This is a genomic window from Streptomyces sp. NPDC034103, assembly GCF_055575395.1.
This window is the reverse complement of the sequence record NZ_JBVISS010000007.1, coordinates 338,855-395,199: the sequence shown is the minus strand read 5'-3', so window position 1 is coordinate 395,199 and position 56,345 is coordinate 338,855. Positions and strand designations below refer to the sequence as shown.

50 protein-coding genes and 1 pseudogene (2 of these 51 running past the window's edge) are annotated in these 56,345 nt (G+C 72.2%); 34 read left to right on the top strand and 17 right to left on the bottom strand.

The features are described from left to right. The 3 genes from ACZ56U_RS18130 to ACZ56U_RS18120 form a co-directional block, all read left to right on the top strand. Positions 1–221: the final stretch of a calcium-binding protein gene (locus tag ACZ56U_RS18130; RefSeq protein WP_469084978.1), read on the top strand. It extends 538 nt beyond the left edge of the window; 221 of the gene's 759 nt are visible here — the last part of the coding sequence; the start codon falls outside the window, past its left edge; the stop codon is at positions 219–221. 84 nt (positions 222–305) lie between these two features. Beyond that, on the top strand, positions 306–1,166 hold the full coding sequence (locus ACZ56U_RS18125) for a hypothetical protein (RefSeq protein ID WP_469084977.1): 861 nt from the start codon (positions 306–308) through the stop codon (positions 1,164–1,166). Between the two features lie 195 nt (positions 1,167–1,361). Continuing rightward, positions 1,362–2,165 carry a hypothetical protein gene (locus tag ACZ56U_RS18120; RefSeq protein WP_469084976.1) on the top strand — a complete coding sequence of 268 codons (804 nt, stop codon included), beginning with the start codon at positions 1,362–1,364 and terminating at the stop codon, positions 2,163–2,165. 94 nt (positions 2,166–2,259) lie between these two features. On the opposite strand, the gene ACZ56U_RS18115 is transcribed toward ACZ56U_RS18120, so the two are convergent. Together ACZ56U_RS18115 and ACZ56U_RS18110 are read right to left on the bottom strand one after the other, a co-directional pair. After that, complete coding sequence (locus ACZ56U_RS18115; protein WP_469084975.1) at positions 2,260–4,656, bottom strand: cation-translocating P-type ATPase; 2,397 nt, start codon at positions 4,654–4,656, stop codon at positions 2,260–2,262. A gap of 96 nt (positions 4,657–4,752) precedes the next feature. Beyond that, complete coding sequence (locus ACZ56U_RS18110; protein WP_469084974.1) at positions 4,753–5,013, bottom strand: DUF2530 domain-containing protein; 261 nt, start codon at positions 5,011–5,013, stop codon at positions 4,753–4,755. Between the two features lie 113 nt (positions 5,014–5,126). On the opposite strand from ACZ56U_RS18110, the gene ACZ56U_RS18105 reads away from it, so the two are divergent. Continuing rightward, complete coding sequence (locus tag ACZ56U_RS18105; protein ID WP_469084973.1) at positions 5,127–6,578, top strand: NCS2 family permease; 1,452 nt, start codon at positions 5,127–5,129, stop codon at positions 6,576–6,578. A gap of 10 nt (positions 6,579–6,588) precedes the next feature. Here the strand turns inward: ACZ56U_RS18105 and ACZ56U_RS18100 are convergent, their stop codons facing one another. Then, the gene (locus ACZ56U_RS18100) at positions 6,589–6,777 is read right to left on the bottom strand and encodes a ribbon-helix-helix protein, CopG family (protein ID WP_391234160.1); all 189 of its coding nucleotides are present in this window, start codon (positions 6,775–6,777) and stop codon (positions 6,589–6,591) included. A 145-nt stretch (positions 6,778–6,922) separates the two neighbouring features. Here ACZ56U_RS18100 and ACZ56U_RS18095 point away from each other — a divergent pair, with 145 nt between their 5' ends. The 3 genes from ACZ56U_RS18095 to thpR all read left to right on the top strand — a co-directional run bounded on the left by ACZ56U_RS18095 (position 6,923) and on the right by thpR (position 9,338). Next, a complete protein-coding gene (locus tag ACZ56U_RS18095) occupies positions 6,923–7,360 on the top strand; it encodes a MarR family winged helix-turn-helix transcriptional regulator (RefSeq protein ID WP_469084972.1) in 438 nt (145 codons plus the stop codon). 102 nt (positions 7,361–7,462) lie between these two features. Continuing rightward, entirely contained in the window at positions 7,463–8,734 is a 1,272-nt protein-coding gene (locus ACZ56U_RS18090) for an MFS transporter (protein ID WP_469084971.1), read from the top strand. A 31-nt stretch (positions 8,735–8,765) separates the two neighbouring features. Next, positions 8,766–9,338 carry an RNA 2',3'-cyclic phosphodiesterase gene (thpR, locus tag ACZ56U_RS18085; RefSeq protein ID WP_469084970.1) on the top strand — a complete coding sequence of 191 codons (573 nt, stop codon included), beginning with the start codon at positions 8,766–8,768 and terminating at the stop codon, positions 9,336–9,338. Between the two features lie 136 nt (positions 9,339–9,474). Here thpR and ACZ56U_RS18080 read toward each other — a convergent pair. Next, positions 9,475–9,672, bottom strand: a pseudogene (locus tag ACZ56U_RS18080) (aldo/keto reductase); the annotation flags it as partial. 74 nt (positions 9,673–9,746) lie between these two features. On the opposite strand from ACZ56U_RS18080, the gene ACZ56U_RS18075 reads away from it, so the two are divergent. Further along, entirely contained in the window at positions 9,747–10,736 is a 990-nt protein-coding gene (locus ACZ56U_RS18075) for an aldo/keto reductase (RefSeq protein ID WP_391234164.1), read from the top strand. Between the two features lie 201 nt (positions 10,737–10,937). Here the strand turns inward: ACZ56U_RS18075 and ACZ56U_RS18070 are convergent, their stop codons facing one another. Beyond that, positions 10,938–11,123: a DUF397 domain-containing protein gene (locus ACZ56U_RS18070; protein WP_469084969.1), complete on the bottom strand. Its 186-nt coding sequence runs from the start codon at positions 11,121–11,123 to the stop codon at positions 10,938–10,940. Beyond that, positions 11,120–11,932 carry a helix-turn-helix domain-containing protein gene (locus ACZ56U_RS18065; protein WP_398836623.1) on the bottom strand — a complete coding sequence of 271 codons (813 nt, stop codon included), beginning with the start codon at positions 11,930–11,932 and terminating at the stop codon, positions 11,120–11,122. The genes ACZ56U_RS18070 and ACZ56U_RS18065 overlap by 4 nt, the downstream gene beginning before the upstream one ends. A gap of 83 nt (positions 11,933–12,015) precedes the next feature. Between ACZ56U_RS18065 and ACZ56U_RS18060 the strand changes: the two genes are divergently transcribed. After that, positions 12,016–12,435, top strand: a complete 420-nt coding sequence (locus tag ACZ56U_RS18060) for a hypothetical protein (RefSeq protein WP_469084968.1) — start codon at positions 12,016–12,018, stop codon at positions 12,433–12,435. A gap of 31 nt (positions 12,436–12,466) precedes the next feature. On the opposite strand, the gene ACZ56U_RS18055 is transcribed toward ACZ56U_RS18060, so the two are convergent. Continuing rightward, positions 12,467–13,183, bottom strand: a complete 717-nt coding sequence (locus ACZ56U_RS18055) for an SGNH/GDSL hydrolase family protein (RefSeq protein ID WP_469084967.1) — start codon at positions 13,181–13,183, stop codon at positions 12,467–12,469. A gap of 85 nt (positions 13,184–13,268) precedes the next feature. Here ACZ56U_RS18055 and ACZ56U_RS18050 point away from each other — a divergent pair, with 85 nt between their 5' ends. Beyond that, the gene (locus ACZ56U_RS18050; RefSeq protein WP_469084966.1) at positions 13,269–14,249 is read left to right on the top strand and encodes a WD40 repeat domain-containing protein; all 981 of its coding nucleotides are present in this window, start codon (positions 13,269–13,271) and stop codon (positions 14,247–14,249) included. Between the two features lie 16 nt (positions 14,250–14,265). Here ACZ56U_RS18050 and ACZ56U_RS18045 read toward each other — a convergent pair whose 3' ends face one another. Further along, a complete protein-coding gene (locus tag ACZ56U_RS18045; protein WP_469084965.1) occupies positions 14,266–15,027 on the bottom strand; it encodes a TetR/AcrR family transcriptional regulator in 762 nt (253 codons plus the stop codon). An 89-nt stretch (positions 15,028–15,116) separates the two neighbouring features. On the opposite strand from ACZ56U_RS18045, the gene ACZ56U_RS18040 reads away from it, so the two are divergent. The 3 genes from ACZ56U_RS18040 to ACZ56U_RS18030 all read left to right on the top strand — a co-directional run bounded on the left by ACZ56U_RS18040 (position 15,117) and on the right by ACZ56U_RS18030 (position 18,510). Beyond that, complete coding sequence (locus ACZ56U_RS18040) at positions 15,117–16,079, top strand: ATP-binding cassette domain-containing protein (protein WP_469084964.1); 963 nt, start codon at positions 15,117–15,119, stop codon at positions 16,077–16,079. Beyond that, on the top strand, positions 16,076–16,885 hold the full coding sequence (locus ACZ56U_RS18035) for an ABC transporter permease (protein ID WP_469084963.1): 810 nt from the start codon (positions 16,076–16,078) through the stop codon (positions 16,883–16,885). The genes ACZ56U_RS18040 and ACZ56U_RS18035 overlap by 4 nt, the downstream gene beginning before the upstream one ends. Before the next feature lie 110 nt (positions 16,886–16,995). Next, a complete protein-coding gene (locus ACZ56U_RS18030; RefSeq protein WP_469084962.1) occupies positions 16,996–18,510 on the top strand; it encodes a cellulase family glycosylhydrolase in 1,515 nt (504 codons plus the stop codon). Positions 18,511–18,567: 57 nt separating this feature from the next. Here ACZ56U_RS18030 and serC read toward each other — a convergent pair whose 3' ends face one another. Further along, the gene (gene serC / locus ACZ56U_RS18025; protein WP_469084961.1) at positions 18,568–19,686 is read right to left on the bottom strand and encodes a phosphoserine transaminase; all 1,119 of its coding nucleotides are present in this window, start codon (positions 19,684–19,686) and stop codon (positions 18,568–18,570) included. 80 nt (positions 19,687–19,766) lie between these two features. On the opposite strand from serC, the gene ACZ56U_RS18020 reads away from it, so the two are divergent. From ACZ56U_RS18020 to ACZ56U_RS17970, 11 genes are all read left to right on the top strand, one after another. Next, a complete protein-coding gene (locus ACZ56U_RS18020) occupies positions 19,767–22,652 on the top strand; it encodes an FAD-binding and (Fe-S)-binding domain-containing protein (protein WP_469084960.1) in 2,886 nt (961 codons plus the stop codon). A gap of 103 nt (positions 22,653–22,755) precedes the next feature. Continuing rightward, complete coding sequence (locus tag ACZ56U_RS18015; RefSeq protein WP_469084959.1) at positions 22,756–23,700, top strand: EamA family transporter; 945 nt, start codon at positions 22,756–22,758, stop codon at positions 23,698–23,700. A gap of 84 nt (positions 23,701–23,784) precedes the next feature. After that, positions 23,785–26,217, top strand: a complete 2,433-nt coding sequence (locus ACZ56U_RS18010; RefSeq protein WP_469084958.1) for a hypothetical protein — start codon at positions 23,785–23,787, stop codon at positions 26,215–26,217. Positions 26,218–26,285: 68 nt separating this feature from the next. Then, positions 26,286–27,080, top strand: coding sequence for a TIGR03084 family metal-binding protein (locus ACZ56U_RS18005; protein WP_469084957.1), 795 nt, complete (start codon positions 26,286–26,288; stop codon positions 27,078–27,080). After that, on the top strand, positions 27,077–28,747 hold the full coding sequence (locus tag ACZ56U_RS18000; RefSeq protein WP_469084956.1) for an acyclic terpene utilization AtuA family protein: 1,671 nt from the start codon (positions 27,077–27,079) through the stop codon (positions 28,745–28,747). The genes ACZ56U_RS18005 and ACZ56U_RS18000 overlap by 4 nt, the downstream gene beginning before the upstream one ends. Continuing rightward, entirely contained in the window at positions 28,744–30,342 is a 1,599-nt protein-coding gene (locus ACZ56U_RS17995; RefSeq protein ID WP_469084955.1) for an acyl-CoA carboxylase subunit beta, read from the top strand. Before ACZ56U_RS18000 ends, ACZ56U_RS17995 begins: the two co-directional genes overlap by 4 nt. A 14-nt stretch (positions 30,343–30,356) precedes the next feature. Then, positions 30,357–32,198 (top strand): acetyl/propionyl/methylcrotonyl-CoA carboxylase subunit alpha, encoded by a 1,842-nt coding sequence (locus tag ACZ56U_RS17990; RefSeq protein WP_469084954.1) that lies wholly within the window; start codon positions 30,357–30,359, stop codon positions 32,196–32,198. Between the two features lie 9 nt (positions 32,199–32,207). Continuing rightward, positions 32,208–33,344 (top strand): acyl-CoA dehydrogenase family protein, encoded by a 1,137-nt coding sequence (locus ACZ56U_RS17985; protein WP_469084953.1) that lies wholly within the window; start codon positions 32,208–32,210, stop codon positions 33,342–33,344. 24 nt (positions 33,345–33,368) lie between these two features. Then, on the top strand, positions 33,369–34,937 hold the full coding sequence (locus tag ACZ56U_RS17980) for a 4-coumarate--CoA ligase family protein (protein WP_469084952.1): 1,569 nt from the start codon (positions 33,369–33,371) through the stop codon (positions 34,935–34,937). After that, positions 34,934–35,668, top strand: a complete 735-nt coding sequence (locus tag ACZ56U_RS17975; RefSeq protein WP_469084951.1) for an enoyl-CoA hydratase family protein — start codon at positions 34,934–34,936, stop codon at positions 35,666–35,668. Before ACZ56U_RS17980 ends, ACZ56U_RS17975 begins: the two co-directional genes overlap by 4 nt. Further along, positions 35,656–36,270: a TetR/AcrR family transcriptional regulator gene (locus tag ACZ56U_RS17970; protein WP_469084950.1), complete on the top strand. Its 615-nt coding sequence runs from the start codon at positions 35,656–35,658 to the stop codon at positions 36,268–36,270. The genes ACZ56U_RS17975 and ACZ56U_RS17970 overlap by 13 nt, the downstream gene beginning before the upstream one ends. 37 nt (positions 36,271–36,307) lie before the next feature. On the opposite strand, the gene pdxH is transcribed toward ACZ56U_RS17970, so the two are convergent. Beyond that, entirely contained in the window at positions 36,308–36,937 is a 630-nt protein-coding gene (gene pdxH, locus ACZ56U_RS17965) for a pyridoxamine 5'-phosphate oxidase (RefSeq protein ID WP_469085065.1), read from the bottom strand. Positions 36,938–37,263: 326 nt separating this feature from the next. Here pdxH and ACZ56U_RS17960 point away from each other — a divergent pair, with 326 nt between their 5' ends. From ACZ56U_RS17960 to ACZ56U_RS17950, 3 genes are all read left to right on the top strand, one after another. Next, positions 37,264–38,376 (top strand): citrate synthase 2, encoded by a 1,113-nt coding sequence (locus ACZ56U_RS17960; RefSeq protein WP_469084949.1) that lies wholly within the window; start codon positions 37,264–37,266, stop codon positions 38,374–38,376. A 485-nt stretch (positions 38,377–38,861) separates the two neighbouring features. Then, positions 38,862–39,266 (top strand): GNAT family N-acetyltransferase, encoded by a 405-nt coding sequence (locus ACZ56U_RS17955; RefSeq protein WP_469085064.1) that lies wholly within the window; start codon positions 38,862–38,864, stop codon positions 39,264–39,266. A 132-nt stretch (positions 39,267–39,398) separates the two neighbouring features. Further along, positions 39,399–40,781 (top strand): PAS domain-containing protein, encoded by a 1,383-nt coding sequence (locus tag ACZ56U_RS17950; protein ID WP_469084948.1) that lies wholly within the window; start codon positions 39,399–39,401, stop codon positions 40,779–40,781. Positions 40,782–40,846: 65 nt separating this feature from the next. On the opposite strand, the gene ACZ56U_RS17945 is transcribed toward ACZ56U_RS17950, so the two are convergent. Next, positions 40,847–41,602 carry an SIS domain-containing protein gene (locus tag ACZ56U_RS17945; RefSeq protein ID WP_469084947.1) on the bottom strand — a complete coding sequence of 252 codons (756 nt, stop codon included), beginning with the start codon at positions 41,600–41,602 and terminating at the stop codon, positions 40,847–40,849. 249 nt (positions 41,603–41,851) lie between these two features. Here ACZ56U_RS17945 and ACZ56U_RS17940 point away from each other — a divergent pair, with 249 nt between their 5' ends. After that, on the top strand, positions 41,852–42,544 hold the full coding sequence (locus tag ACZ56U_RS17940) for a metal-dependent transcriptional regulator (RefSeq protein WP_391234190.1): 693 nt from the start codon (positions 41,852–41,854) through the stop codon (positions 42,542–42,544). Between the two features lie 530 nt (positions 42,545–43,074). Further along, complete coding sequence (locus ACZ56U_RS17935) at positions 43,075–44,016, top strand: alpha/beta fold hydrolase (protein ID WP_469084946.1); 942 nt, start codon at positions 43,075–43,077, stop codon at positions 44,014–44,016. 330 nt (positions 44,017–44,346) lie between these two features. Here the strand turns inward: ACZ56U_RS17935 and ACZ56U_RS17930 are convergent, their stop codons facing one another. The 3 genes from ACZ56U_RS17930 to ACZ56U_RS17920 are packed head-to-tail and all read right to left on the bottom strand — an operon-like array spanning position 44,347 to position 47,399. Next, complete coding sequence (locus ACZ56U_RS17930) at positions 44,347–45,939, bottom strand: transporter (RefSeq protein WP_469084945.1); 1,593 nt, start codon at positions 45,937–45,939, stop codon at positions 44,347–44,349. Further along, a complete protein-coding gene (locus tag ACZ56U_RS17925; protein ID WP_469084944.1) occupies positions 45,936–46,709 on the bottom strand; it encodes an ABC transporter ATP-binding protein in 774 nt (257 codons plus the stop codon). Before ACZ56U_RS17925 ends, ACZ56U_RS17930 begins: the two co-directional genes overlap by 4 nt. 27 nt (positions 46,710–46,736) lie before the next feature. Beyond that, a complete protein-coding gene (locus tag ACZ56U_RS17920) occupies positions 46,737–47,399 on the bottom strand; it encodes a bifunctional DNA primase/polymerase (protein ID WP_469084943.1) in 663 nt (220 codons plus the stop codon). Between the two features lie 259 nt (positions 47,400–47,658). Between ACZ56U_RS17920 and ACZ56U_RS17915 the strand changes: the two genes are divergently transcribed. Next, entirely contained in the window at positions 47,659–49,044 is a 1,386-nt protein-coding gene (locus ACZ56U_RS17915) for a transcriptional regulator (RefSeq protein WP_398836605.1), read from the top strand. 202 nt (positions 49,045–49,246) lie between these two features. Further along, the gene (locus ACZ56U_RS17910; RefSeq protein WP_469084942.1) at positions 49,247–50,989 is read left to right on the top strand and encodes a hypothetical protein; all 1,743 of its coding nucleotides are present in this window, start codon (positions 49,247–49,249) and stop codon (positions 50,987–50,989) included. Between the two features lie 22 nt (positions 50,990–51,011). Here the strand turns inward: ACZ56U_RS17910 and ACZ56U_RS17905 are convergent, their stop codons facing one another. Further along, positions 51,012–52,319, bottom strand: a complete 1,308-nt coding sequence (locus ACZ56U_RS17905) for an ABC transporter substrate-binding protein (RefSeq protein WP_469084941.1) — start codon at positions 52,317–52,319, stop codon at positions 51,012–51,014. Between the two features lie 117 nt (positions 52,320–52,436). Between ACZ56U_RS17905 and ACZ56U_RS17900 the strand changes: the two genes are divergently transcribed. Together ACZ56U_RS17900 and purU are read left to right on the top strand one after the other, a co-directional pair. Beyond that, positions 52,437–52,937, top strand: coding sequence for an SCO4402 family protein (locus tag ACZ56U_RS17900; RefSeq protein ID WP_469084940.1), 501 nt, complete (start codon positions 52,437–52,439; stop codon positions 52,935–52,937). 46 nt (positions 52,938–52,983) lie between these two features. Next, complete coding sequence (gene purU, locus ACZ56U_RS17895; RefSeq protein ID WP_469084939.1) at positions 52,984–53,853, top strand: formyltetrahydrofolate deformylase; 870 nt, start codon at positions 52,984–52,986, stop codon at positions 53,851–53,853. Positions 53,854–54,023: 170 nt separating this feature from the next. Here purU and ACZ56U_RS17890 read toward each other — a convergent pair whose 3' ends face one another. Together ACZ56U_RS17890 and ACZ56U_RS17885 are read right to left on the bottom strand one after the other, a co-directional pair. Next, complete coding sequence (locus ACZ56U_RS17890) at positions 54,024–55,424, bottom strand: maleylpyruvate isomerase N-terminal domain-containing protein (protein WP_469084938.1); 1,401 nt, start codon at positions 55,422–55,424, stop codon at positions 54,024–54,026. Further along, the gene (locus tag ACZ56U_RS17885) at positions 55,421–56,005 is read right to left on the bottom strand and encodes a sigma-70 family RNA polymerase sigma factor (RefSeq protein ID WP_469084937.1); all 585 of its coding nucleotides are present in this window, start codon (positions 56,003–56,005) and stop codon (positions 55,421–55,423) included. Before ACZ56U_RS17885 ends, ACZ56U_RS17890 begins: the two co-directional genes overlap by 4 nt. 330 nt (positions 56,006–56,335) lie before the next feature. On the opposite strand from ACZ56U_RS17885, the gene ACZ56U_RS17880 reads away from it, so the two are divergent. Next, positions 56,336–56,345, top strand: the 5' portion of a protein-coding gene (locus ACZ56U_RS17880) for an STAS domain-containing protein (RefSeq protein WP_469084936.1). 371 nt of this gene lie beyond the right edge of the window; the window shows 10 of its 381 coding nt (coding positions 1–10); it begins with the start codon at positions 56,336–56,338; its stop codon lies beyond the right edge, outside the window.

Below are 56,345 nucleotides of genomic sequence, written 5' to 3'. Positions count from 1 at the left end.
CGCTGGCGTACTCGGGCTACTCCGGCCAGTCCGTCAAGCTCCAGTTCCGCAAGAAGAGCGCCAGCACCTACACCACGGTCAAGACCATCAAGTCGAACTCGACGGGCAACCTGAGCACCACGGTCACCGCGTCGGTCGACGGCTACTACCGCTATGTCTTCGCGGGCACCACGACCACCGCGGCGGTCAACGCCACCGGTGACCTCATCGACGTGCAGTAAGCGACAGCGGTCGACGTCTCTCCACCGGGTCCTGGCGTGTTTGGGGCCCGGTGCCTCCCATCCCTTTCTTCCTTGAGGAAACACATGCGTATTCGCGCCACCGTGGCCGCCGTCTCCGGCGCCCTGGCCCTGTCCGCCCTGGCCGTTCCGGCCGCGCAGGCGGACGGTTCCTCGTACCGGGAGGACGCCGCCAAGGCGTTCTCCGCCGCTTCGGGCCACAGCGCCTTCAGCACGGCCGCAGCCGACGAGCTGGACGTCAGCTTCTCGAACCTCAAGATCGCCAAGGCGGTCAAGGTCGGCACCACCGACCACGTCTCCACCAAGGTCACCTACACGTTGACCCACGGCGCCGACGTCGACGTCACCGCTGAGGACTTCGCCAACGGCCCGTTCATCTACAAGGGGACGCTCGAGGAGCCGGTCAACGCGCTGTTCGGCGTGGCGCCGGCGGCCTGCACCGTCACCTCGGCGACCACCGCCAACTGCACGGGTCTGGTCGACATCTACCCCGGTGACAACGAACTGCTGAACTCCGACGCCGGCAGCTGGAAGGCCGGTGCGCTCGCCCTCAACTACACGACCGAGGACAGCGCCCTCCAGGGTGACCTGGGCACGACCCTCGTCCAGCGCAACTCGAAGCTGACGGTCAACGCCTCTCCGGAGCCGGTGAAGAAGGGCAAGACCATCACCGTGACCGGCAAGCTCTCCCGCGCCAACTGGGAGACCAACAAGTACGCCGGTTACACCGGTCAGCCGGTCAAGCTCCAGTTCCGCAAGAAGAGCGCCAGCACCTACACCACGGTCAAGACCATCAAGACCAACTCGACCGGCAACCTGAGCACCACCGTCAAGGCCTCGGCCGACGGCTACTTCCGGTACTCCTTCGCGGGCACCTCGACCACCCCGGCGGTCAGCGCCGCGGGTGACTTCGTCGACGTGAAGTAAGCACCACGTCCCAAGGGCCGGCTCCGGAATCCATCCGGGGCCGGCCCTCGTGCTGGGCAAAGCGTCGATCTTGGCAAAGCGTTGTGCAGGTGACGACAAAATTCGGTCCCACCCGTACAACTCATCCCGGGGCCCGGTGATCTCATCCCACGAGTCAACAGACTCCTAGATCACTTCTCCCCCTGGGGAACGCACATGCGCAGCAGAACCATCGTGGCCGCCGTCTCCGCCGTGACCGGCGCCCTGGCGCTCACCGCCCTCGCCGTGCCGGCCGCCCAGGCCGCCACCGCCGGGCCCGCCGTCACCTTCTCCGCGCTCAAGGTGAACAGCGGCAAGAACATCGTGGTCGGCACCACGACCCAGGTCACCGTCACCGCGACGTACACCGTGACCAAGCCCGCGAGCCTGGCCGCGAGCTCCTTCGAGAGCGGGCCCGTGCTCTACCGCGGCACCACGCTCGGTCTGGAATCCGACGACATGATCCTCGGCGACGACCCCGGCACCTGCACGGCGTCCTCCTCGACGGTCCTGAAGTGCACGGCGAAGATCCAGTTCCGCCCGGACTCCTCCGCCAACGGCCTGGTCAACTCCCAGGCGGGCAGCTGGAAGCTGGGCGCCCTCGCCGCCGCCAAGGACGGCGGGCTCACCTGGCAGGCGGGCTTCGGCACCACCAAGCTCCAGCGCAAGGCCACGCTCACCGTCAACGCCTCGCCCGAGCCGGTGAAGAAGGGCAAGGCCATCACGGTCACCGGCAAGCTCTCCCGCGCCAACTGGGAGACCAACACGTACACGGGCTACGCGAGCCAGCCGGTCAACCTTCAGTTCCGCAAGGCGGGCACGACCACCTACACCACGGTCAAGACCGTCAAGACCAGCTCGACGGGCACCCTGAGCACCACGGTCACCGCCTCGGCGGACGGCTACTACCGCTACAGCTTCGCGGGCACCACGACGACCCCCGCGGTGAGCGCGACGGGCGACTACATAGACGTCCAGTAAAAGCGCCCCCGAAGGGGCGCGGGGAACTGCGCGACCAGCCACAACGCAGTCGCGGACGAGACCCGGCACAAGCCTCTTCGGCTGAAGCCCCGCGCTAAGCGGGCACGCGGCGGTCGACCCACTTCCACGTGAACTCCAGGGCGGCCGCCGCCACCACCGAGATGCCCACCGCGATCCACGGCATCGTCACGCCCACCAGCTTCAGCGCGAAGAAGTCCTGGAGCCACGGCACGACCAGCACCAGCAGGAAGCCCGCGCCCATCGACGCCACCAGCGCCACCCGCCACCAGGTGTACGGGCGGGCGATGATGGCGAGCACCCACATCGAGATCAGGAACAGGGTGAGCGTGGCGACGCTCGTCTCGGCGTCCAACGCGCCCTGGCCGGTGTAGTGGTGACGGGCGATCAGGTACGTCACGAAGGTCGCGATCCCGGCCAGCAGCCCGCCCGGGATGGCGTACCGCATGACCCGGCGCACGAAGTGGGGCCGGGCCCGCTCGGTGTTGGGGGCGAGGGCGAGGAAGAACGCCGGGACGCCGATCGTCAGGGTGGACAGCAGGGTCAGGTGCCTGGGCAGGAACGGGTACTCCACCTGCCAGCACACCACCAGCAGCGCCAGCAGCACCGAGTACACGGTCTTGACCAGGAACAGCGTCGCCACCCGCGTGATGTTCCCGATGACCCGGCGCCCCTCGGCGACCACCGAGGGCAGGGTCGCGAAGCTGTTGTTGAGCAGCACGATCTGCGCCACCGCCCGGGTCGCCTCCGACCCCGAGCCCATCGACACCCCGATGTCGGCGTCCTTGAGCGCGAGGACGTCGTTCACGCCGTCGCCGGTCATCGCGACCGTGTACCCGCGGGACTGGAGGGCGCCGACCATGTCCCGCTTCTGCCGTGGGGTGACCCGCCCGAACACCGTGCCCTCGTCCAGGGCCTTCGCCATGCCCTCCTGGTCGGCGGGCAGGGCGCGCGCGTCGACGGTCGCCCCGTCGAGCCCGAGCTTGGCGGCCACCGCGCCCACCGACACCGCGTTGTCCCCGGAGATGACCTTGGCCCGTACGTCCTGCTCGGCGAAGTACCGCAGGGTGTCGGCCGCGTCGGGCCGCAGCCGCTGCTCCAGCACCACCAGGGCCGTGGGATCGACCGCGCCGGCCACTTCGGGGTCGTCCAGGTCCCGCACGGTCCGGGCCAGCAGCAGGACCCGCAGGCCCTGTTCGTTCAGCCGCCCGGTCTCGGCGAGCGCCGGGTCGTCCGTGGCGAGCAGCACGTCCGGCGCCCCCAGCAGCCAGGTACTGGACTCGCCGGTGCCCTCGCTGAAGGAGGCGCCGCTGTACTTGCGGGCGGAGGAAAAGGGCAGCGACTCGGTGCAGCGCCAGTCCTCGGTGTCCGGGTAGGCGTCGATGACGGCCCTCAGGGAGGCGTTGGGGCGCGGGTCGGACTCGCCGAGGGCGCCGAGCACCGTGCGGACGTACGTCTCGTCGGCGCCGTTCAGCGGCCGCAGCTCGGTGACGTCCATGCCGCCCTCGGTGAGGGTGCCCGTCTTGTCGAGGCAGACCGTGTCGACGCGGGCGAGCCCCTCGATGGCGGGCAGCTCCTGGACCAGGCACTGTTTTCGGCCAAGCCGGATGACGCCTATCGCGAAGGCGACGGAGGTCAGGAGGACCAGGCCCTCGGGGACCATCGGGACGATGCCGCCCACCGTGCGGGCGATGGACTCCTTGAGGTCGTTGCTCTTGACCACGAGCTGGGTGATCACCAGGCCGGTCGCGGCCGGGATCATCATCCACGTCACGTACTTGAGGATCGTGGAGATGCCGGAGCGCAGCTCGGAGTGGACGAGGGTGAAGCGGGAGGCCTCCTCGGCGAGCTGGGCGGCGTAGGCCTCGCGCCCCACCTTGGTGGCCCGGAACGCGCCGCCGCCCGCGACGACGAAGCTGCCGGACATGACCTCGTCCCCGGGCCGCTTGACCACGGGATCGGCCTCGCCGGTGAGCAGCGACTCGTCGATCTCCAGCCCGTCGGCCTCGACGCACACCCCGTCGACCACGGCCTTGTCGCCGGGCCCGATCTCGATGAGGTCGTCCAGCACGATGTCGGAGGTGCTGACCTCCTGGGCCGTCCCGTCCCGCCGTACCGTCGGCCTGGCCTCGCCGATCACCGCGAGGGAGTCGAGGGTCTTCTTCGCCCGCCACTCCTGGATGATGCCTATCCCGGTGTTGGCGAGGATCACGTATCCGAACAGGCTGTCCTGGAACGGCGCCACGAACAGCATGACGAGCCACAGCACGCCGATGATGGCGTTGAACCGGGTGAAGACGTTGGCGCGGACGATGTCGGCCATCGACCGGCTGCTGCGCACGGGGACGTCGTTGACCTGCCCGTCGGCGATCCGCTCGGCCACCTCGGCGGCGGACAGCCCGCTCGCCCCGGCCGCGGGGAGGGGCAGGGGATGCGCAGGATCGAGTTCGGCGCCCGCGTCGGTGTGCGTCATGCATTCGACGGTACGTGCGGATTTACGGCTTCACCCGGCGAGTGACCGGAAGATCCGACCTGGGGAGGAGGGTGAGTGGTACGGGGGTTGTACGGCCTACTGGTCTTCTCGTACGGCGGTCGCCCGCTTGAGGGCGGCGTCGCGGCGGCGGACGTAGTAGATGCCGATCAGTCCGAGCCCCGCGCCGGCCAGACAGGTCCACACCCACCACGCGTGCCCGTGGTCGTCGAACCAGCCGTAGAAGGGGAGCTGGACGAGGAAGAGGACGAACCACAGGATCGTGCCGCCGATGATCGTCGGCACGATGGGGCCCTCCAGGGGCTCCGGTGCCTCGTGCTGGGGGGTCCACTTCGCCATGGGGCACAGCTTACGAGGTGGTCACTTCTACGCGCGGAGATGGCCATCTCCTGGTTCATATGTTCATACTGAAACAATCTGTGCCTGACCACTTCTGTTCGTAGGAAACGCCAATGTCGACCTCGGCACCCGCCAAGGCCCCCGCTCCCCAGCCGTCGGGCGGCGCCCCCGCTCCCGGCGCCCTCGACCGCTACTTCAGGATCTCGGAGCGCGGCAGCACGCTGTCCCGTGAGGTCCGCGGCGGATTCGCCACCTTCTTCGCGATGGCCTACATCATCGTGCTGAACCCGATCATCCTCGGCAGCGCGAAGGACATGTACGGCCACCAGCTCGACAACGGGCAGCTGGTGACGGCCACCTGCGTGACGGCGGCGTTCACCACGCTGCTGATGGGCGTCATCGGCAACGTGCCGATCGCGCTGGCCGCGGGCCTCGGTGTGAACTCGGTCGTCGCCCTCCAGCTCGCGCCCCGGATGTCCTGGCCGGACGCGATGGGCATGGTGGTCCTGGCGGGCTTGATCGTGATGCTGCTGGTCGCCACGGGCCTGCGCGAGCGCGTGATGAACGCGGTCCCCTTCGGCCTGCGCAAGGCCATCTCGATCGGTATCGGCCTGTTCATCATGCTGATCGGCCTGGTCGACGCCGGCTTCGTCTCCCGTATCCCGGACGTCGCCCAGACCACCGTCCCGCTCCAGCTCGGCGGCGACGGCCACCTCAACGGCTGGCCCGTCCTGGTCTTCGTGCTCGGCGCCCTGCTGACCCTCGCGCTGATCGTCCGCAAGGTCTCCGGCGCGATCCTCATCTCGATCGTCGCCATGACGGTCGTGGCGATGGTCATCGAGGCCGTCGCCAAGGTCCCGTCCTGGGGGCTGACGACACCGAAGTGGCCCGGCAACCCGGTCGCCACCCCCGACTTCGGCCTGCTCGGCAAGGTCAGCCTGTTCGGCGGGTTCGACAAGGTCGGGACGCTGACCGGCGTCCTCTTCGTCTTCACGGTCCTGCTGTCGTGCTTCTTCGACGCGATGGGCACGATCATGGGCGTCAGCGACGAGGCCAAGCTGACCGACGCCCAGGGGCAGATGCCGGGCATCAACAAGGTGCTCTTCGTGGACGGCCTCGCCGTCGCGGCGGGCGGTGCCAGCTCCTCGTCGGCCACGACCGCCTTCGTGGAGTCCACGGCGGGTGTGGGCGAGGGGGCGCGCACCGGCTTCGCCAACATCGTCACCGGCGGTCTGTTCGCCGTGGCGCTGTTCCTCACGCCGGTCGCCACGATGGTCCCGTCCCAGGCGGCCACCCCGGCGCTGCTCGCCGTCGGTTTCCTGATCCTGGCGGGCTCGGTCAAGGAGATCGACTGGGCCGACCACACCATCGCGATCCCGGCGTTCGTCACGATGGTGATGATGCCGTTCACCTACTCCATCACCAACGGCATCGGCATGGGCTTCATCACCTTCGTGGTGCTGCGGCTGGCGGCCGGGCGGGGCAAGGACGTGCCCGTCGCGATGTACGTGGTCGCCGCCGTCTTCGGCTTCTACTACCTGATGCCGGCGCTGGGTCTGACCTGAGCCGTGGGGGTCACGTGACCCCGTAGAACTTCTCTGTCTCCTCGACGGCGGTCTGGAACCGCTCGTCGAAGTCGTCCCGAATGAGCGTCCGGACCACGTAGTCCTGGACGCTCATTCCCCTTTTGGCCGCATGGTCCCGGAGCCGGTCGAGCAGCTCCCCGTCTATCCGCAGGCTGAGCACGCTGGTCCCCATGGACACGAGGGTCGCCGCCGACCGGGAGCGGTGTTCACTTTCCGCCGCCACCTCACTCGTACGGGTGACTTTCCGGTTTCCGTGGCCGGATTCACGGGAATCCTCGCGCGCGACCGCTTGTTTAGCGAGAGTAATGAGTTACGCTAAAGAGATGCCGGACCTTACCCATGGCGACGACGTAGCCGCCGTGAACTCCCTGCGCTCCGCCGTGATGCGACTGTCCCGCCGACTCAAGCACCAGCGGGTCGACGAGTCGCTCAGCCCCACCGAGATGTCGGTCCTGGGCACCCTCTCCCTCTGCGGCAAGGCCACCCCGGGCGAGCTCGCCCGCAAGGAGCACGTCCAGCCGCCCTCGATGACCCGCATCGTGGCGCTGCTGGAGGCCAAGGGACTGGTCCGACTGGAGCCGCACCCCGAGGACCGGCGCCAGAAGGTCGTCACGAAGACGGAACAGGCCGAGGCGATGCTCGCCGAGAGCCGCGTCAAGCGCAACGCCTTTCTGGCCACCCTGGTCGACGGACTGGACGAGGACGAGTGGGCGAAACTGCGCGCCGCCGCCCCCGTGCTGGAGAAGCTCGCGCACCTGTAGGCCGTCACACGAGGAGGCGAACGCACTTTGAGTACGGGACCCGGAGCAGATTCCGCCCCCGCACCGTCCACCCCTACCCCCGAGGACCCTGGCAGGTCCTCGATGTTCAGCTCCCTGAAGGTCCGCAACTACCGGCTCTTCTTCGCCGGCCAGGTCGTCTCCAACACCGGCACCTGGATGCAGCGCATCGCCCAGGACTGGCTGGTCCTCAGCCTCACCGGCTCCTCGACCGCCGTCGGTGTCACCACCGCCCTGCAGTTCCTGCCGATGCTGCTCTTCGGCCTCTACGGCGGCGTCCTCGTCGACCGCCTCCCCAAGCGCCCCACCCTGCTGGTGACGCAGTCCGCGATGGCCGTCACCGGCCTCGCCCTCGCCGCGCTCACCCTGACCGGGCACGTGCAGGTCTGGCACGTCTACCTGGCCGCCTTCGCCGTGGGACTCGCGACCGTCGTCGACAACCCGGCCCGCCAGACCTTCGTCTCCGAGATGGTCGGCCCCGACCAGCTCCAGAACGCCGTCAGCCTGAACTCCGCGAACTTCCAGTCCGCCCGCCTCGTCGGCCCCGCCGTCGCCGGCCTGATGATCACCGGCGTGGGCACCGGCTGGGCGTTCCTCTTCAACGGACTGTCCTTCGTCGCGCCCATCACGGGCCTGCTGCTCATGCGCGCCCGCGACCTGCGAGACGTTCACCGCGCCCCGCGCGGCAAGGGCCAGCTGCGGGAAGGACTGCACTACGTCGCCGGGCGCCCGGACCTGATCTGGACCATCGTCCTGGTCGGGTTCGTCAGCACCTTCGGCTTCAACTTCCCCGTCTACCTCTCCGCCTTCGCCGACGACGTCTTCCACGCCGGCGCCGGCTCCTACAGCCTCTTCAACACCCTGATGGCCGTCGGCTCCCTCGCGGGCGCCCTGCTCGCCGCCCGCCGCGGCACCGCCCGGATGCGGGTGCTGGTCGCGGGCGCGGTGGCCTTCGGCACGCTGGAGATCGTGGCCGCCCTCGCCCCGTCCCTGTGGCTGTTCGCCCTGCTCATGATCCCGATCGGCATGTTCGGCATGACGGTCAACGTCACCGCCAACAGCAGCGTCCAGATGAGCACCGACCCGGCGATGCGCGGCCGGGTGATGTCCCTCTACATGATGGTGTTCATGGGCGGCGCCCCCCTCGGCGCCCCGATCGCCGGCTGGATCACCGACGCGTACGGCGTCCGCGCGGGCCTCGCGGCCGGCGGGGTGATCGCCGCCGCCGCGGCCGCGACGATCGGCCTGGTCCTGGCCCGCGTCGGCAACCTCCGGCTGTCGCTCGGCTGGCACCACGGCCACCCGCGCGTGGGCCTCGTCCCCCGGGAACGGGAGCGCCTGACCACGGCCGCCTGACACCGACCGACGCCCTGGCAGGCTGGACCGCATGAGACTCTTCGCCGCCGTCCTGCCACCCGAGGGCGTCACCCGTGACCTCGCCACCGTGGTCGGCGAACTGAGGAGACTCCCCGGCGCAGACACCCTGCGCTGGACCGGCCGCCCGGGCTGGCACTTCACGCTGGCGTTCTACGGCGAGGTCGACGCCGACGCCGTCCCCGCCCTGGCGGCCCGCCTGGAGCGGGCCGCCGCCCGCACCGCCCCCTTCGAGCTGGCCGTGCGCGGCGGCGGGCAGTTCGGGCACGGGCGCGCCCTGTGGGCCGGGGCCGCCGGGGACCTGCCCGCGCTGCGGCTGCTCGCGGACCGCGCGGAGGCGGCGGCGCGCAAGGCGGGGCTGGAGACGGGGGAGCACCGGCGGTACAAGGCCCACCTGACGGTGGCGCGCGGCCGGGAGACGGTGGACGTACGGCCCTACCTGGAGGCACTCGCGGGATTCGAGAGCCGCACCTGGACCGTCGGCGAGCTGGCGCTGGTGCGCAGCGACCTGCCGCGCTCCGGGGTGCCGGGCGAGCAGCCGCGGTACGAGGTGGTCGCCCGGTGGGCGCTCGCGGGGGCCGGTTAGGCTCGGGGCGTGGACCCGAAGACCCGGAACCGAATCATGGCCGTCGTGCTGGTGCTGATGTTCGTCGTCGTGGCGACGGCGTCGCTGCTCGGCAGGTAGGGGAACCGCGCGGCCGGTCGCGCGGTTCCCCGCGCCGCTACCAGGCGAACGCCTCCGGCGACGGGCCCGGACCCGGGAAGATCTCGTCCAGGGACGTCAGCAGCTCCTCGCCGAGTTCCAGCTCCACCGCCCTGAGCGCCGACTCCAGCTGCTCGGCCGTGCGCGGGCCGACGATCGGGCCGGTCACGCCCGGGCGGGTGAGCAGCCAGGCCAGCGCCGCCTCACCGGGGGCGATTCGGAGACGACTCCTGACGGCGGCACCTGATGCTCCTTGCTTGGAGCGGACTCGAAGGAGTTGGCTTGTGTCCCATGAAGTACACCCAGCTCGGACGCACCGGACTCAAGGTCAGCCGACTCGTTCTCGGCACGATGAACTTCGGTCCGCAGACAGACGAATCAACCAGCCACGGCATCATGGACGCCGCTCTCGACGCGGGTCTGAACTTTCTGGATACGGCCAACGTCTATGGGTGGGGAGAGAACAAGGGCCGCACCGAGGAGATCATCGGTACTTGGTTCGCCCAGGGTGGCGGGCGGCGCGACAAGGTCGTCCTCGCCACCAAGGTGTACGGGAACATGGCGGGCGACGGGGACGTCTGGCCCAACCACGACAAGCTCTCCGCGGTGAACATCCGACGGGCCGTCGACGCCTCCCTCAAGCGGCTGCAGACGGACTACATCGACATCTACCAGTTCCATCACATCGACCGGTCGACGCCGTTCGAGGAGATCTGGCAGGCGATCGACGTCCTGGTCCAGCAGGGCAAGATCCTCTACGCGGGGTCGTCCAACTTCCCCGGCTACAAAATCGCCCAGGCCAACGAGACCGCCGCCCGGCACGGCCGCATGGGCCTGGTCAGCGAGCAGTGCCTCTACAACCTCGCTGAGCGCCGCGCCGAGATGGAGGTCATTCCGGCCGCGCAGGACTACGGCCTCGGGGTCATCCCCTGGTCTCCGCTGCACGGAGGACTGCTCGGCGGCGTCCTCAAGAAGGAGGCCACACAGGGGCGCCGGGCAAGCGGCCGCGCTGCCGACGCGCTCAAGGACACCAAGACACGCGAGCAGATCCAGGCGTACGAGAACCTCCTCGGCAAGCACGGCCTGGAGCCCGGTGAAGCGGCGCTCGCCTGGCTGCTGACCCGCCCCGGTGTCACCGGCCCGATCGTCGGCCCTCGCACGCAGGAGCAGCTGGACTCGGCGCTGCGTGCCCTGCAGTTGGAGCTGAGCGAGGAACTGCTGACGTCTCTGGACGAGATCTTCCCCGGTCCCGGACCGTCTCCCGAAGCCTTCGCATGGTGAGGTAGCGGGTCTGTGAGGGGCCGTCGCCTTCTGCATGCGTTCGAAGCGAGTTGGAGGCGGCGGCTTCGTCGTTCCCACTCGGGGGCCGCAGGAGCGGTGAGCGTCAGCGATGCACTGCTGTGGAACCGGGCGTCAAAATTGCCGGTTGGCGCCGAGCTGCGTGTACTTCATGCCTCCCTAGCCAACGGCGTGGAGTGCGCTCTAGGCAAGGGCGGCCAGGAAGGCGGCCCAGGTGGAGGGGGCCACATGGAGGGCGGGGGAGGCGGGGGTGCCGGGGGTCTTGGAGTCGCGGATGTGGACGGTGGTGGGGGTGAGGGCGACCTCCAGGCACTCGCCGCCCTGGCCACTGCTGTAGCTGCTCTTGAACCAGTCCAGGTCCGTGCTCATAGCCTGCCTGCCACCTCGCTGATCAACTGCGCCGACTCCTCGGGATTGAGGGCCTGCGCTCGCAGAATGCCATACCGGGCGAACATCTGGCCCAACTCGGGTTGCTGGGTGACGAAGTAGCCGTTGTGCGGGCCCTCGACATAGCCGATCCGGTCGGAATCCTCGGTCTCCAGCAGGATCATCGGGCCGTCGAGGCCGGCGTGGTCCCGGCGGCCGGTCGGCATCACCTGGATCTCGACGCTGCGGCTGCGGCCGATGTCGAGAAGGTGGCCCAACTGCTCCTTCAGCGCCTGGTCGCCGCCCAGCGGGCGACTGAGGAGGTGCTCCTCCAGCACGAAGCCGACGACCGGCGCCGGTTTCCGCTCCAGCACCCGCTGCCGGTCCATGCGAGCGGCGAGCCTGGTGTCGATCTCGCCGTCCTCCAGTGAGGGGCGGTGGACCTCGAAGGTCGCTCGTGCGTACGCCTCCGTCTGAAGCAGGCCCGGGATCACGTGAGTTGTGTACATGTAGATCGCGGTGGCCCTCGCCTCCATCTCCGCGTAGTCCTCGAACCACGACGGAAACCGGCTGCCCTTCAGTTTCTGCCCCACAGCGACCAGTGCACCTTGTGCACCGAGCCGTTCGTCCGCCACCTCCACGAACTGCCCCTTGGGCGCCCGCTCTCCGCGCTCCACCATCGCCACCTGGGACTTGGAGTAGCCGACCTCTTTGCCCAGCGCCTCCTGGGTGACCCCCGCCCGTTCGCGGTAGAACCGCAGCAACGAGCCGAAGATCTCCAAGTTCTCCGCGCCCCGTTCACCGGAGTGCACAACCGCCTCCCCAAGTACACAGCCCCGCACGGACGTTGCGCCGCTCTGGTCACAGTATGTGAGCACGCGCAACGCTTTGCGTCATGAACGAGAGAATCGCCGCGCCCTGGATCCCGAGCTGGATCCCCGGCTCCGGCCACGCCCTGCGGCACGCGGGCATCCACTTCGACGCCGTACGGATGAAGGAACCGCTGGCCGAGCGGGTCGCCTCGGAGCTGATGCGGTGCACGGACTTCGAGGCCGGCCCGATCGTGGCCGAGGCGACGGGCGACCGCACCATGTACTTCCTGTTGCCCCCGCAAACCGCGACATCCTTCACCTGGCCTCCCGGCGTGCGTGCGCTGACGCGCAGTGACCGGGGTCTGGCGTACGTCGGTGTCCCGGCGCTGACGGGGATCACCTGGCCGCTGGGGTGGCGGTCGGCGCCGTCGGAGGGGGCGCCGTTCGTGGCGGGGGAGTTGCTGTGCGAGCTGGTGGGCAGCATGACCGGCATCACGAGGTGACCTCTGTGGCCCGTGACGGGGCCTCCCCGTCTCAGCCGCGGCGCGGCACCGTGGTCCCGGTCCGACCGTCGCGGTGTGCTCGGTAGGGCTTTCCGATGCCCCACCCCTGGTGCATCGCCTCCGCGAAGGCCGCCGCGATCTTGTGTTCGCCGCTCGCGTTGGGGTGGGTGCCGTCGTAGGTGTCGTGGGTGATGTCGTACGACGTGGGCGGCGAGGCCAGCAGCAGGGGGGAGCGGGCCTCGTCCAGGTCGGCCACCGCCTTGGCGAGGAGTTCGTTGAAGAGGGTGACCTGCGCGCCGAACCCGGCGTCGTCGGCGGCCCGGACGTTCGGGATCACCGGGAGCAGCACCATGCGGACGCGGGGCTCGGCCGAGCGTGCCTGGGTGACGAAGGCGCGGACGTTGTCCGCCGTCTGCTCGGCGTTGGTGTAGAAGCCGAGGTCGATCAGGCCGAGGGAGACCAGCAGTACGTCCGCCCGGCAGGCGCGGACCGCGTCGCCGATCAGCGGTGCCATGTGCAGCCAGCCCTCGCCCCAGCCGGCGAGGTGGGCGCGGGGGAAGTCCGGGTCGGCGTACGCGTGGGACGTGGGCGCGTCGGTCGCCTTGTCGTGGAGGGCCTCGCGCGGGCCGACGAGGGCGAAGGGGCCGTCGTGGGTGTCGCGCAGGTGCTGCCACATCCGGTAACGCCACGTGTGTTCGCCCGCGCTTCCGATCGTCATGGAGTCGCCGACGGGCATGAGCCTGAGCATCCGCTCATGATGAACGATCACCGCGGGCGGTGGGGTGTGAAGCGTGCCACGTGGGGGTCCGCCCCGGGATGGCAAGCTTGGCGCCATGCGTGCGCTACTCGGTGTCGTCGGAGTCACTGCCCTGCTCGTCCTCACGGGCGCGAGCCCCGCGGCCGCCGCCGACGGGGAGGGCGATGACGGGTTCACCATCGAGGACCCGCGCATCACCGAGTCCAGCGGGCTCGCCGCGTCCCGTCAGCACCCGGGCATCTACTGGACCCACAACGACCAGGACACCGGCACCTACCTCTACGCCGTCGACAGTTCCACCGGGAAGACCGTCGCGCGGATCACCCTGCAAGGGGTCGGCACCCAGCGGGACGTCGAGGCCATCGCCATCGGGCCCGACAACCAGATCTATGTCGGGGACATCGGCGACAACGACGGCGTGACCTGGCCCTATGTGTGGATCTATCAACTGCCCGAGCCGAAGCGGCTCGTCGACCAGACCGTGCGCGCCCAGCAGTACGTCGTGAAGTACTCCGACGGCTCCCGGGACGCGGAGTCGATGATCGTCCACCCGAAGAGCGGGCGCGTGTACATCATCGACAAGCAGGAGGACGGCGGGCACCTGTACGAGGGGCCCGCCAAGCTGTCCGCCTCCGGTGCCAACGTCTTCCGGCCCGCCAAGGCCGTCGACCTCTGGGCCACCGACGCCGCCTTCTCGCCGAACGGCCGACAGCTCGCCGTACGCGGCTACTTCGGCGGTATCTGGTACGACTGGAACGGCGGCGACCTCAAGCGCGGCGGCCGGATCAGCGTGCCCATCGGGCAGGGGGAGTCCGTCAGTTACTCGCCCGACGGCACGAAACTGATGCTCGGCAGCGAGGGCGCCGGCAGCGAGGTGGTGGCCGAGGACGCACCCGGGGGTGAGGGATCGTCCAACTCGCCGTCAGGCGGAGGGGGTTCGGGCCAGGCCGACGGCGGCAGCGGCTCCGACGGCGGGAACGTCAAGGTCGGCGCCCTCGCCGTGGCCGCCGTCGTCGCCGTGGTGTTCGGCTTCCGGCGGCTGCTGCGCCGGGGGTGAGTCGCCGGGGCCCGGATCAGGGTTCCGTGCGGCGTCGTGACACGAGCACCTCGAGTCCGTCGAGGATGCGTTGCAGGCCGAACTCGAAGTGGTCGAAGTCGGTGCCGAAGGCGTCCTCGGAGAGGGCGGCCAGCACCGGGTAGCGGCCGCTGGCCATGACCTTCTCCAGCGTCGGTACCTGGGCCTGCCAGAACTCGGCGTCCGTCAGGCCCGTCCGGCGCTCGACCTCCTGCGCGTACAGCTGGGTGCGGGCGGCGCCGACGACATAACCGTCGATCATGATGATCACCGAGACCAGCTCGGGGTCGGTCAGGCCCATCGGCTTGATGCGGCTGAGGACCTTCTCCATGCCGTCCAGGGCGCTCGGGCCGAGGATCGGGCGGGACTGGTTGACCTGGAGCAGCCAGGGGTGGCGGCGGTACAGGGCGAGAGTGGCGCGGCCCATCGCCTGCAGCGCCGAGCGCCAGGTGCCGTCGCCGAGGTTCGCCGGGTTCTCCGAGGGGCGCTGCACGCGGTCCAGCATCAGGTCGAGCAGCTCGCCCTTGCCGGGGACGTACCGGTACAGCGACATCGCGCCGGTGCCCAGCTCGGTGGCGACGCGGCGCATCGACACCGCCGGGAGGCCGTCCGCGTCCGCCACCTGGACGGCCGCTTCCACGATCCGGTCCAGGGTGAGGGCCGGCTTGGGCCCGCGGCTGGGCCGCCGGCCGGTGTCCCACAGCAGCTCCAGGGTGCGGACGATGTCACCGCTGCCGCTGGTCTCCGAACCGTTCGTCATGCGGGCAGTTTAGATCCCCCCAATAAAACTGGGTACGGCGTACGCGCAATCGGGTACGGTGTACCCAGTTAAGGAGAGAAGGGGGAACCATGACCGACGGACACGCCGTCCTGGCCGAGGCTCTGGAGAAGCGGTACGGCGACAAACGCGCCCTCGACGGCTTCGACCTGGCCGTCCGCGAGGGCGCCGTGCACGGCCTGCTCGGGCCGAACGGCGCCGGCAAGACCACCGCCGTCCGCATCCTGTCCACCCTCGTCCGGCTGGACGGCGGACGGGCGACGGTGGCGGGGCTGGACGTGGCCCGACAGCCCCGCGAGGTGCGCGCCCGCATCGGGCTGACCGGGCAGTACGCGGCCGTGGACGAGGTGCTCACCGGACGGCAGAACCTGGAGATGTTCGGCCGCCTCTTCCATCTCGGCGGCAGGCGGGCCAAGGCGCGGGCCACCGAGCTGCTGGAGCAGTTCGAGCTCACCGACGCCGCGGACAAGGGGGTCGGCAAGTACAGCGGCGGCATGCGACGCCGCCTCGACCTCGCCGCCTCCATGATCCTCGCCCCGGCCGTGCTGTTCCTGGACGAGCCGACGACCGGACTCGACCCGCGCAGCCGCGGCGAGGTCTGGGACTCGGTGCGGGCGCTGGTGGCGAGCGGCACCACCGTCCTGCTGACCACGCAGTACCTGGAGGAGGCCGACAAGCTGGCCTCCCGCATCACCGTCATCGACCAGGGGCGGGCCATCGCCGACGACACCCCGGACGGGCTGAAGAGCGCGGTCGGCGGCGACCGGATCGAGGTCGTGGTCGCCGACCGGGCCGACATCCCGCAGGTGGTGAAGGTCGTCGCCCGGGTCTCGGACGGCGAACCCGAGGCGGAGGAGGGCGAGTTGCGCGTCCACGCCCCCGTCGTCGACCGGGTCTCCGCACTCACCGAGGTCGCCCGCACCCTCCAGGACGAGGGTGTCCGCGTCGAGGACATCGGGCTGCGCAGGCCCAGCCTCGACGACGTCTTCCTGCGCCTGACCGGACACCGCACGGAGAAGGAGGCCGCCGCGTGAGCGCCCTGGAGACCACCCACGGCCGTACCTACTGGGTCCTCGCCGACGTCTGGAACATCGTCCGCCGCGGCCTGACCCACTACCAGCGCCAACCGGTCAACATCGCCTGGCAGCTGGGCTTCCCGATCCTCTCCGTCCTGCTCTACGGCTATGTCTTCGGCAGCGCCATGCGGGTGCCCGGCGGCGGGGACTACAAGGACTTCCTGATGCCCGGGATGTTCGTGATGACCATGGCCTTCGGCTTCATCAACACCGCGACCCTCGTGGTGTACGACGCCACCAAGGGCGTGATCGACCGGTTCCGCTCCATGCCGATGGCCTCCTCCGCGGTCGTGGCCGGACGCGGGGTCACCGATCTGCTGGGCGCCTGCGCCGAGTTGGCCATCATGATGCTGACCGCGGTCGCCATGGGGTGGCGTCCGGACGGCGGCCTCGGTTTCGTCGCGGCCTTCGGGCTGCTGCTGTGGCTGCGGTTCGCGCTGATCTGGGTCGGGGTGTGGCTGGGGCTCATCGTGCCCAACCCGGAGGCGGCGGGCGGGCTGTTCGCGGTCGCCTTCCCGCTGACGATGATCTCCAGCATCTTCGTCGCGCCCCAGCTGATGCCCGACTGGCTCGGCGCGGTGGCCGCCTGGAACCCGATCTCCTCCACCTCCGCCGCCACCCGCGACCTGTTCGGCACCCCGGTCGGCGCCGGTGACTCCTGGGTCGAGCAGCACGCCCTGCTCATGGCGTGCGTGTGGCCGATGATCCTCACCGCGATCTTCCTGCCGCTGGCGGTGCGCAGGTTCCGGAAGCTGAGTCGGTAGCGTCCCGCGTCTTGACGTGTTCATGTGACCTGACTTCCATGGGGGGAGCGGGTATGGGAGCGCTCCCAACCTGTTCCGGGCCCGCCCCTCCCCCGAGAGGAAGCAGCTACATGTTCCGCAGTTTGCGAAGAGCGCTGTGCGCGGTGGCCGCAGCCCTTCTTCTGCCCCTGGGCGCACAGACGGCCCACTCCGCCGAGACCGCGGCGGGCGCCGGCTACTGGCACACCAGCGGCCGCCAGATCCTGGACGCGGCCGGTCAGCCCGTCCGGATCGCCGGGATCAACTGGTTCGGCTTCGAGACGAGCAACAACGTCGTCCACGGCCTGTGGGCCCGCGACTACAAGTCCATGATCGACCAGATGAAGTCGCTGGGCTACAACACCATCCGCCTGCCGTTCAGCGACGACATCCTCAAGCCCGGCGCGATGCCGGGCAGCATCGACTTCTCCGGCGGAAAGAACGCCGACCTCCAGGGCCTGGGCTCGCTGGGGGTCCTCGACAGGATCGTCGGCTACGCCGGTCAGGCCGGACTGAAGATCGTCCTGGACCGCCACCGCCCGGACGCCGCCGGCCAGTCGGCGCTCTGGTACACCGCGGCGGTACCGGAGTCGACCTGGATCGCCAATCTCAAGGCCCTCGCGAACCGCTACAAGGGCAACTCCACGGTCGTCGGCATCGACCTGCACAACGAGCCGCACGACCCCGCCTGTTGGGGCTGCGGGGACACGACCCGGGACTGGCGGCTGGCCGCACAGCGCGCGGGCAACGCGGTCCTGTCCGTCAACCCCGACCTGCTGATCATGGTCGAGGGCGTGCAGTCCTTCAACGGCGTCAGCGGCTGGTGGGGCGGCAACCTGATGGGCGTCGCCCAGTACCCGGTCCAGCTGGACGTGGCGAACCGGCTCGTCTACTCCGCCCACGACTACGCCACCTCCGTGGCCCAGCAGAGCTGGTTCACCGACCCGGCGTTCCCGGCGAACATGCCGGCGATCTGGGACAAGTACTGGGGTTACATCTTCAAGCAGAACATCGCGCCCGTGTGGGTGGGCGAGTTCGGCACGACCCTCCAGTCGACCGTGGACCAGAAGTGGCTCGCCGCGCTGGTGGACTACCTCCGGCCGACGTCGACGTACGGCTCGGACTCCTTCCACTGGACCTTCTGGTCCTGGAACCCCAACTCCGGTGACACCGGCGGCATCCTGAAGGACGACTGGCAGACCGTCGACACCGTCAAGGACGGGTACCTGGCGAGCGTGAAGGCGCCGGGCTTCCCGTCGGGCGGAGGCGGCGGCGGCGGTGGTGGCGGCGGAGGCGGCGGGGGTTCGGCCGCCTGCACCGCCGCCTACACCGTCAGCAGCGACTGGGGCGGCGGCTTCAACGGCGAGGTGAAGGTGACCAACTCCGGTACCACACCCATCAGTTCGTGGAAGGTCACCTGGACCTGGAGCGGCTCGCAGCGGGTGACGAGCATGTGGAACGCGTCGTACACCCAGAGCGGGGCGACCGTGACCGCGACCAACGCCGCGCACAACGGAACCCTCGCGGCCGGGGGTTCGGCGACCTTCGGCTTCGGCGGGGCGCCCGGGGGAGCCGGGGTGCCCGCGGTGACCTGCACGCCGGCATGAGAGAAGGGCGCCCGGTCAGACACCGGGCGCCCTTCACCGTCGTACGGCCGTCGACGGCTACAGCTTGTCGATCACGTAGTCGACGCACTTCGTCAGCGCCTCGACGTCGGCCGGGTCGATCGCCGGGAACATGGCGACGCGCAGCTGGTTGCGGCCGAGCTTGCGGTAGGGCTCGGTGTCGACGATGCCGTTGGCGCGCAGGACCTTGGCGATCGCGGCGGCGTCGATCTCGTCGGAGAAGTCGATCGTGCCGATGACCTGCGAACGCTTGGCGGCGTCGGCGACGAACGGGCTCGCGTACTTGCTCTCCTCGGCCCAGCCGTACAGGCGGGTCGAGGAGTCCTTCGTACGGGCCGTGGACCAGGCCAGACCGCCCTGGCCGTTGAGCCACTCCAGCTGCTGGTTGAGCAGGAAGAGGGTGGCGAGGGCCGGGGTGTTGTACGTCTGGTTCTTGCGGGAGTTGTCGATCGCCGTCGGCAGGCTGAAGAACTCCGGTACGTGCCGGCCGGAGGCGTGGATCCGCTCCGCGCGCTCGATCGCCGCCGGGGAGAAGATCGCGATCCACAGACCGCCGTCGGCGGCGAAGGACTTCTGCGGGGCGAAGTAGTAGACGTCCGTCTCGGTGATGTCGACCGGCAGGCCGCCGGCGCCGGAGGTCGCGTCGACCACGACGAGGGAGCCCTCGTCGGCACCGGCCACGCGCTTGATCGGCATGGCGACACCGGTGGAGGTCTCGTTGTGCGTGAGGGCGTAGACGTCGACGCCCTCCTCGGCCTCGGCGTCCGGGTGCGTGCCGGGGTCGGAGGCGATGACGGTCGGGTCACCGAGCCACGGGGCGAGCTTGGCGGCCTTGGCGAACTTCGAGCTGAACTCGCCGAAGTTCAGGTGCTGCGACCTGTTCTCGATCAGGCCGTGCGTCGCCACGTCCCAGAACGCGGTGGAGCCGCCGTTGCCGAGGACGACCTCGTACCCCTCGGGCAGGGAGAACAGCTCACCGATGCCCTCGCGCACCTGCCCGACCAGGTTCTTCACGGGGGCCTGGCGGTGGGAGGTGCCGAGGAGAGAGGTACCGGTCGCGGCCAGCGCGTCCAGCGCTTCCGTCCGCACCTTGGAGGGGCCAGCGCCGAAACGTCCGTCGGCGGGCTTGATGTCAGCGGGAATCTGGATCTCAGCCACGGGGTGAGGTTAGCCGGTGGGGGAAACAGGGGCGAAACGTAGTCCGTCGGCTGAGACGTGGGATTTGGAATGCTGGACCCATGACGGATCTCGAGGCCGGTCTGCGCCGGGCGGTCCGGGGCGAGGTGGCGTTCGACGTCACCTCCCGCGCGCTGCACACCATGGACGCCTCCAACTACCGGCGGGTCCCGCTCGGCGTCGTCGCTCCCCGGGACGCCGACGACGTGGCCGCCGCGCTGGAGGTCTGCCGCACGCACGGGGTGCCCGTGGTCGCGCGCGGCGGCGGCACCTCCATCGCCGGCCAGGCCACCGGCACCGGAGTCGTGCTGGACCTCACCCGGCACATGAACCGGCTGCTCCGCCTGGACCCCGCCTCCCGTACCGCCGTCGTCCAGCCCGGTCTTGTCCTCGACCGGCTCCAGGAGGCCGCCGCCCCGCACGGGCTGCGGTTCGGGCCGGACCCCTCCACGCACAGCCGGTGCACGCTCGGCGGGATGATCGGGAACAACTCGTGCGGCTCGCACTCGGTGGCGTGGGGGACGACCGCGGACAACGTGCGGGAGCTGGAGGTGGTGACCGCGCGCGGCGAGCGGCTGCGACCGGGGCAGGACTGGGCGGGGGCGCCCGAGGGGCTGCGGGAGCTGGTGGCGGGGGACCTGGCACGGCTGCGGACCGGGTTCCCGGAGCTGCCGCGCCGGATCTCGGGGTACGCGCTGGACGCGCTGCTGCCGGAGCGGGGCGCGGACGTCGCCCGGTCGTTCTGCGGCAGCGAGGGCACCTGGGGGATCCTCACCGAAGCCGTCGTACGACTCGTCGAGTCGCCCCGCGCGCGTGCCCTCGCGGTCCTGGGATACCCGGACGAGGGCGCGGCCGCCGAGGCCGCCGCCGGGCTGCTGCCGCACCGCCCCCTGACGGTGGAGGGCATGGCGGCCGACCTGGTGCCCTCGGCGGTCGCGCTGCCCCGGGGCGGGGCGTGGCTGTTCGTGGAGACGGGCGGTGACACGCAGGCCGAGGCACGCGCGCGTGCGCGGGCCGTCGTGCGGGCCGCCGACGTCCTGGACGCGGTGGTGGTGACCGACCCGGCCGGACAGCGCGCCCTGTGGCGGATCCGCGAGGACGCCAGCGGGACGGCCACCCGGATGCCGGACGGCAGCGAGGCGTGGCCCGGCTGGGAGGACTGCGCGGTGCCGCCGGCCCGGCTGGGCGCCTATCTGCGCGACTTCCGGGGGCTGCTCGCCGAGCACGGGCTGCGCGGGACGCCGTACGGGCACTTCGGGGACGGCTGCATCCACGTCCGCATCGACTTCGACCTGCTGACGGAGGCGGGGGTGGCCCGCTTCCGGCGCTTCTCCGAGGAGCTGGCCGACCTGGTGGTGGCGCACGGCGGTTCGCTGTCCGGGGAGCACGGGGACGGGCAGGCACGGGCGGAGCTGCTGCCGCGGATGTACGGCCCGGAGCTGGTGGGCCTGTTCGAGCGGGCGAAGGCGGTGTGGGACCCGGACGACCTGCTGAACCCCGGGATGCTGGTCCGCCCCGCCCCCCTGGACGCGAACCTCCGCTTCTCGGTGCTCCCGCGCCGCCCGGTCGACGTGGCCTTCGGCTACCCGTCCGACGGCGGCGACTTCTCCGCGGCCGTACGCCGCTGCGTGGGCGTCGCGAAGTGCCGTACGACGTCGGCGGCGGGCTCGGTGATGTGCCCGTCCTTCCGCGCGACCGGCGAGGAGGAGCACTCCACGCGCGGGCGCGCCCGGCTGCTGCACGAGATGCTCGCGGGCGAACTGGTCACCGGGGGCTGGCGGTCGCCGGAGGTACGGGACGCGCTGGATCTGTGCCTGTCCTGCAAGGGCTGCCGTTCCGACTGCCCGGTCGGGGTCGACATGGCCACCTACAAGGCGGAGTTCCTGCACCACCACTACGCGGGGCGGCGCCGCCCCGCCGCGCACCACTCGATGGGCCGGCTGCCGATGTGGCTGCGGGCGGTGGCCCGTACGCGCACGGCGCGCCTGTTCAACGCCCTCGCCGCGGCCGGGCCCGTCGCGGCGCTGGGCAAGCGGCTCGGCGGGATCGCCCCCGAGCGCGCGCTTCCCCGGGTGGCGACGCGCACGTTCACCCGGTGGTGGGCCCGCCGCGAGGCCGGGCGCGGCGACGGACCACGCGGGCGGGTGGTCCTGTGGCCGGACACCTTCACCGAGCATCTGTCGCCGTCGGTGGGCCGGGCGGCGGTACGGGTCCTCAGGGCGGCGGGCATCTCGACGGTCCTGCCCCCGACCCTGGTCCCGTCCCGGAGCGGCTTCCGGCCCCTGGCCGCCCGCCGGGGCCGGGTCTGCTGCGGCCTGACCTACGTCTCCACGGGCCAGCTGGACCGCGCCCGTACGGTCATGCGCCGCACCCTCGACCTGATGGCACCGGTCCTGGAGACGGACCTCCTCGTGCTCGTCCTGGAACCGAGCTGCGCGGCGGCCCTGCGCACGGACCTGCCGGAGCTGCTCCACGACGACGAGCGGGCGGGACGTCTGGCCGCGCGGGTCGTGACCTTCGCGCAGGCGCTGGAACGCCTGGCGCCGGAGTGGACCCCGCCTCGACTGAACCGTCCGGTCACCGGCCAGACCCACTGCCACCAGCACGCGGTCCTCGGCGAGGCCGCCGAGCGCCGGCTGCGCGAGGCGGCGGGCCTCACCGGCGAGCTGGCGTCCGGCTGCTGCGGACTCGCGGGCAACTTCGGCTTCGAGAAGGGCCACTTCGAGGTGTCCCGCGCCTGCGCCGAGGACCGCCTCCTGCCCGCGGTACGGGCGGCGGACCCCGACACGGTGATCCTCGCCGACGGCTTCTCGTGCCGGACGCAGCTGGAGCAGCTGGCGGGCACGCGGGGGCGGCATCTGGCGGAGGTCCTGGCGGAGGGGCTGGGGGAGGGGTTGGGGGAGGACCGGGGGACGAAAGACCCTGGAGCGGGGCCGGGAGGTCGGTGACAGTCGTATAAGGGGTTCACGCACCTGGCGTAGTCCATTACTCTGGACCTGGTAGTGCACCCCGATGAACATAACCGTGTGCCGAGTCCCCCTGGAAGGCCCCGTGACCACGCCCAGCGCAGCCGTCCCGTCCACCGCCACGCCGGTCGTCCCGGCCCCGGCCGGCGCCCCCCGCCGCCGCGGTTCGCTCGGTCCCGTCGGGCTGGTGCTGGCCGGCGGGATCTCGGTGCAGTTCGGCGGGGCGCTGGCGGTCAGCCTGATGCCGCGGGCCGGGGCGATGGGGGTGGTGACCCTGCGGCTGGTCGCGGCGGCGCTGGTGCTGCTGGTGATCTGCCGCCCCAGGCTGCGCGGCCACTCGCGGGCGGACTGGGGCACGGTGGTGGTCTTCGGCCTCACCATGGCCGCGATGAACGGCCTGTTCTACCAGTCGGTCGCCCGGATCCCGCTGGGCCCGGCGGTCACCCTGGAGGTCCTCGGCCCCCTCGCGCTCTCCGTCCTGGCCTCCCGCCGGGCGATCAACCTCGTGTGGGCCGGACTGGCGCTCGCGGGCGTGTTCCTGCTCGGCGGCGGGGGCTTCGGGAGCCTGGACCGGGCGGGTGTGGCGTTCGCCCTGGCCGCGGGGGCGATGTGGGCGGCGTACATCGTCTTCAGCGCGCGCACCGGGCGCCGCTTCCCGCAGGCCGACGGACTGGCCCTGGCGATGGGGGTCGCGGCGCTGATGTTCCTGCCGCTGGGGATCGCCGAGTCGGGGACGAGGCTCCTCGAACCCACGACGATCGTCCTGGGCTCGGCGGTGGCGATCCTCTCCTCCGTCCTGCCCTACACCCTCGAACTCCTCGCCCTGCGCCGCCTGCCCGCCTCCACCTTCGCCATCCTGATGAGCCTCGAACCCGCCGTCGCCGCCACCGCGGGCTTCCTCGTCCTGGACCAGGCACTCACCACCACCGAGTCCGCCGCGATCGCCCTGGTCATCGCCGCGAGCATGGGGGCGGTGCGCACCCAGGTGGGACGGCGGAAGGCGAACCTCGGGGAACCGAAGGGGAGTTGAGCGGCCACCACGCCCCCGGGCGGCCGGCTTCTCGTACGTTATGCGCATTGTCAGCGGTCCTGACCGGCCTCACCCTGAGCTCTCATGGACAACGGAGTACCGCACGGGCAGACCGGCGCGCCTCCCCGGCCCTCGCCGACCGAACTGGTGGAACTGGTCATCCCCGGGACCGGCGTGGTGGACCGCGAGGAGGCGCTGCGGCCGTCCGACGTACGGCTGGTGAGCGGCGACGACAGCGCGGGCTGGTACCGGGCCGCCGAGCCGGACCCGGACGGGCCGCCGGTGCTGCGGGAGGTGTACGACTGGCCCCGGCTGCTGATCGGAGGTGCCGGCCGGGCGGTCTGGCTCTTCCTGCTGCCGTTCCTCGTGATCAACCTGGTGACGTGGATGCAGCCACGGTTACCCGACCGCTCCTGGCAGGGCTCGCTGTACAGCTTCGGGGCGCGGCTGCTCGGACTCTCCCTGACCGTGATGCTCGTCGGCGTCTTCGGACAGACGGCCATGGACCAGGTCGTCTGGCAGTGCGGAGCCGCCGTCGCCGACTGCGTCCCGGACAACTTCGCGGTGGCCGCGGCCCGCAGGCCGGACACCGGCACGGGTCTGGCGCTGGCCGCCCTCGCGCCCCTGATCGTCGGGACCCTGATGGCGTTCAGTGCCCGGGACGCCAAACGCGAGTACCGCCCGGTCCTCAGGACCGCCTCCCGCGAGAGCTACGAGCGGGACGAGGAGCGGGACCGGCGGCGCTCCGACGGACACACCCGCCGGCCCCTGGAGGTCCGCGGCTTCTGGGAGCACAACACCCGCGCGCGGGGCCTGGCCACCCGGCACCTGTGTGCGGGGCTGCTCACCGTGGCCATGCTCCTGATCGTCCCGCCGCTCCAGTACGACCTGCGCGAGGGCGACGCCGCCCTCGCCCTGACCGTGTTCGTGCTGACCCTGGTCATGGCCGCCCTCGTGGTGATCGACGGCCCGTACTTCCGGGCCGGCTACGTCCAGCGCGAGGAGACCGCGGGCCGGCCCCGGCGCCGGCGCCTGTGGCCCCTGCGGCACGCGCGGGCCGCCGTCAGCGCCTGCCTGCTGGTGACGGTCGCCGCCATGGTGTGCTGCGCGGTGCCCGGCCGGGACTGGGCCGCCGCCCGTGAGCGCTCCGTCATGTTGCCCGGCATGGGAGCCGAGGCCAACTACGTGGTCATCGCCCAGGGCGTCGGGCTCGCGCTCATGGTCGCCGCCTGTCTCGCCATGCTCGCGGGGGAGTCCGGCACGGCGGCGAGGACCACCCTGTTCGGACTGCTGGGGCCGGTGGTGGGCGTGCTGGCCTGCTTCACCGGCTGGCTGTACACGGCCGCGTTCTCCCTGTGGGCCCAGGGCTGGCTCACCCCCGACGGCGACGCGTACGCGGCCCGCATCCCGAGGGCCGTCCAGGTGGTCGCGGCGGCCTTCCCGCTGGTGGTGCTGATCGCCGCGGCGGTGGGCGCGGTCGCCGCCGCCTTCGTCGCCGTACGCCGGCCGTGGCGGCCGCAGGACCCTCCGCCCGCGCCCGATCCCGGCGCGGATGCCGACGACACCGCGGACAACCAGAGCCAGGAGGCGCTGCTGCGCCTCGCGGAGTACACCAAGACCCGCGCCCTGATCTGGTACGACCGCGGTCTGGCCACCCTCGCGGTGCTGGTCGTCCTCCTCACCTGCGCCATGTACGGGGCCTACTGGGTCGGCGACGGCTCCTGGCTGGCGGGGGTACGGGACGTGACGGCCGACGGGCTGAAGCAGCTGACGACCCTCGGGGCCGTCATCCTGGTCGGCCTCGTCGCGGTGGCCGCCTTCGCCGTACGGGCCATCGTGCTGCGGCCCGAGATGCGCCGGAACGCCGGGCTGGCCTGGGCGTTCGGCGCGTTCTGGCCGCGCGCGGCACATCCGTTCACCCCGGCGGCCTGGGCGGTGCGGACCGTCCCCGAACTGGTGCACCGCATCGAGCACCTGCTGGACGGGAACGAGCGGCGCATGCTGATCCAGGCGCACTCGATGGGGTCCGTCATCGCCGTCGCGGCGCTGTGGCAGGTCCGGCCCGACCTGCGCCCGCGCATCGCCCTGCTCACCACGGGCAGCCCGGTCGGGGTGGTGTTCCAGCGGCACTACCCGGGCTACGCGCCCGACGCCTCGATCCGCTCCCTGGCGACCCTGCGCGCCTGGACCAACGTCCACCGCACCACCGACGTGCTGGCGGGACCCGTCATGGGGGACCTGGCCACGAGCGGCCGGTTCGAGGACGTGGCGTGGAAGGACGGGGTGAACCCGACAGCCGACCCGGCGGCCGCGAGCCCCCGCCGGACACCGGCCCAGCCCGTCTTCTGGCCGTTGGAGCGGCACAACAACTACCGCCGCGCGCCCTGGCTCCGCCCGCTGCGCAGGCATCTCCTCGACCGTCTCGCTGAACCCCCTGCCGCGCCGGCCCCGGCCGTCCCGCCCGCCCGCGCGCCGGACGGCGGGCCTGGTCCGGGTGTGCTGAGCGACGCCGACTGAGCCCACCTCGGGAAGAAATCAATGCAAGCATGCTTGCTTGTTTTTTGGTCGGCTGCCATTCTCGCCCCATGGCAGACCCGACACCCGTGCTCGACGATCTGCGGGCCGAGAGCGAGGAGCTCGACCGGCTGGTCGCCGGGCTGAGCCCCGAGCGCTGGCGCCTGGCGACCCCCGCACCCCGGTGGAGCATCGCCCACCAGATCGCCCACCTCGCCTGGACGGACCACTCCGCCCTGCTGGCCGTGACCGACGAGGACGCGTTCCGGGCGCTGGTCGACAAGGCCCTCGCCACCCCGGGGTCCTTCGTCGACGACGGCGCGGAGGAGGGGGCCGGGCTGCCGCCCGGCGAGCTGCTGGCGCGGTGGCGGGAGGGCCGTGCCGCGCTCGACCGGGCGCTGCGCGAGGCGCGGCCCGGCGCCCGCTTCCCCTGGTACGGCCCGCCCATGGCCACCGCCTCCATGGCCACGGCCCGGCTCATGGAGACCTGGGCCCACGGCCAGGACGCCGCCGAGGCACTGGGCGTGTCCCGCGCCCCCACCGACCGGCTCCGGCACATCGTCCGCCTCGGTGTCCGCACCCGCGACTTCGCCTTCGGGGTGCACGGGCTGACCCCGCCGCCCGGCGAGTTCCGGATCGAACTGCGCGCCCCGTCCGGCGAGTTGTGGTCCTACGGTCCCGAGGACGCCGGGGAGCGGGTCACCGGCACCGCCCTCGACTTCTGCCTCCTGGTCACCCAGCGCGCCCACCGCGCCGACCTCGCCCTGCGCGCCGACGGCCCGGGCGCCGACCGCTGGCTGGACATCGCCCAGGCCTTCGCGGGACCGCCGGGGGACGGGCGGAAACCGAAGGAGGGCCCGGCGTGACGGTCCTGCGGGTCGGCAACGCCTCCGGCTTCTACGGCGACCGGTTCGACGCCCTGCACGAGATGCTCACCGGCGGCGAGCTCGACGTCCTCACCGGCGACTACCTCGCCGAACTGACCATGCTCATCCTCGGCCGCGACCGCATGAAGGACCTCGGCGCCGGATACGCCCGCACCTTCCTGCGGCAGCTGGAGGAGTGCGTGGGCCTCGCGCACGAGCGGGGCGTACGGATCGTCGCCAACGCCGGGGGCCTCAACCCCGCCGGACTCGCGGGCCGGGTGCGGGAGGTGGCCGACCGTCTCGGCATCCCCGTCCGGGTCGCCCACGTCGAGGGCGACGACCTGACCGCGGACCACCCCGGCGCCCTCGCCGCCCACGCCTACCTCGGCGGCTTCGGCATCGCCGCCTGTCTGCGCCAGGGCGCCGACATCGTGGTCACCGGACGCGTGACCGACGCGGCCCTGGTCACCGGGCCCGCCGCCGCCCACTTCGGCTGGGGGCCCGGGGAGCACGACCGGCTGGCCGGGGCCGTCGTCGCCGGGCACGTGCTGGAGTGCGGCACACAGGCGACCGGCGGGAACTACGCCTTCTTCCGGGAAGGGGACGTCCGCAGACCCGGCTTCCCCCTCGCCGAGATCCACGAGGACGGCACGGCGGTCATCACCAAGCACCCCGGCACCGGCGGCTTCGTCGACGTCGGCACGGTGACCGCGCAGCTGCTGTACGAGACCGGCGGCGCCCGCTACGCCGGGCCCGATGTCACCGCCCGCCTCGACACCGTCCGCCTCACCCAGGACGGCCCCGACCGCGTCCGGATCGAGGGCGTCCGGGGCGAGGCCCCGCCCCCGACCCTAAAGGTCGGCCGCAACCGGCTCGGCGGGTTCCGCAACGAGGTCGTCTTCGTCCTGACCGGGCTCGACATCGAGGCCAAGGCGGCCCTGGTGCGGGCGCAGATGGACCCCCACCTCGGCAAGGTCGCCGACGTCCGCTGGGACCTCGTGCGCACCGACCGGCCCGACGCCGACACCGAGGAGACCGCGAGCGCGCTGCTGCGGCTCGTCGTACGGGACCCCGCCCCAGAGGCCGTGGGGCGGGCGCTGAGCGGGGCGGCCATCGAGCTGGCGCTCGCGAGCTACCCCGGCTTCCACGTCCTCGCGCCCCCCGGGAAGGGCGCGCCCTACGGGGTCTTCGAGGAGGCGTACGTCCCCCAGGACGCCGTGACCCAGGTGGCCGTCCTCCACGACGGGCGGCGGCTGCCCGTGCCACCGGCCCAGGACACCCTCGTCCTCGACGACGTGCCCGAGCCGCCCCTGCCCGCGCCGCTCGCGCCGGGGCCCACCCGCCGGGCCCCGCTCGGGCTCGTCGTCGGCGCCCGCAGCGGCGACAAGGGCGGGAACGCCAACGTCGGCGTGTGGGCCCGCACCGACGAGGCCTGGCGGTGGCTCGCGCACACCCTCACCGTCGACCGCTTTTGCGAACTGCTCCCGGAGACCGCCGAGTTGAAGGTCACCCGGCACCTCCTGCCGCACCTGCGGGCCCTCAACTTCGTGGTCGAGGGCCTCCTCGGCGCCGGTGTCGCAGCCCAGCACCGTTTCGACCCGCAGGCCAAGGCGCTCGGCGAATGGCTGCGCTCCCGCCACCTCGACATACCGGAGGCCCTGCTGTGACCGTCCTGCCGTCGACGCTGGACACCACCGGCCCCGACCACCGCGCCCACCGCGAGGCCATGCTCGCCAAGCTCGCCGAGCTGGACGCCGAGCACGCCAAGGCCCTCGCGGGCGGCGGCGAGAAATACCTCCAGCGGCACCGGGGGCGCGGCAAGCTGCTCGCCCGCGAACGCGTCGAGCTGCTCCTCGACCCCGACACCCCCTTCCTGGAACTGTCCCCGCTCGCCGCCTGGGGCAGCGACTACACCGTCGGCGCCTCGCTCGTCACCGGCATCGGCGTCATCGAGGGCGTGGAGTGCCTGATCACCGCCAACGACCCCACCGTGCGCGGCGGCGCCAGCAACCCCTGGTCGCTGAAGAAGGCCCTGCGCGCCAACGACATCGCGCTCGCCAACCGGCTGCCCTGCATCAGCCTGGTGGAGTCGGGAGGCGCCGACCTGCCCTCCCAGAAGGAGATCTTCATCCCCGGCGGGGCCATCTTCCGCGACCTCACCCGGCTCTCCGCCGCCGGGATCCCCACCGTCGCCGTCGTCTTCGGCAACTCCACCGCCGGCGGCGCGTACGTCCCCGGCCTGTCCGACCACGTGATCATGGTCAAGGAGCGCGCGAAGGTCTTCCTCGGCGGGCCGCCGCTGGTGAAGATGGCCACCGGCGAGGAGAGCGACGACGAGTCCCTCGGCGGCGCCGAGATGCACGCGCGCGTGTCCGGGCTCGCCGACTACTTCGCCGTGGACGAGCGGGACGCGCTGCGCCAGGCCCGGCGGGTGGTCGCCCGCCTCAACCACCGCAAGGCGTACGGCGATCCGGGCCCGGCCGAACCGCCCGCATACGACGCGGAAGAGCTGCTGGGAATCGTCCCCGGCGATCTGAAGACACCCTTCGACCCCCGCGAGGTCATCGCCCGGATCGTCGACGCCTCCGACTTCGACGAGTTCAAGCCGCTGTACGGGACGAGCCTGGTGACGGGGTGGGCGGCGCTCCACGGCTATCCGGTCGGGGTGTTGGCCAACGCCCAGGGGGTCCTGTTCTCCGAGGAGTCCCAGAAGGCGGCCCAGTTCATCCAGCTCGCCAACCAGCGCGACATCCCCCTGCTCTTCCTGCACAACACCACCGGCTACATGGTCGGCAGGGAGTACGAGCAGGGCGGCATCATCAAGCACGGCGCCATGATGATCAACGCGGTCTCCAACTCCCGCGTCCCGCACCTGTCCGTGCTGATGGGCGCCTCCTACGGGGCGGGCCACTACGGCATGTGCGGGCGGGCCTACGACCCCCGCTTCCTCTTCGCCTGGCCCAGCGCCAAGTCGGCCGTGATGGGCCCCCAGCAGCTCGCGGGCGTGCTCTCGATCGTGGCCCGCCAGTCGGCGGCGGCCAAGGGACAGCCCTACGACGACGAGGGCGACGCCGCCCTGCGCGCCCTGGTCGAGCAGCAGATCGAGTCCGAGTCGCTGCCGATGTTCCTGTCCGGGCGGCTCTACGACGACGGCGTCATCGACCCCCGCGACACCCGGACGGTACTGGGACTGTGCCTGTCCGCGATCCACACCGCCCCCTACGAGGGCGCACGCGGCGGCTTCGGCGTCTTCCGGATGTGAGAGGGAACCCTTCAGTGATCACTTCTGTGCTCGTCGCCAACCGGGGCGAGATCGCCTGCCGGATCTTCCGCACCTGCCATGAGCTGGGCATCCGGACGGTCGCGGTGCACTCGGACCCGGACGCGCACGCCCTCCACACCCGCGTCGCGGACGCGGCGGTACGACTCCCGGGCGCCGCGCCCGCCGACACCTACCTGCGCGCCGACCTGATCGTGGAGGCGGCGCTCGCCTCCGGCGCCGACGCCGTGCACCCCGGGTACGGCTTCCTCTCCGAGAACGCCGGCCTCGCCCGGGCCGTCCTGGACGCGGGCCTGGTCTGGATCGGCCCGCCGCCGTCCGCGATCGAGGCCATGGCGTCCAAGACACGCGCCAAGCAACTGATGGGGCTGGCGCCCCTCGGGGACGTGAGCCCGGCCGACCTGCCGGTGCTGGTGAAGGCGGCCGCGGGCGGCGGCGGCCGCGGCATGCGGATCGTGCGCCGCATGGAGGACCTGACGGCCGCCCTGGACAGCGCCCGCGCCGAGGCCGCGAGCGCCTTCGGGGACGGCGAGGTGTTCGTCGAGCCGTACGTGGAGGACGGGCGCCATGTCGAGGTGCAGGTGCTCGCCGACGCGCACGGCACGGTGTGGGCGCTGGGCACCCGCGACTGCTCCCTCCAGCGCCGCCACCAGAAGGTGATCGAGGAGGCGCCGGCACCCGGGCTCCCCGAGGGACTCGTGACGGAACTGCACGCGCTGGCCGTACGCGCCGCGCGCGCTGTCGCCTATGTCGGCGCGGGCACCGTCGAGTTCCTCGTCGCCGGGAACACCGCACACTTCCTGGAGATGAACACCCGCCTCCAGGTCGAGCACCCGGTCACGGAGGCGGTGTTCGGCGTCGACCTGGTGGCCGAGCAGATCCGTGTCGCCGAGGGCCACGCCCTCGCACCCGAACCGCCCCCCGCGCGCGGCCACGCGATCGAGGCCCGCCTCTACGCCGAGGACCCGGCGACCGACTGGACCCCCCAGACGGGCACCCTGCACCGCCTGAGCGTCCCGGAGAACGTCCGCCTGGACACGGGCTACGCGGACGGCGACGCGATCGGCGTCCACTACGACCCGATGCTCGCCAAGGTCGTCGCGCACGCCCCCACGCGCGCCGAAGCGGTCCGCAAACTCGCGGGCGCCCTGGAAAGGGCCACGATCCACGGCCCCACCACGAACAGGGACCTGCTGGTGAACTCCCTGCGCCACAAGGAGTTCACGTCGGCCCGCATGGACACCGGCTTCTACGACCGCCACCTCACGGAACTCGTCGGCGGAACCGGGGACCCTTACGCCCCCCTGGCGGCGGCCCTCACGGACGCGGCCGGCCGGTCCCGCTTCGGCGGCTGGCGCAACCTGCACTCGGCCCCGCAGGCGAAGCGGTACGCGATGGCGGGGGAGGAGCACGAGGTCCGCTACCGGCACACCAGGGACGGCCTGGAGGCGGACGGGGTGCGGGTTCTGCACGCGGACGCGAGCCGGGTCGTCCTCGAAGTGGAGGGAGTGCGCCGGACGTTCGAGGTGGCGAGGTACGACGACCGGCTGTACGTCGGGGCCACGGCGCTGCGGGCCCTGCCCCGCTTCCCGGACCCGACGGCCCAGCTCGCCCCGGGTTCCCTCCTGGCCCCCATGCCGGGAACGGTCGTCAGGGTCGCCGACGGGCTGGCGGAGGGGACCGCCGTGGAGGCCGGCCAGCCCCTCCTGTGGCTGGAGGCGATGAAGATGGAACACAGGATCACGGCCCCCCACACCGGAACGCTCAGCGAACTGAACGCAGTCGTCGGCCAGCAGGTGACGGTCGGCTCTCTGCTGGCGGTAGTCCGATCGACCTGAAGGAGCCCCATGCCCACGATCGAGACCGACGAGCACAAAGCCCTCCGGGAAGCGGTTGCCGCCCTGGGCAGACGCCACGGCCGCACCTACGACCGGGAACAACTCTGGTCCGAGGCGGCCAAGCTCGGCTACCTCGGCGTCAACCTGCCGGAGGCATACGGTGGCGGAGGCGGCGGCATATCCGAACTCTCCCTCGTGCTGGAGGAGTTGGGAGCCGCCGGCTGCCCCCTGCTCATGATGGTCGTCTCCCCGGCCATCTGCGGCACGGTCATCGCCCGCTTCGGCACGGACGCCCAGAAGCAGCAGTGGCTCCCCGCCCTCGCCGACGGCACCCGCACCATGGCCTTCGGCATCACCGAACCCGACGCCGGCTCCAACTCCCACCGCATCACCACCACGGCCCGCCGCGACCCCGACACCGGGGACTGGCTCCTCACCGGCCGCAAGGTCTTCATCAGCGGCGTGGACATAGCCGACGCCACCCTCGTCGTCGGCCGCACCGAGGACTCCCGCACCGGCCGCCTCAAGCCCTGCCTCTTCATCGTCCCGCGGGACGCGCCCGGCTTCACCCGCCGCCAGATCGACATGGAACTGAACGCCGCGGAGAAGCAGTTCGAGCTCACCCTCGACGACGTACGCCTCCCCGCCGACGCGCTCGTCGGCGACGAGGACGCCGGACTGCTCCAGCTCTTCGCCGGCCTCAACCCCGAACGGATCATGACAGCCGCCTTCGCGATCGGCATGGGCCGGTACGCCCTCGCGAAGGCCATCGAGTACGCGCGCGACCGCACGGTCTGGAACGCCCCCATCGGCGCCCACCAGGCCATCGCCCACCCCCTGGCGCAGGCCCACATCGACCTCGAACTGGCCCGACTGATGATGCAGAAGGCGGCCCACCTGTACGACGCCGGCGACGACGCGGGCGCGGGCGAGGCCGCCAACATGGCGAAGTACGCGGCCGGGGAGGCGTGCGTGAAGGCCGTCGACCAGGCCGTGCACACCCTCGGCGGCAACGGCCTCACCCGCGAGTTCGGGCTCGCCTCGCTGATCACCGCCGCGCGCGTGGCCCGAATCGCCCCGGTGAGCAGGGAGATGATCCTCAACTACATCTCCCACCAGACCCTGGGTCTGCCCAAGTCGTACTAGGTCGTCGACCGCCTTGGAGGAACCGTGTTCCGCAGCGCGTACGCAGACGTCCCACCCGTCGAACTCCCCATCCACGACGCCGTACTGGGCCGGGCCGCCGAGTTCGGCGAGATACCCGCACTGATCGACGGCACGGACGGCACCACCCTCACCTACGGCCAACTGGACACGTTCCACCGGCGGGTGGCCGCCGGACTCGCCGAGGCGGGCGTGACCAAGGGGGACGTGCTCGCCCTGCACAGCCCCAACACCATCGCCTTCCCCACGGCGTTCTACGCCGCCACACGCGCGGGCGCCTCCGTCACCACCGTGCACCCCCTGGCCACGACTGAGGAGTTCGCCAAGCAGCTGAAGGACTCGGCGGCCCGCTGGATCGTCACCGTCTCCCCCCTGCTGGACACGGCCCGCCGGGCGGCCGAACTCGCGGGCTGCGTCCGGGAGATCCTCGTCTGCGACACCGCCCCCGGCCACCGCTCGCTCCTCGACATGCTCGGCTCCACGGCCCCCGAACCGGTGGTCGACATCGACCCGGCCGAGGATGTGGCGGCCCTGCCCTACTCCTCCGGCACGACCGGCGTCCCCAAGGGCGTCATGCTCACCCACCGCCAGATGGCCACCAACCTCGCCCAGCTGGAACCGGCCGTCTCCGGCGGCCCCGGCGACCGCATCCTCGCCGTCCTGCCGTTCTTCCACATCTACGGCCTGACCGCCCTCATGAACGCCCCCCTGCGCCGGGGCGCCACGGTCGTCGTCCTGCCCCGCTTCGACCTTCAGACCTTCCTCGCCGCCATCCAGAACCACCGCATCACCGGCCTGTACGTCGCCCCGCCGATCGTCCTCGCCCTCGCCAAGCACCCCCTCGTCGCCGACTACGACCTCACGACACTCCAGTACGTCATCAGCGCCGCCGCCCCCCTGGACGCGGCGCTCGCCGACGCCTGCTCACGGCGCCTGAACCTGCCGCCCGTCGGCCAGGCGTACGGCATGACGGAACTCTCGCCCGGCACCCACGTCGTCCCCCTGGCCGCCATGCGCGAGGCACCCCCCGGCACCGTCGGCCGCCTCGTCGCCGGCACCGAGATGCGCATCGTCTCCCTCGACGACCCCGGCACCGACGTCGGCATCGGCGAGGACGGCGAGATCCTCATCCGCGGCCCCCAGGTCATGAAGGGCTACCTCGGCCGCCCCGACGCCACCGCCGCGATGATCGACACCGACGGCTGGCTGCACACCGGGGACGTCGGCCACGTCGACGAGGACGGCTGGCTGTTCGTCGTCGACCGCGTCAAGGAACTCATCAAGTACAAGGGCTTCCAGGTCGCCCCGGCCGAACTGGAGGCACTCCTGCTGACCCACCCGGGCATCGCCGACGCCGCCGTCATCGGCGCCCACGACGACGACGGCAACGAGATCCCGCACGCGCACGTGGTCCGACAGCCCACCGCCACCGACCTCTCCGAGAACGAGGTCATGACCTACGTCGCCGAACGCGTCGCCCCCTACAAACGCGTCCGCCGCGTCACCTTCATCGACGGCGTGCCGCGCGCCGCCTCCGGGAAGATCCTGCGCCGACAGCTCAGGGAGCGCACATGACCCTGATCGGCCGCACCCGCGCGCGCGGCGTCGAGACCCTCACCCTCGACTCCCCGCACCGCCGCAACGCCCTGTCGGCGGCCCTGGTCGGCGAACTCGCCGCCGCGCTGACCGACACCGGCAAGGACGGCGACGTACGCGCCGTCGTCCTCACCCACACCGGCAACACCTTCAGCGCCGGCGCCGACCTCCAGGACCCACCGGACCCGGAGGCCCTGGTGCGGCTCCTGCGGCAGATCGTCGAGCTGCCCAAGCCGGTCGTGGCCCGTGTCACCGGCCACGTCCGCGCGGGCGGCCTCGGCCTGCTCGCCGCCTGCGACATCGCGGCGGCGTCCACCGGGGCGACCTTCGCCTTCACCGAGGTCCGCATCGGGGTCGCCCCCGCGCTGATCTCCCTGACCCTGCTGCCCCGCGCCGACCCCCGCGCCCTCGCCCGCCACTACCTCACCGGCGAACGCTTCGACGCCGCCGAGGCCGCCCGCACCGGCCTGCTCACCGCCACCGGCGACGACGTGGACGACATCCTCGCCCCCATCCTGGAAGGCCTGCGCAAGGCCGCCCCCGACGCCCTCGCGGAGACCAAGCGGCTGCTCACCGCTAGGGTGCTGGAAGCCTTCGACCGGGACGCGGCCGACCTCACCGCGCTCTCGGCCCGCCTGTTCGCCTCCGCGCAGGCACGCGAGGGCATGACGGCCTTCCTAGAACGACGGGACCCCCCATGGGCGCTGTGAGCACGGTCGGCGACCGAGTGGAACGTACCCCTAAGCAGGACCGCAGCCGCGCCACCCGGCAGCGCCTCCTGGAAGCCGCCGTGGCCTGCCTCGCCGAACACGGCTGGGCCGGCTCCACCGTCTCGGTCGTTGCCGAACGCGCCGGCGTCTCCCGGGGCGCCGCCCAGCACCACTTCCCCACCCGCGAGGACCTGTTCACGGCCGCCGTGGAGTACGTCGCGGAGGAACGCTCCACGGCCCTGCGCGCCCTCTTCCCCGAGGACACCACGGCCGACCGGCGGACCGTGGTGGCGGCCCTGGTCGACCTGTACACCGGCCCCCTCTTCCGCGCCGCCCTGCACCTGTGGGTCGCCGCCTCCAACGAGGAACGGCTGCGCCCGCGGGTCACCGAGCTCGAGGCCCGCGTCGGCCGCGAGACCCACCGCATCGCCGTGGACCTCCTCGGCGCCGACGAGTCCACCCCGGGCGTACGGGAGACCGTCCAGGGCCTGCTCGACATGGCCCGCGGCCTCGGCCTCGCCAACCTCCTGACCGACGACGCCGGGCGCCGGGAACGCGTCGTCGCCCAGTGGGCCGCGCTCCTGGACGACGCCTTGGACTGAGCCCGCCCGGCCGGCGCGTTCAGGGGCCGCCCGGCACTCAGGGGCTCAGCCGCTCCACCCGCCAGCTGCCGTCCGGCTCCGCCACGTACCGCAACCGGTCGTGCAGCCGGTTCTCCCGGCCCTGCCAGAACTCCACCGACCGCGGAGCCACCCTGAAGCCACCCCAGTGCGGCGGCACCGGCACCTGCTCGCCCTCCGGATAGCGGGCCTCCAGCTCGGCGTACGAGGCCTCCAGCTCGGCCCGCGTGGCGATCACCGAGGACTGCGCGCTGGCCCACGCCCCCAGCTGCGAACCGTGCGGCCGGGTACGGAAGTACGCGGCGGTCTCGTCCCGCCCGGTCCGGCGCGCGACACCCGTCACGATGACCTGCCGGGCCATCGGGTGCCACGGGAAGAGCAGCGCGACGTACGGGTTCTCGGCGAGGTCGTGCGCCTTGCGGGAGTCGTAGTTGGTGTAGAAGACGAACCCCTGCTCGTCGAAGTGCTTGAGCAGCACGGTGCGCGAGGCGGGCCGCCCCTCCGCGTCCGCGGTCGAGACCACCATGGCGTTCGGCTCGAAGAGACGGGCCTCGGTCGCCGCCTGCCGGAACCAGCGCGCGAACTGCGCCACCGGCGTCGCGGCCAGCTCGCTCTCGGCCAGGCCGTCGGCCCGGTACTGCTTGCGCATGGCGGCCGGGTCCGGGAAGGACGCGGGCTCGCCCGAGACGGTGTCTGCGTCGGTCACGCCGTCATCTTGCCGTACGGGATCCGCTGGAGGGCCGCTCGGGCCCACACCACCGGGATGGCACTCAGTGCCGCAAGCACTCCCCAAAGGTGGCACTCGGGGATATGGTGCAGATGTCGCAGCGGTGGGGTGACCACCCGCCGACGGGGCATCACCGGGCCCCGTACGGGGCATCACCGGGCCGACCGACCAGCCGGAGCCGAGCCCTCCGCCGGTCGCCCCATGCCACCCCGACAAGACCTGTCGCACACATCACGAGGAGCCGCCTGATGTCCGACCTCGACCCTGGCTTCGTACCCGGCCTCGAAGGAGTCGTCGCGTTCGAGACGGAGATCGCCGAACCGGACAAGGAGGGCGGCGCCCTGAGGTACCGGGGCGTCGACATCGAGGACCTCGTCGGTCACGTCTCGTTCGGCAACGTCTGGGGCCTGCTCGTCGACGGCGCCTTCCGCCCCGGCCTGCCGCCCGCCGAGCCCTTCCCGATCCCGGTCCACTCCGGCGACATCCGCGTCGACGTCCAGTCCGCGCTCGCCATGCTGGCCCCGGTCTGGGGCCTCAAGCCGCTGCTGGACATCGACGAGGCCCAGGCCCGCGACGACCTCGCCCGAGCCGCCGTCATGGCCCTGTCCTACGTCGCCCAGTCCGCCCGCGGCCAGGGCCGGCCCATGGTCCCGCAGAGCGAGATCGACAAGGCCCAGTCCGTCGTCGAGCGCTTCATGATCCGCTGGCGCGGCGAGCCCGACCCCAAGCACGTCGCCGCGGTCGACGCGTACTGGACCTCGGCCGCCGAGCACGGCATGAACGCCTCCACCTTCACGGCGCGGGTCATCGCCTCCACCGGCGCGGACGTCGCGGCGGCCCTCTCCGGCGCCGTGGGAGCCATGTCCGGCCCCCTCCACGGCGGCGCCCCCTCCCGCGTCCTGCACATGATCGAGGAGATCGAACGCACCGGCGACGCCGAGGCGTACGTCAAGCAGGCCCTCGACAAGGGCGAACGCCTGATGGGCTTCGGCCACCGCGTCTACCGCGCCGAGGACCCCCGGGCGCGCGTCCTGCGCCGCACCGCCCGCGAGCTGGGCGCCCCCCGCTTCGAGGTCGCCGAGGCCCTGGAGAAGGCGGCCCTCGCGGAACTCCACGCCCGCCGCCCGGACCGCGTCCTGGCCACCAACGTCGAGTTCTGGGCCGCGATCGTCCTCGACTTCGCCGAGGTCCCGGCGCACATGTTCACCTCGATGTTCACCTGCGCCCGCACCGCGGGCTGGTCGGCGCACATCCTGGAGCAGAAGCGCACCGGCCGCCTGGTCCGCCCCTCGGCCCGCTACGTCGGCCCGGGCTCCCGCGGCCCGCAGGAGATCGAGGGCTACGAGAACATCGCCCACTAACCGGGACCCCCGTCACACGCAGACGACCCGCGAGCTCGGGTCCCTCCGCCTCACAGCGGGGAAGCCGGCCGGACGCACCGGCGAGCTCGCGGGTCGGGTGACTGCTTGGGATTGGGCCGGCTGCACGCTTGTTTCGCGTACGGGTCCGGCACCGCACTGAAATGTGGTGACGGGCCGCTAGCCCGCAGCCACCTCTTCCGTCCGGTAGGAATACATCTGCCGAACCACCTCCCTTCTGAAGTAGCAGCAGCCTAAGAACCCGCCGGCGCTCCATCAACCGCTTTTTCGGAAAGACGGCCAGAGCGAGCCGCGGCCCCGCACGGCGGTCCCGGCGACGGCGATGATGACGTGCGGGTTCGCGGATCCTCGTACGAAGATCGAGATTGAGGTGTCCGCGTGGCGGGGAGGTGGATCTCGTGTCTGATTTTCGAACGTCCGGCTCTCGAGCGCCTGGTCTCCGGATCGAGCCCGTCGTGGGCGACGCCATGCTGGAGCAGTGGCGGCATGTCCACAACGTGATCATCCCGGCCCAGGAGCTGGACCTCGACTCGGTGCGGGAGCGCGGTACGCGGTATCGGCTGGAGAACGCGTACGTCGGCGAGGTGCTCGTCGGCTGTTCGACCGTGCGGCCCCCGCGGGACGGCGCGGCGACGGTCATCGCGCGCGTGCTGCCCGAGCACCGGCGGCAGGGCTTCGGGACGGCCCTGTACGAGAACGGGCTCGCCCACGCGCGCGTGCTCGGTGCCACGGCGATCGAGACCTGTGTGCTGGCCGTCAACGAGGACGGTCTGCGCTTCGCGGGACAGCGGGGGTTCACCGAGGTCGAGCGCTATACGCTGCCCGGCGAGAGCGACCTGTGGGTGGACCTCCGGCTGGACCCGGTGCCCTAGAAGCCGACGCGGCGTACAACGATTCCCCCAACTTGCGGGAACCCGGTGTGTGCTGCGTCACGTTCCAGTTAGATGATTGCAAGTGAGCGAACCGACGTGCCGTAAGGACGGACGCAGCCGCAGGGGGTCCAGGTGAGTGCATCCCGGCGTAGTGGGACCACCGACGAGCTGGGGCCGGACGAGCCCGAACAGCCCGACGGCGCGGATCTGCTCGCCGCCCTGCTCGACGGGATGGACGCGGCGCTGTGCGCCTTCGACGCGGACGGCGTGGTCACCCACTGGAACCGTGAGGCCGAGCGGATCCTCGGCTGGACCGCCGCCGAGGCGGTGGGGCGGCAGGGCTTCGCGGGCTGGGCGGTGCGCAGCGCGGACGCCCAGGACGTCGAGGGGCGGCTGATGTCCGCCATGCGGGCCCCCGGGCGGCAGGTGCACGAGTTCGCCCTGGTCACCAAGGACGGCGGCCGGGTCCTGGTGCGCACGCAGTCGGCCGCCGTGCGCGGACCCGACGGCAAGCCGGCCGGGGTGTACTGCGCCTTCAGCGAGGTGCACACGCAGATCGACCTGGAGCGGTCCATCGCGCTGAGCGAGGCGCTGTTCGAGGACGCCAGCTGGGGCGTCGTCCTCATGGACGCGGACCTCAGGCCCGCCGTCGTCAACGCGCACGCCGCGCGTGTCCTGGGCATCGGCCGTACGGCCGCCCTGGGCAGGCCGCTCGGGGAGCTGCTCGCGCAGGGCGTGGAGGAGCTGGAGAGCGCGCTCACCCATGTGCTGGCCGAGGGCGCGCCGCCCGCGCCCGCCGAGATCTGGGTGAGCGTGCGCACACCGGAGGGCGAGCGGCGGCGTTGCTGGCGCTGCGGCTTCGTACGGCTGGCCTCGCCGCTCGCGGAGGAGCCGGTGCCGCTCGGGGTCGGCTGGCTGTTCAACGACGTCACCCAGGCCAAGCAGGCCGAGCAGGAGGCGGCCCTGCTGCGCTTCCGCACCAATCAGCTGCACCGCGCCGCCCGCGCGGCCGCCGAGTGCGAGAGCCCGGCCGAGGCGGCGACGATCCACCTGGACTTCGCTCTCGCCGGTTTCGCCGACCACGCCGTGATCGACCGGGTCGCGGGTGACCCGGCGGCCGAGCAGGACGGTCCCGTACGGCTGGTCCGGGTCGCCACGACGCCCTCCGGGGCGCCGGGTCCGAGTCTGTCGACGGGACAGGCGGGACTGCCGGTGCGCTACGCCGAGGGGCATCCGGCGTTCCAGTGCGTGGAGCGGGCGGGCTCGGTGCGGGCGAGTGTGGGGGCGGTGCCGGCGGAGAAGGCCCGGCAGTGGGCCCTGGACCGGCAGTGGCCGGCGGACGCGGTGCACGCCTTGTGCGCGGTCCTGCGCAGCCGGGGGCGCACGCTGGGCGTCGTGACGTTCCTGCGTGGCGCCGGGCGCAGCCCGTTCGAGCGTTCCGACGCGGTGTACGCGGAGGACGTGGCGGTGCGGATCGCCGCGGCGCTGGATCTGGCGGGGGCGCTACGGGAGTGAGGCGAGCGCGGACGCGCGGTCCGGCCGACACCCGGACCCGCCCCGGCCCGCCCCCGTCCCGTGCCTCAGTGCCGGTAGTAGATCCGGTCCCCGTATTCCTCGAACACGCGCGCGTTCCACTCCAGGCCCCCGTCCACGTTCCCCGACCGCAGCATGGGCGGCTCGATGCCGCGCCCGGCGAGGTCGGCCGCCGCCGTGGCCACGACGGCCTGGAGGAGGGCCGAGGTGACGACCGTGGACGCGGGGGCGAAGGGGGCCGGGACCGTGTCGAGGGTGAGCTCCGCGTCGCCGATGGCGATCTTGGAGTCGAGGACGACGTCGCAGTGGTCCTTGAGGTAGGTGCCGGAGGAGTGCCGGGGGGTGGTCTCGGTGGCGTAGGCGACCGAGGTCACGCCGATGACCCGCACGCCACGCGCGCGTGCGGTCATCGCCATCTCCACGGGCAGCGCGTTGCGGCCGGACAGGGAGATGATCACCAGGGTGTCGCCGGCGCGGAGCGGGGAGGAGTCGAGGACGGCGCTGGCGAGGCCGTCGACGCGCTCCAGGGCGGAGCCGAGCGTGGCGGGCATGACGTCGACGCCGACGACACCGGGGACGGTGAGCAGGTTCATCAGCGCGAGGCCGCCGGCCCGGTAGACGACGTCCTGCGCGGCGAGCGAGGAGTGCCCGGCGCCGAAGGCGAACAGCCGGCCCCCGGCGGCGACGGTGTCGGCGAGGAGGCTCGCGGCCGCGCCGATACGCTCGGCCTCCTCGTCGCGGACCCGCCGCAGCAGGCCGATCGCGGCGTCGAAGAACCGGTCGGCGGGAGTGCCGTCGCTCATACGGGCCCCTTCGGGTCGGCTGTGTCGCGGATCACCGTGCGGTCTGGACCACTCCGGTGTCAATACGGCCGTACGGAAGCCGCTCCGGAGTCGTGGTGACGGCCCGCGGAGGGGCGGGAAGGGGGCCGAAACCGGCTCGTTTCACCGGCGCGGCACGGTTGTCAGTGGTATGCGTCAGAATTGAGGCCAGGGCCAGCGCACGCGCCGTGAAGTCGCCGCGCTTCCGGTAGATCTCATCGAGGGGCACGTATGTCCGGACTGATCGACACCACGGAGATGTATCTCCGCACCATCCTCGAGCTGGAGGAGGAAGGTGTGGTCCCCATGCGCGCCCGGATCGCCGAGCGGCTCGACCAGAGCGGGCCGACCGTCAGCCAGACGGTGGCGCGGATGGAGCGCGACGGGCTGGTGTCCGTGGCGAGCGACCGGCATCTGGAGCTGACCGACGAGGGGCGCCGGCTGGCGACGCGCGTGATGCGCAAGCACCGGCTCGCCGAGTGCCTGCTCGTCGACGTCATCGGCCTGGAGTGGGAGCAGGTGCACGCGGAGGCGTGTCGCTGGGAGCACGTGATGAGCGAGGCCGTGGAGCGGCGGGTGCTCGAACTGCTCCGGCACCCCACCGAGTCGCCGTACGGCAACCCCATCCCCGGTCTGGAGGAGCTCGGCGAGAAGGACGGCGCCGATCCGTTCCTCGACGAGGGCATGGTGTCGCTGGCCGACCTGGACCCGGGTCTGGAGGGCAAGACGGTCGTCGTCCGCCGGATCGGGGAGCCGATCCAGACCGACGCGCAGCTGATGTACACGCTGCGTCGGGCGGGCGTGCAGCCCGGTTCGGTGGTGAGCGTGACGGAGTCGGCCGGCGGGGTGCTGGTGGGCAGCGGGGGTGAGGCGGCCGAGCTGGCGTCGGACGTCGCCTCCCACGTGTTCGTCGCCAAGCGCTGACCGTCGCGCCTCTCCTGTCGGCTCTTCAACTTCCGCGACGGCAGGGGCAGTTGTGGCTCTCCGTCGATCTCGTCGAATCCAGGATTCAATGCGCCGAATCGCAGCGCTCCGGGGTCCCGCGTGCGAGGCTGTCGCGTGAGGCATATGACCTGAGGGGGCGGGAGGATGTGCCGCAGACATAGGGGAAGCCCCGGCGCCGTGTGGCGCCGGGGCCTGTCCTCCCCTGTGCTGACCCGGAGCCCCGAGCTCCCAGGGTCAATCCCCTCGGACCGATGTCCCCGAGCGGTCCGCCTCCCGCTGAAGGTCTCCCCTTGGCGGCGGCGATCATTCCTTGAGCAGGGTCACTCAAACGAGGGGTGTTGTCGGCAGAAGCCGTATTTTCGAATAGGCATTCGATAGCCTTCGGGTGACACGCCGGGCGGACTGTGCGCTTCAGGGAGGGGGCAGCACACCAGCAGGCACGTCAGGCAGGGCAGGCAGCAGACGGTTCGTGGACTTCGACGGACCCGTTGAGGGGGGTGCCAGGACCAATGGCGCGGCGTATCGACGTGACCGGGGCGGGCGGCGTCCGTCTCGCGGCCTGGGAGTTCGGCGACGCTCCCAAGACCGATCCGGCGAGGGACGCGACGGAACAGGGTGTCCGCGAGAGCGGCGGGACCGCCGGCCGTCCCTTCGGGCGGCGGACCGTCCAGGGTGCCCTCGACCGGACACCCGGGGTGCTCTTACTGCACGGCCTCATGGGCCGCGCCTCCCACTGGGCCTCCACCGCCCGCTGGCTGTCCGAACGCCACCGGGCCGTAGCCCTCGACCAGCGCGGCCACGGCCGCAGCGACAAGCCCCCGCAGGCCTCCTTCACCCGTGAGGCCTACGTCGAGGACGCCGAGGCGGCCCTCGAACAGCTCGGTCTCGGCCCGGCGGTCCTCGTCGGCCACGCCATGGGCGCGCTGACCGCCTGGCAGCTCGCCGCCAAACGCCCGGACCTGGTGTCCGGCGTGATCATCTGCGACATGCGGGCGTCCGCCCTCGGGGCCGCCTCGCAGCGGGAGTGGGCGGACTGGTTCCAGTCCTGGCCCGTCCCCTTCGCCACGCTCGCCGACGTCCGCAAGTGGTTCGGCGAGGACGACCCCTGGGTCGAGCGCCCCAACCCCGCGCGCGGCGAGTTCTACGCCGAGGTGATGGCCGAGTCACCGGACGGCTGGCGGCCGGTCTTCGAGCTCGAGCAGATGCTGAAGTCCCGGGAGACCTGGGTCTTCGACGCGCACTGGGAGGAGCTGGCCCAGGTGCGGTGCCCCGCCCTGGTGGTGCGCGGACTCGACGGGGAGCTCGGGCGCGCGGAGGCCCAGGAGATGGTGCGGGTCCTGCCCCGCGGGGAGTACGCCGAGGTCGCCGACGCGAGCCATCTGGTGCACTACGACCAGCCGGAGGCCTGGCGAGCGGCGATCGAGCCGTTCATCGACGGACTCACGCCCTGACGTTCCGCTCTCGACCCTGCGTCACCCTCCGGTCCCGGCCCTGTGGCGCCCCCGGCCCCCTCCGGCGCCCCCCGGCCCCGGCCCTGCGGCGCCTTCCGGCCCTGTGGCGCGCCCCCGGTCCTCCGGCCCCGGCCCTGCGGCGCTCTCCGGCCCTGCGACGCCCCCCGGCCCCCTCCGGCCCCGGTCCTCCGGCACCCCCCGGCCCTGCGGCACCCTCCGGCCCTGCGGCACCCTCCGGCCCCGGCCCTCCGGCACCCTCCGGCCCCCGTCCTCCGGCACCCCCCGACCCCGGCCCTGCGGCACGCCCCCCGACCCCCTCCGGCGCCCCCGTCAGCCCCTGCTCACCGCCGCCAGGATCTCCGGCAGCCGCGCGGCCGTACGGGGTGCCGCCAGCCGTAGTCCCACCAGCGTGATCGCCGCGCCGTAGGCCGCCCCCACCGGCAACAGCAGCCAGGCCCACGCGTCCCCGCCCGCGCTGACGTTGACCCAGATCGCCAGCGCGATGACGGGCGCGCACAGCAGGGCCGCGCCGACCATGCCGCCGAGGATCGAGATCCAGGCGAGTCCGCTCTGCCCGGGCGCCACGTTCTTGTAGCCCTCCTGCGGAATGGAGTATGGGAAGCGGGCGGACGTCCACGCACCCGTCGCCAGCATCGCGCCGAGCAGCGCGAAGGACAGCCCGAGCGCCTCGGGCAGCCGCTCCCAGTCGCCGAGCAACGCCGTGGTCAGGACGGTCACGGACACCGCGTACGGCAGGGTGATCGCCAGCAGCGCCAGGGCGCGGCCGCGCAGCTCGACGTAGGCGTCCCGGGGCGAGGAGATGGTCAGCGCGACCATCCAGAACGCGGAGGTGTCCTGCCCGAACTGGTTGTACATCTGGATGCCGAGCATCCCCGCGGCGAAGCAGGCGAAGTAGATCGAGCCGGTGCCCTGGAGCGCGTTGAACACGGGCACGATCAGCCCGATCGCCAGCGAGGTCACCCACGCGGCCTTGGTCTTGGGATCGCGCCAGACGTAGCGCAGACTCCGCTCCACCACCGTCCCGGTACGCCCGGCGGGCAGCAGCCGTCCGAGCCCGGTCGACGTCCGCTCCCGGGCGCGGGAGTCGCCGGCGGCCTGGAGGGTCGAGCCGTCGGGCGCGGTCATCAACTGGGTCAGATGCCGGGCCCATACGGCGATCAGCGCCGCCAGCGCCCCCGCGCTCAACGCGAGTTGGACGACCGCGACACCGTAGGAGCCCTCGCTCACCGACCGCACCGCCCCGATCGCGGACGCCGGCGGCACCCACCTCAGCACGCCCGCCGCCGGGTCGAGCTCCCCCAGACCGCTCGAACCCAGCCGCTGCGCGCCGAAGTTGACCAGCTGCGCCCCGACCGCGATCACCAGCCCGCTCAGCACCGCCAGATCGCGGCCCTTGCGGCTGGTCAGCAGCCGGATGTTGGCGGCGGCCACGGCCCGCGCGAGCGCCACGCACACCAGCAGCGCGAGGACGACGGCGACACCGCCGACGGCGAACGCCGCCCCGCCGTGCGCCACCGCGATCACGGAGCCGACCAGCAGGCACAGCGTGAACAGCGGCCCGATCCCGACCAGCGAGGCCACCAGCAGCGCCCGCACCAGCGGCCGGGGCCGCAGCGGCAGCATCACCAGCCGCGTCGGGTCGAGCGTCTCGTCCCCGCCGGGGAAGAACAGCGGCATCACCGCCCACCCCAGCGCCAGCACCGCCACCAGCGGCACGACGACGGACCCGGCGTGCTCGTCACCGCGCAGCGCGATCAGCCCGAGCAGCTGGAGCGCGGCGAACAGCAGCGTGACCACGGCCGACGCGACATACGCGGCCCGCCGCCCACCGGACTGCCGCAGGCCGTTCCTGAGCAGCGACAGCTTCAGCCGTACGACGACGGCGGTGACCTCGGCGCTCATCGCGGGGCCCCGCCGCCCAGCCAGTCCAGGTCCGACCCGGCGTCGCGCCCGCCGGCCCCGACGAGTTCCAGGAAGGCCTGCTGGAGCGAGGGAGCCGCGCCGCGGACCTCGGCGAGGGGGCCGTGCGCCCGGATGCGCCCGGCGGCCAGCACGGCCACCCAGTCGCACAGCGACTCGACGAGCTCCATGACGTGGGAGGAGAAGACGACGGTGGCGCCGGAGGCGGTGTACCGCTCCAGCACCCCCCGGATGGTCTGCGCGGAGACGGGGTCGACGCCCTCGAACGGCTCGTCGAGGAAGAGCACTTCGGGATTGTGCAGGAGGGCCGCCGCGAGCCCGATCTTCTTCCGCATCCCGGTCGAGTAGTCGACGACCAGCTTGTGCTGCGCGCCCGCCAGGTCGAGGACGTCGAGCAGCTGGCCGGCGCGTTTGTCGACCTCCGCCGCGGGCAGCCCCCGCAACCGCCCGGAGTAGACGAGCAGTTCCCGCCCGGACAGCCGCTCGAACAGGCGCAGCCCCTCCGGGAGGACACCGATCCGCGCCTTCACCTCGACGGGATCCCGCCAGACGTCGTGCCCGACGACCTCGACGACTCCCTGATCGGGCCGCAACAACCCGGTGATCATGGAGAGGGTGGTGGTCTTCCCGGCCCCGTTGGGACCGACGAGCCCGATGAACTTCCCGGCGGGCAACTCCAGATCGATCCCGGCCACGGCGACTTGCTGCCCGAACCGCTTCCAGAGCCCGCGAACACTTACGGCCGACGTCATGGAAGCCAACCTAAGGGGCGGGAACGCTCAGCGGTCCCGTCCGCAGGCATAGGCGAGCGGCGAGATCAACTCCTCCGCGTCCGGCAGCCACCTGTTGGCGGGCGTGGGCCGGCAGGCCCACTGAACCGCTCCCCGCGACCCGTACCGGGTGGGCGGCGCCGCCACGAACGCCCCCTCGCCGAGCGCCACCAGGTCCAGCGAGGACGGCGCCCAGCCAAGCTTGCGCACCAGCTCCGGCACCTTCACCGAGGCGCCCGGCAGCACGAGGAAGTGCATCCGGCGATCCGGCGACAGGGTCACCGGCCCCAGCGTCAGCTCCATCCGCTCCATCCGCGCGAGCGCCAGGAACCCGGCCGTCTCCGGGACGGAGATCGCGTCGAAGGTCCGCCCCGTCGGCAGCAGGATCGAGGCGAGCGGCTGCTTCGACCACAACCGGCGCGCGACGGTCGCACTGCCCGTGGCCTGCGTCGCCCAGTCCTCACGCGCGGGGTGCGCGCCGGGTGCGGCGCACGCCGCGTCGCCGCAGGAGCAGCGCTGCACCCCGTCGACGGCTTCCAGCCAGGTGCCGGGGAACACGTCCCAGTGGCGCTCCTCGGCGTAGCGCACGGCGGTCTCCAGCAGCGATTCCCCGCGCTGCTTCGGAATCTGAGCGGCTTCGGTGCCCGCGATCGTCTCTTCCACGCTCAACACAACTCCCGCACCCACCTCGGGTTACGGCCCAGGCACTGGCGCCTGCGCGCGCGGGGGAAGCGCATCGATTCCGCAGCTGGGGCGCATGGATGCACGTGTGGGGGCGCGCGGGAGGATCCGTGGATGGAGATGGGTAGCCACAAGCGGGGTGGCTTCCGTCTTTTACCCCGGCAATCCTCGCATTACCGGTATGTCCGCGGGGCATTGATCTCCACGGCCGGATCTTTTCGCTTCAGGGGTTGTTCCCAGGGGGTACACCATGGCCGCAAGGCCTCTCGTCGCACGGCAGCCCAACGAACGGTTGCAGGCGCTCATCCAGGAAGCGGGTTGCTCGAACGCCGGGCTCGCCCGCCGGGTCAACATGTGCGGTGCCGAGCACGGCCTGGACCTGCGCTACGACAAGACGTCCGTGGCGCGTTGGCTGCGCGGACAGCAGCCGCGGGGGCGCGCCCCCGCGATCATCGCGGAGGCGCTGGGCCGCAAACTCGGCCGTACGGTCACGATCGACGAGATCGGCATGGCCAACGGCAAGAACCTCGCCTCGGGCGTGGGCCTGCAGTTCTCGCCGACCGTGCTGGGCGCCATAGAGCAGGTCTGCGAGCTGTGGCGCAGCGACGTGGGGCGCCGGGACTTCCTGTCCGGCTCCTCGGTCGCCGCCTCCGCGCTCGTCGAGCCGAGCCGGGACTGGCTGATCTCCTCACCTGACCCGCAGGTGGCACGTCAGGCGGGCCCGCGCGTGGGGCAGTCCGACGTGGCGGCCGTGAAGGCGATGACCCAGGCGCTCGTCGACCTCGACCACCAGTACGGCAGCGGGCATGTGCGCCCGGTGGTCGTGCACTACCTCAACAGCGTCGTCTCCGGGCTGCTGGCCGGGTCGTACCGGGAGGCCGTCGGACGGGAACTGTTCGCCGCCGTCGCGCGGTTGACGGAGCTCGCCGGGTACATGGCCATCGACACCGGCCAACCGGGCCTCGCGCAGCGGTACTACATCCAGGCGCTGCGGCTGGCACAGGCCGCCGGGGACCGGGGCTACGGCGGGTACGTGCTCGCCGCGTCCATGAGCCATCTCGCCGCGCAGCTCGGAAACCCGCGGGAGATCGCGCAGTTGGCGCGTGCGGCGCAGGAAGGGGCGCGGGGGCGTGTGACGCCGCGCGCGGAGGCGATGTTCCTCGCGGCGGAGGCCCGCGGGCACGCTCTGATGGGCGATGTGCGCGCGGCGCAGTCGGCGTCCGGGCGGGCGGTGAGCGCGCTGGAGGCCGCCGACGCCTCCCGCGGGGACGACCCGGCGTGGATCGCGCACTTCGACGAGGCCTATCTCGCCGACGAGTTGGCGCACTGCCACCGCGACCTGGGGCAGGCGGACGCGGCGGCGCGGCGGGCCCAGGAGTCGCTGGACGGGCTGCCGGAGACCAAGGCGCGGCGCCGGGCCATCGGTTATGTGCTGCTCGCCACCGCGCAGGTGCAGCAGCGGGAGATCGAACAGGCCTGCCACACCGGGCTGAAGGCCGTGGAGCTGCTGGAGACCGTCCGCTCCAACCGGGGCGCCGAGTACCTCGAGGACTTCCAGCAGCGGCTGGAGCCGTTCCGGGACGAGCCGGTGGTAAGGGAGTTCGGGGCGCGGATGGACCTTCAGGCGGCGGCGTGAAACCCCGGGCCGCGAGGGCGTGAACGGGCGGGAAACGCAAGGCTCGTAAGGGAAGGGAGGGTGTACAGAGCGGATGCGGGCCCGGTTTTGTTACCGCGGTCACAGGGACGCCGGTCGGGTCCTGTGCGGCGTGGCACCGGGCTCGGGGGACCCGGTAGCGTGAGCCGACGATTCACAAGGTCCCCCATTAGTAGGAGTCCCGGTGACGCAGAGTGGACAGGGCGAGGAGCCCTCGCCGCGCGTGGCGCGCGAAGGCATCGTGCTGCCCTCCGACGGCGGCGAACCGCTGCTGCCGGGCCAGACGGGCGGACCCGGCGGCCACCCGTCCGCCCCGCACACTCCGACTCCCGCCGCGCCGCCCCCGTCGGCCCCGCCCGGCGGCCAGGTCTGGGGCTCCCCCTGGGGGCCCGAAGCACAGTCGGCCACCCCGCAGCAGGGCGAGGGCTGGGACGCGTCGCAGGGCGGGCGGTGGGGCACGCCGGACCCGTACCAGGCGCAGGAGCAGGCCCAGGCCCAGGCCCAGGCCCAGGCCCAGGCCCAGGCCCAGGCACAGGCCCAGGCACAGGCGCAGGCCCAGGCCCAGGCGCAGTGGGGTGCCGCCGCGCAGGAGCCGTCGCAGCCCCTGCCGCGGGAGGGCGGCCCGGCCGGCGGCTACGACAGCGACCAGCCGACCTCGTACTACCTGCCCCCGGTGAACCAGAACCCGCCCGCGGGCCCCGACGCGTACGGCACCCCGGGCGCCGGTTACGGCACCTACGGCTCGCCCGCCGGTCAGGACACCGACCAGCCCACCTCGTACTACCTCCCGCCGGTCGGCCAGAACGCCCCGGCCGCCCCCCAGCCGCCCGCCGGTCCGAGCGGACCCATGCCCGCGGCGCACCCGGACGCGTACGGCTACCCCGCGCCCGGAGCGCCCCTGCCGCCCGCCGACGAGGGCGCCACGCAGTACCTCCCGCCCGTCGCCGCCGCCCCGGACGAGGGCGCGACCCAGTACCTCCCGCCGGTGCCGCCCGGGCCTCTGCCGCCCGAGGCGCCGAGGGGAGGGGGCCCGGAGCAGACGCAGTACCTGGGGCGCCCCCAGGGGCCGGTGTCCGGGCCGGACGCCGAGGCGACGCAGTTCATCCCACCGGTGCCCGGGCAGCACGACGGGGAGCGGCAGCCGCCGGCCGAGTTCGACAACCTCTTCCGCAGCGGTCCGGGCGCGGACAGCCCCGCCGGGGCCACCCAGCAGCTGCCGCGCTTCGAGGCGGGGCCGCCGCCGCGCGCGGGGCGCCCGCAGCCGTCGTACGACCATGACGACGACGGCGGTGGCCGCGGGGGGCGCGGGCGCTCGCGGGTGCCCGTCATCGCCGCCGTCGGGATCGGTATCGCCGCCCTCGGGATCGGTGCGGGCGCCCTGCTCGCCGGGGGCGGGGGCGACGACGGCGACGGGAACAAGCCGGTCGCGGCGAGCGAGCAGACCTCCGAGTCCGCCTCGCCGTCCGCAGACCCCGCCGAGGCGCAGGCCGTCGAGCTGGACAAGCTGCTGGCCGACAGCGGCGACAGCCGGGCCTCGGTGATCAGCGCGGTCGAGGACGTCAAGGCCTGCCGGAACCTCGGCCAGGCGGCCAAGGACCTGCGGGACGCGGCGACCCAGCGCAACGACCTGGTGACCCGGCTGTCCGGCCTGTCCGTCGACAAGTTGCCCGACCACACCCGGCTGACCACCGCCCTCACCAAGGCATGGGAGGCGTCCGCGGCGGCCGACAACCACTACGCGGCCTGGGCCGACCAGACCGCCGGCAAGAAGGGCTGCAAGAAGGGCCAGGCGCGCAGCACCGCCGAGACCCAGGCCGGCAACCAGGCGAGCGGTGAGGCCAGCGCGCAGAAGACCGCGGCGGCCAGGCTGTGGAACGCGATCGCCAAGACGTACGGCCTGACCGAGCGCACCCGCACCCAGCTCTGAGCGCCCCGCCCGGGGGTGGGCCTCAGCCGACGTCGGCGTTCTCCAGGGTCCCGCGCACGTCCGTGAAGCCCTCGCGGGCCGTCACCAGGCGGCCCGCGCGGACGGCCTGGAGGGTCACCTCGGTGTTGAACAGGCGGGGCAGGCCGACGGCAGCGAGCCCGTTGTCGTAGTCCCAGTCGAGCGTCGGCGTCAGACCGCCGGTGTTGACCTTCAGGCCGCCGTCGAGGGCCTTGCGCACCGCGGTCGACGTCACCTCGCCGTCGCCGAGGGACTCCACGGCGGCCCTGAAGACGGTGTACGCGAGCCAGGTGGTCTGCACACCGGCGTCCGCGGGGTCGATGCGGTTGTCGTCGAAGGCCTGCTCCTTGATGACATTCTTCATCGCGTCCCAGCGCGGGTCCGTCGCGACCGGGTACCAGCCGGCGACGTACGAGCCCTCGTACGGCCCCGACGCGCCGCCGGTGGCGTTGACGACCGTCTGGTCGACGCTGCCGAGGACGGTGGCGGTGCGCACGTCGGGATAGTCCTCGCGGGCGCGCCGGAAGGAGTCCATGAAGGTGCTGGTGCGGTCCCCGAGGGCGGGCACCACACAGCCCTTCTTCCCCGGGTCGCCGGTGGTGCGGTCGAGGGCGCGCTCGGACTGGGCGCCGTACTCGGTGGCGTCCTCGGCGGCCAGCTGGTCGGCGGCGGCGGGGTGCGCGGCGGCCTTGAGCCCGGAGTCGAGCATGACGTGCAGCTCGTCCCCGGCGATGCTGTCGGGGCGGACCAGGGCCACCGGTCCGCAGTCGGCGCCGAGCTCCTTGCCGAGGCCGGCGAGCAGGCTGGGCTGGCCGCCGTTGACGTGGTAGGACAGCGGGCTGTCGAACTCGGCGTTGGTGATGCCGTAGCCGCCTATGTAGGGAATGTCGGCGCTCTCCAGCGTGGAGAAGAACGTGTCGCCGAACTGGCTGTAGGAGCCGACCACCGCGACGACCTCCTCGTCGGCGGCGCGCTGGGCGCACCGGGCGGCGGTGATGGTGTCGTTGCGGTCGTTGCAGACGAGGACGGTGAGCTTGCGGCCGTTGATGCCGCCGTGCGCGTTGACCCAGCGGGCGTAGGCCTGTGCCATGGCGGGCATGCCGGGCTTGTTGGTGGCGTCGGTGTTCATCGAGGCCCAGGTCATGACCTTGATCGGGTCATCCCCGGAGCCCCCCGTGGGACCGGGGATGACCCCGCAACCGGCGGTGAGCGACGCACACACGGCCAGTGCCCCCGCCGCGAGGGTGGTGGCTCTGACGGGCCGGTGGAGCGTGAGGAGGAAGGTGCTGCGGATGCGTCGCCTGCCGGTCATGGGCACACACGCTTCCGTCACATGGCCAACCCGCGAGTGACTCAGGGTCAATGAACGGTGACACGCAGGTGAATTGCGGGGGCCAGTGAGACCGGTGTGCGAGGGAACGTACGATCGATGACCGTGCAAGGTTCGGAGAACTCTTTCCGTCGCGGCCGTCGCTCCTCCACCATGGGCGGCATGCCACTGAACGACATGCCGTGGTGGCGCTGGCGCAGCAATGTGCGCTCCGCGCTGCACATGCTCTCCGACCCCGGGTTCCAGCGGGACGTCTGGCTCGCCGGTGTCGAGGGGTACGGGGACGTCACCGACGCCGTGTACCGCCTCGTCGAGGACACCTGGCTGGACAACTGGTCCGCCGAGAAATACGTCGGCACGATCTTCCGGGACTCCCAGGAGGCGGCCCTCGTCGACACCGCCGTCCTCAGGGTGCTGCGGATCATGCACCAGGTCGGTCCTGACGCCCCCGTCTCCGTGTACATGGAGAACCCGGGTTGGCCGGACGCGGTGCGGGCGGCGCGGGACGCGCATGTGCGGATGGCGACGGCCGACGGCGACGACCCCGAGGCGGCGCCGCGCTCGCTCCAGCTGCTCCAGATCATGACCCGGTCCGCGTGACGGACGGCGTCCCTGCCGCCCGGGTGGATATGGGACCCTGTCCTGCATGAACGCGCAGTCCACCCCCGCCGAGCAGTACGTCCTCACCCTGTCCTGCCCCGACAAGCAGGGCATCGTGCACGCCGTGTCGAGCTACCTCTTCATGACCGGCTGCAACATCGAGGACAGTCAGCAGTTCGGCGATCACGACACGGGTCTGTTCTTCATGCGCGTCCATTTCTCGGCCGAGGAGCCGGTGACCGTGGACAAGCTGCGGGCCTCCTTCGCGGCGATCGGTGACGCGTTCCACATGGACTGGCAGATCCACCGGGCCGAGGACCGGATGCGGGTCGTGCTGATGGTCAGCAAGTTCGGGCACTGCCTCAACGACCTGCTCTTCCGGGCCCGGATCGGCGCGCTGCCGGTGGAGATCGCGGCCGTGGTCTCCAACCACACCGACTTCGCCGAGCTCGTGGGCTCCTACGACATCCCCTTCCACCACATCCCGGTGACGAAGGAGAACAAGGCGGAGGCCGAGGCGCGGCTGCTGGAGCTGGTGCGCGAGGAGGGCGTCGAACTCGTCGTCCTCGCCCGGTACATGCAGGTCCTCTCCGACGACCTGTGCAAGCAGCTCAGCGGGCGGATCATCAACATCCACCACTCGTTCCTGCCGAGCTTCAAGGGCGCCAAGCCGTATCACCAGGCGCACGCGCGGGGCGTGAAGCTGATCGGGGCGACGGCGCACTATGTCACCGCCGACCTCGACGAGGGGCCGATCATCGAGCAGGAGGTCGAGCGGGTCGGACACGACGTGACGCCGGACCAGCTGGTCGCGATCGGGCGGGACGTGGAGTGCCAGGCCCTGGCGCGGGCCGTGAAGTGGCACGCGGAGCGGCGGATCCTGCTGAACGGGCGCCGGACGGTCGTGTTCGCCTAGGAGCTCGGGGCCAGGTGTCGTCGGGCGGCTGCGGGTTGGTTGTGGCTGGTCGCGCAGTTCCCCGCGCCCCTAAAGGTGCGTCCAGTGAACCGGCCTTTTTCCAGGGGCGCGGGGAACTGCGCGAACAACCCCCACTCGCCCGCAGCCGCCGACGATGGCGCAACCCGCCCCTAGATCCGGCTCAGGGACGCGACCGTGAACAGGACGTCCCTGATCGCCTCACGGTCGCCCACCTGTCCCGCCGCCGCGTCCGCCGGAGGCACATGGCCGGCGGCCAGCTGACAGAACTCCACGCCGTCCAGGGCCACATGCGCGACCTCGTGCTCCGCGGAGCCCACCGCCGCCGGGGAGTCCAGGGGGATCAGCCACTCGCCGCCGCCCAGGCCCTCGATCTCCAGCCGCAGACTGCGCCCCGGCTCGCCGGCGACGCTGAGGTGACGACCGTGGCCGGGTGCGGCCAGCCCGTTCTGCCGGCGTAGGGCCAGGGCCGCGGGGAGCATGCGGGCGGCGAGGTCGATCATGCGGTTGAGGTGGCGGGGGGACGGCGGGGCGTACGGGTAGTCGACCGCCTCGGCGATGTCGTCCGCGTGGACCCAGCACTCGAAGGCGCGGTCCAGCATGGCGTCGCGCAGGGGGAGTTCGAAGTCGCCGTACGACACCGGGAGCGTGCCGGCGCCGCCGCCGGTGAAGGAGACCGTGCGGACCAGGTCGTGGCTCTGTTCGCGCCAGGGGGCCCGGACCGAGCGGGTCGGCGGGAAGTGCGAGCCGCGCCAGAACGCCTCGGTGCGCCCCGCCGGGGTCGGCGCGTTCGCGGGGGCCTCACCGAGGGGGTCGTCCAGGCCCAGGGCGAGGGCGATGAGGCCGTCGACCGAGAGCAGGTGCGCGATGACACCGGCGACCGTCGTACGACGGCTCGTCGCCTCGTCGGCCTCGAACCAGCGCAACCGCACGGGCGCGTGCCACTCGGCGTCGCCCATGTCCCGCAGCAGCGCGTCCAGGCGGGCGGTCTCGGCGTCGTACGGCCTCGCCCACTCCGGCACCGGGATGCGCGGCGGGCGGCGGTCCAGGCAGCTCTCCAGCACGCGGGTGCGCAGACCCGGGTCCAGGTCCAGGCTCTCCGGCGGGTGCAGGAGGCCGACCGCGCCCCGCAGCCGCAGCGCCTCGTCCGCGCAGGAGCCGCAGTCACCGAGGTGCTCCTCGACGGCCGCGGTCTCCTCCGGGGAGCAGGCGGCGAGGGCCCAGGCACCGAGCAGCGACTTCAGGACGGGGTGCTCCAGGACGAGGGGGGCGGGCGGCGGGGTCTCCAGCGGGGGCAGGGGGTGGCCGGTGTCCTCGACGGAGGCGCGGGGGCACGGTATGCGGGGCGGCTCGTCCGGGTGGTCGCGGCGGTCGGGGACGGGGGCGTCGGCGGGGCCGCCGGGGGTGCCGACGGGGTCGCCGGTGTGCCGCGGGTCGCCCTGCTCGGGCGCGGCGCCGGAGGACCCGTCCTCCTGGCTCTGACCTTCTTGGCCCTCCTTGCCCTCGCTGCCCTCGTGTTCGTCGTTCGCCTCGAAGCGGTTCGCCTCGTTCACGCGGCACCTCCGTAGCCGGGTGGTGCTCCGGGGGCGGCGCCGGCGTCGTGGGCCGTGGCGAGGAGCTGGAGTCCGAGGCGGAGGCGGCGGCGGGCCTCGTCCTCGGTGACGCCGAGGTCGGCGGCGGTCTGGCGGTAGTCGCGGCGCTGGAAGTAGGCCAGCTCCAGGGCGGCGCGCAGCGGGGACGGCATGGACTGCACGATGTAGTCGGCGCGGGCGGCGACGGAGGCGCGGCGGACCTTGCGCTCCAGCTCCTCCGGGCAGCCGCGGCCCGCCTGCTCCAGGGCGGCGGTCTCGGTGGCGCGCAGGCGCTGCACGGCGAGACGGTGGGTCAGGCCGGCGACCCAGGAGCGCAGGGGGCCCTGCCGGGGGTCGTAGGAGTCGGGATGCTGCCAGACGTGGGCGAAGACCTCGCGGGTGATGCCGTCGGCGGCGCGCTCGTCGCCGAGGACGCGGTGGGCGAGGCCGTGCACGAGTGAGGCGAAGCGGTCGTAGAGCTCGCCGAGGGCCGCCGCCTCACCGCGTGCGAGCCGCTGCTGCATCTTGCGGTCCCAGCGGGGCGGTGCGTCCTTCTTCGCCATGTGGCCCCCTCAACCCTGTTCGCGTGTGCTCGTCAAGCCTGAGCCCACCGTCTCCTCGAATGTAGTCGGCACCTCCGACAGCGCACGCCCCTTTGTCGCATTGTGCGCCCCCAGGGGAGCCGACGGTGATAGTGGACATCGCCTCCCCTCCACTGTGCTCCCCTCCTCGATCGAACAGGATCGAAGGAGACTAAAACAAGCCTCTTCCGATCAGTTCCCGTTTCCTGTGGCGCGTTTCGGGGCACCGCCGCTGGGCAGCCACGCTGCAAGGAAACGTAGGAACGCCTTCCGTTCGTTGGTCGTTCCGGCAAGTCCCGGCGAGGGAAAGGCGTGGTGGTGG

What these genes read in the sequence shown, in the direction of transcription:
- ACZ56U_RS18090 (WP_469084971.1), top strand. Translation starts at nt 7,463, where the DNA reads ATGTTCAGCTCCCTGAAGGTCCGCAACTACCGGCTCTTCTTCGCCGGC.
- ACZ56U_RS17905 (WP_469084941.1), bottom strand. Translation starts at nt 52,319, where the DNA reads ATGACCGGCAGGCGACGCATCCGCAGCACCTTCCTCCTCACGCTCCAC.
- pdxH (WP_469085065.1), bottom strand. Translation starts at nt 36,937, where the DNA reads ATGCGCAAGCAGTACCGGGCCGACGGCCTGGCCGAGAGCGAGCTGGCC.
- ACZ56U_RS17970 (WP_469084950.1), top strand. Translation starts at nt 35,656, where the DNA reads ATGGGCGCTGTGAGCACGGTCGGCGACCGAGTGGAACGTACCCCTAAG.
- ACZ56U_RS18075 (WP_391234164.1), top strand. Translation starts at nt 9,747, where the DNA reads ATGAAGTACACCCAGCTCGGACGCACCGGACTCAAGGTCAGCCGACTC.
- ACZ56U_RS17885 (WP_469084937.1), bottom strand. Translation starts at nt 56,005, where the DNA reads ATGGCGAAGAAGGACGCACCGCCCCGCTGGGACCGCAAGATGCAGCAG.
- ACZ56U_RS18045 (WP_469084965.1), bottom strand. Translation starts at nt 15,027, where the DNA reads ATGACGAACGGTTCGGAGACCAGCGGCAGCGGTGACATCGTCCGCACC.
- ACZ56U_RS18055 (WP_469084967.1), bottom strand. Translation starts at nt 13,183, where the DNA reads ATGCTCAGGCTCATGCCCGTCGGCGACTCCATGACGATCGGAAGCGCG.
- ACZ56U_RS18095 (WP_469084972.1), top strand. Translation starts at nt 6,923, where the DNA reads ATGCCGGACCTTACCCATGGCGACGACGTAGCCGCCGTGAACTCCCTG.
- ACZ56U_RS17925 (WP_469084944.1), bottom strand. Translation starts at nt 46,709, where the DNA reads ATGACGTCGGCCGTAAGTGTTCGCGGGCTCTGGAAGCGGTTCGGGCAG.
- ACZ56U_RS17940 (WP_391234190.1), top strand. Translation starts at nt 41,852, where the DNA reads ATGTCCGGACTGATCGACACCACGGAGATGTATCTCCGCACCATCCTC.
- ACZ56U_RS18070 (WP_469084969.1), bottom strand. Translation starts at nt 11,123, where the DNA reads ATGAGCACGGACCTGGACTGGTTCAAGAGCAGCTACAGCAGTGGCCAG.
- ACZ56U_RS18110 (WP_469084974.1), bottom strand. Translation starts at nt 5,013, where the DNA reads ATGGCGAAGTGGACCCCCCAGCACGAGGCACCGGAGCCCCTGGAGGGC.
- ACZ56U_RS18125 (WP_469084977.1), top strand. Translation starts at nt 306, where the DNA reads ATGCGTATTCGCGCCACCGTGGCCGCCGTCTCCGGCGCCCTGGCCCTG.
- purU (WP_469084939.1), top strand. Translation starts at nt 52,984, where the DNA reads ATGAACGCGCAGTCCACCCCCGCCGAGCAGTACGTCCTCACCCTGTCC.
- ACZ56U_RS17975 (WP_469084951.1), top strand. Translation starts at nt 34,934, where the DNA reads ATGACCCTGATCGGCCGCACCCGCGCGCGCGGCGTCGAGACCCTCACC.
- ACZ56U_RS18105 (WP_469084973.1), top strand. Translation starts at nt 5,127, where the DNA reads ATGTCGACCTCGGCACCCGCCAAGGCCCCCGCTCCCCAGCCGTCGGGC.
- ACZ56U_RS17900 (WP_469084940.1), top strand. Translation starts at nt 52,437, where the DNA reads ATGACCGTGCAAGGTTCGGAGAACTCTTTCCGTCGCGGCCGTCGCTCC.
- ACZ56U_RS17930 (WP_469084945.1), bottom strand. Translation starts at nt 45,939, where the DNA reads ATGAGCGCCGAGGTCACCGCCGTCGTCGTACGGCTGAAGCTGTCGCTG.
- ACZ56U_RS17915 (WP_398836605.1), top strand. Translation starts at nt 47,659, where the DNA reads ATGGCCGCAAGGCCTCTCGTCGCACGGCAGCCCAACGAACGGTTGCAG.
- ACZ56U_RS18050 (WP_469084966.1), top strand. Translation starts at nt 13,269, where the DNA reads ATGCGTGCGCTACTCGGTGTCGTCGGAGTCACTGCCCTGCTCGTCCTC.
- ACZ56U_RS18120 (WP_469084976.1), top strand. Translation starts at nt 1,362, where the DNA reads ATGCGCAGCAGAACCATCGTGGCCGCCGTCTCCGCCGTGACCGGCGCC.
- ACZ56U_RS17955 (WP_469085064.1), top strand. Translation starts at nt 38,862, where the DNA reads ATGCTGGAGCAGTGGCGGCATGTCCACAACGTGATCATCCCGGCCCAG.
- ACZ56U_RS17945 (WP_469084947.1), bottom strand. Translation starts at nt 41,602, where the DNA reads ATGAGCGACGGCACTCCCGCCGACCGGTTCTTCGACGCCGCGATCGGC.
- ACZ56U_RS17985 (WP_469084953.1), top strand. Translation starts at nt 32,208, where the DNA reads ATGCCCACGATCGAGACCGACGAGCACAAAGCCCTCCGGGAAGCGGTT.
- ACZ56U_RS18010 (WP_469084958.1), top strand. Translation starts at nt 23,785, where the DNA reads ATGGACAACGGAGTACCGCACGGGCAGACCGGCGCGCCTCCCCGGCCC.
- thpR (WP_469084970.1), top strand. Translation starts at nt 8,766, where the DNA reads ATGAGACTCTTCGCCGCCGTCCTGCCACCCGAGGGCGTCACCCGTGAC.
- ACZ56U_RS18020 (WP_469084960.1), top strand. Translation starts at nt 19,767, where the DNA reads ATGACGGATCTCGAGGCCGGTCTGCGCCGGGCGGTCCGGGGCGAGGTG.
- ACZ56U_RS17935 (WP_469084946.1), top strand. Translation starts at nt 43,075, where the DNA reads ATGGCGCGGCGTATCGACGTGACCGGGGCGGGCGGCGTCCGTCTCGCG.
- ACZ56U_RS18005 (WP_469084957.1), top strand. Translation starts at nt 26,286, where the DNA reads ATGGCAGACCCGACACCCGTGCTCGACGATCTGCGGGCCGAGAGCGAG.
- ACZ56U_RS18115 (WP_469084975.1), bottom strand. Translation starts at nt 4,656, where the DNA reads ATGACGCACACCGACGCGGGCGCCGAACTCGATCCTGCGCATCCCCTG.
- ACZ56U_RS18060 (WP_469084968.1), top strand. Translation starts at nt 12,016, where the DNA reads ATGAACGAGAGAATCGCCGCGCCCTGGATCCCGAGCTGGATCCCCGGC.
- ACZ56U_RS18040 (WP_469084964.1), top strand. Translation starts at nt 15,117, where the DNA reads ATGACCGACGGACACGCCGTCCTGGCCGAGGCTCTGGAGAAGCGGTAC.
- ACZ56U_RS17960 (WP_469084949.1), top strand. Translation starts at nt 37,264, where the DNA reads ATGTCCGACCTCGACCCTGGCTTCGTACCCGGCCTCGAAGGAGTCGTC.
- ACZ56U_RS18030 (WP_469084962.1), top strand. Translation starts at nt 16,996, where the DNA reads ATGTTCCGCAGTTTGCGAAGAGCGCTGTGCGCGGTGGCCGCAGCCCTT.